The sequence below is a fragment of the Tatumella sp. JGM91 genome (genome assembly GCF_018257575.1).
GTDB classification, from domain to species: domain Bacteria; phylum Pseudomonadota; class Gammaproteobacteria; order Enterobacterales; family Enterobacteriaceae; genus Tatumella; species Tatumella punctata.
The window spans coordinates 57,672-115,342 of sequence record NZ_JAERJP010000006.1 but is presented as its reverse complement, the minus strand read 5'-3'; the positions used below and the strand labels follow the sequence as shown (position 1 = coordinate 115,342).

The window sequence follows — 57,671 nt, the reverse complement described above, 5'->3', positions numbered from 1 at the left end:
TATGCGCCTGATGCGTATTGATAAACCCATCGGTACTTTGCTGCTGTTATGGCCAACCCTGTGGGCTTTATGGCTGGCCGGACAGACATTGCCGCCTTTTTCAGTGCTGGTGGTTTTTGTCCTCGGGGTGATTGTTATGCGCGCCGCCGGATGTGTTATTAATGATTATGCAGACAGAAATGTGGACGGGCATGTAAAGCGTACCCGTCTGCGGCCGCTGCCTGCGGGCCAGGTCACAGAGAATGAAGCGAAAGGGCTGTTTCTGACACTGGTGGTGGTGGCTTTTCTGCTGGTACTGACGATGGGCACCCGGACGGTACTGTTATCTGTGGGCGGGCTGGTGCTGGCCAGCGCTTATCCGTTTATGAAACGTTATACCCATCTGCCTCAGGTCGTGCTGGGAGCTGCGTTTGGCTGGGCAATTCCAATGGCGTGGATGGCCGTCAGCGGGGAGTTATCTCTGGCATGCTGGCTGATTTTCCTGGCGAATGTGTGCTGGACAGTGGCCTATGACACCTTTTATGCCATGGTTGATCGCGATGATGACCTGAAAATTGGGGTGAAATCGACGGCCGTATTATTCGGGCGTCACGATAAACTGATTATTGGTTTACTGCAGATAACTACGCTGGTTCTGCTGGCCGTGTCCGGTCAGTTGCTGAGCCTGAATGGCTGGTATTATCTGTCGCTGGTGATCGCCGCAGGATTTTTTATTTATCAGCAACGGCTGGTGGCCGGACGCAACCGCGATGCCTGCTTTCAGGCATTCCTGAATAATAACTATGTCGGGCTGGTAATTTTTGGCGGAATTGTACTGAGTACCCTGCCGTTTATTAATCTGATGTAACCGGCAACCTAAAAGAAAAGGGCGCTCCGTTCACGGGGCGCCCTTTTTTATCCGGCTATTCCTGATCAGAGGCAATACCGTTTTCGATAGTCTGGCGGACATCGCTGCTTGTCAAATCAAGCAGGATCTGACGCATACCACGGGTTTTTTCCGGTTCAGAATCGTCTTTATCACTGATATAGCCTTCATCCCGTAATGTCAGCACTAACCCGGAGAATACCGCTTTATCGAAGAACTCCGGCGCGTTAATTCCGTGCAGTACCGATAAACGTTGTGCCAGGGTACGGCTCTCTTTTTCCAGGGTACCACGGTTAATCGCGGGTTTCGCATTCAGGATGGCGAAGGTGATGGCATAACGCTGCAGGGTTTCCCGGATTCCTGCCGCCAGCAGTCCCAGTACCCGCGAACGCGGTTTATGCACTGCATAATGTTCGCCGTCACTGCGGATCAGCGACTGACTGACCAGTTCCTGACACAGATCGCGGACAACCTCCGGCAGTTGCTCAGCTTCCCAGTGCAGGAAAAGCTCACTTTTCAGCAGCGGATAAATCAGTGCCACTTCCCGCTGCAGCTCATCTTTACGAATAGTCCCGTGCTGATGAATTATGGCGGCAATCAGGGATGGCATTACCAGTAAGTGCAGGATATTGTTCCGGTAATAGGTCATCAGAACCGCCTGCTCTTTCGGCAATATGATCATATCCCCGATATTATCGTGCTCAGTGGTGAACTTGTTCATACTTACAGCATGGCTAAGCAAGTCTTCGGCAGACATATCCGGGATGGTGGTCCCTTCACTGTACGGCACATTACGTAATAACTGGCTGTAACACTCCAGCTGTTCCAGCAGTTGTTCACGGGTCAGTGAACGCTGCGGAGAAGCCAGTAATGCGGTAACACACAGGTTCATGGCATTTGCGGCCCCGGCGTTATTGATCCGCACCATCACTTTGCGGGCAATGTCATTAACCACCGGCGTCATCCACGCCGGACGTTGTGGCTCTATCGGATCGATATCGTCACGCCATTCCGGCACCTGGTTATTCAGATAGTTAACCAGCGGCAAGGGTTCACCGAAGTTCACATACCCCTGGCCCAGATTACGCAGTTTGCGTAAACCACGCAGCATCTGCAGCAGGCTCTCTTTTTCTTTGGTCGCTCCCCGCAGCTCCTTGGCGTAGGTCGCGACTTCCATCACATGCTCATAGCCAATATAAATCGGCACCAGAGTAATTGGCCGGTTACCGCCACGCAGCATGGCCTGCAAGGTCATGCTCAGGGTACCGGTTTTGGGCTCCAGCAAGCGTCCGGTACGTGACCGTCCGCCTTCAACGAAGTATTCGACCGAATAGCCGCGGCTGAACAGTTCACCCAGGTACTCGCGGAACACGGTTGAATAGAGCTTGTTGCCTTTAAAAGTACGGCGGATAAAGAACGCCCCCAGGCGACGAAAGACCGGGCCGGCAGGCCAGAAATTCAGGTTAATACCCGCGGCAATATGCGGGGGAACCAGTCCCTGATGATAAAGCACATAGGAAAGTAACAGATAGTCCATATGGCTGCGGTGGCAGGGGACATACACCAGTTCGTGGCCATCCTGTGCCAGCTGGCGGATACGTTCGCCGCCACTGACATTAATTCCTTTATACAACCGGCTCCACAGCCAGCCCATCACACGGTCGGTGATACGAATGGCTTCATAGGAGAAATCGGCAGCGATCTCTTCCATCATCGCGACCGCATTTTTCTGTGCCGTATCGTAGGACACTTTCTTGCTACGGGCTTCATCTTCTACCGCTTTGGCAATCGCTTTTGACTGCAGCAGTTTATTAAACAGATCCTGCCGGGCCGGTAAACGCGGTCCGACCGCCGCCAGCCGTTGCCGTGAAAAATGGATATGGGCCACACGGGATAATTTATGGGCGATGGATTGATCGGTACCGTGTTCATCTGCCATCTGACGCAGAGAAACCTTGGGTGAGAACCGGACAAAACTATCGCGTCCCAGCCAGAGAATGGCAAAGAACTTCTGTATTCCGTTAAGTTCACGCAGGAACGGCGCCTGTGCTCCCTGAACTTCTTTACCAGGCGCGCGGCCGAACATCACCGATACCGGCACCAGCTGAACATCCAGAGCCGGATTATTGCGGTGCAGGTCGAGGTAATCATGGAAGATTTTTACCGTTTCCTGATTCGGAGTGAAATAGGGCAGTAACCGTGGTCCATCGTGGATAAATACATGACGGGGTAAAAAATGACCATCGATTTCCACCGGCTGTAACGGATCCGGCAGATCATGCTGCAGGCATTGGGCACGCATCGCCAGAAGATCCGCTTTGGAATCATACGGGAATACATAGATAATGGGCCGGGTCGGATCCAGCCCCAGTTCGGAGAAAGGATCTTCCGGGATAACTTTGCTCTTAACCAGCAAAGATAATGGAAAACTGAGTAATTTATAATAAAGTTTACGCCAACCTGACATAGACAAATCTGCGGCCTCTTACTGTTAGCAAAGCGGCGCAAGCATACCAGAAACTACAAAGAAGATCTGTGAGGATACAACGAATCGTATCCTGATATAACGGTAATTTTTATCATAAAAGGAGTAAACCGTGATGGCGGGTACGACAGGCGGATGGCGGAGAATAGTAAAAGCCGCGGGCTATTCATGGCAGGGACTGCGTGCGGCCTGGCACCATGAAGCCGCCTTCCGGCAGGAAGCCGTGCTGGCAGTCGTGGCGGTGATTGTTGCCTGCTGGCTGAATGTGGATACAGTCACCAGGATCCTGCTGATTGGTTCGGTGGTGCTGGTTGTTATCGTTGAAGTCCTTAACAGCGCGATTGAAGCGGTTGTGGACCGGCTGGGGCCTGAAATTCATCCGTTATCTGGCCGGGCGAAGGACTTAGGTTCGGCGGCGGTGTTTCTGGCATTGCTGCTGGCGGCTTTTGTCTGGATCGCTCTGTTATGGCAGTGGTGGTGAGTGGCGGGATCTTAACCGACAGTTGTTTGTTTTATGACGGTTTTTGGTTCCCATTTAGAAAATACCTGTATATACTCACAGCGACTGTATAAACAACCAGGGGGCGGGATGAAAGCATTAACCAGCAGGCAACAGCAGGTCTATGACCTGATTCGCGACCATATTCAACAGACGGGTATGCCGCCGACGCGCGCAGAAATTGCGTCCCAGCTGGGTTTCCGTTCCCCGAATGCCGCAGAAGAGCATCTGAAAGCTCTGGCGCGTAAAGGTGTTATTGAAATCGTCTCCGGGGCATCGCGGGGTATTCGCCTGCTGATGGAAGAAGAAACCACCGAGGGATTACCACTGATCGGCCGTGTCGCTGCCGGTGAGCCCCTGCTTGCCCAGCAGCATATTGAAAGCCATTTTCAGGTTGATCCGGCGCTGTTTAAACCGTCAGCGGATTTCCTGCTCAGGGTCAGCGGTACCTCAATGAAAGATATCGGTATTATGGACGGCGATCTGCTGGCGGTACATAAAACCCAGGATGTCCGTAATGGTCAGGTGGTTGTGGCAAGAATTGATGACGAAGTAACAGTGAAACGCTGGAAAAAACAGGGTAACACTGTGCAACTGCTCCCCGAAAATAGCGAATTCTCGCCGATTGTGGTTGATATCCGCGAACAAAACCTGACGGTTGAAGGCCTGGCGGTAGGCGTTATCCGTAACGGCGAGTGGTTATAGTCCGCCGCTGATCACCTCTGCTCCTGCTGGCTGAGTAAGATGTCTCAGCCAGACGGTTCCTTACTGTCCCCTGTTCCCGCGCCCGCTAGTTTTACTGATGCCGCTGTCATATAGTGCCCGTATTGTCTCTCTTTGTGCCTTTTGCGATGTGACCTGCAGGATTATTCATGTCTTTTCTTAGCTCTACCGATAAGCAACTCTGGCGGCTGGCATTACCGATGATCCTGTCAAATGTCACTGTACCACTGACAGGACTGGTGGATACGGCGGTGATTGGCCATCTCGGCAGTGCCATTTACCTTGGTGGTGTGGCCATCGGGACGACCGTAACCAGCTTTCTGTTTATGTTATTGCTGTTCCTGCGGATGAGCACTACCGGGATGACCGCCCAGGCGCTGGGGAAAAAAAATAATACCTTGCTGGCCAGGGCGCTGGTGCAGCCGGTGCTCATTAGCCTGATTGCCGGCGCGGTGTTTATTTTGCTGCGTCAGCCTGTCAGTCATATAGCCACCGGGATTATGGGCGGTGATCCGGCAACGCTGGTACAGGCTCGTGAGTTTATTGATGTACGCTGGCTGAGTGCGCCAGCGACCTTTGCTAACCTGGTACTGCTCGGCTGGCTGCTGGGGGTGCAATATGCCCGTGCGCCGGTGATTTTGCTGGTGACAGGCAACCTGGTCAATCTGGCGCTGGAACTCCTGCTGGTGCTGCACCTGCATCTCGGGGTCCGGGGCGCGGCGGCGGCGACGGTTATTGCCGAATATATCACGCTGCTGACGGGTATGCTGCTGGTATGGCGTGTTCTGAAACAGCGGAAAATCACAGGGCGTATGTTACTTAACGGCTGGCGGGGAGATATGAAACGGTTACTGGGACTAAACCGGGATATTTTACTGCGTTCCCTGTTATTACAACTCTGTTTTGCCTCACTGACCATGACCGGGGCGAGACTGGGGAGTGATATTGTGGCGGTGAACGCCTTACTGATGATGTTTCTGACTTTTACATCCTATGCACTGGATGGTTTTGCGTATGCCGTGGAGGCAGTATCCGGTGAGGCCTATGGTGCCAGAACGGCCGGTAAACTGCATGAGGTCTGGCATGCATCCTGTCGTCAGGCCGGGATGGTTGCCGTTGGTTTTTCCCTGCTTTATGGGCTGGCCGGGCCGTATATTATTGATCTGCTGACATCTCTGCACTCTCTCCGGCAACTGGCCAGCCATTATCTTATCTGGCAGATTATTCTGCCAGTGGTCGCGGCAGGCAGTTATCTGCTGGATGGCTTATTTGTCGGTGCCGCCCGCGGCCGGGAAATGCGTAACAGTATGGCCATTGCGGCCGCCGGTTATGGTCTGACTTTATGTACAGTTCCCTGGCTGGGTAACCACGGGTTGTGGCTGGCAATCTGTGTATTTATGGTTCTGCGGGGTGTCACCTTATGGCGTCGCTGGCATTACCATCAGCGTAATAATAGCTGGTTCAGCGACTGAATTACGGGAGCGGCAGATTACCGGCCGGGACGTTTTTTCGGCTCTGCTTTGTGGTCATGCTGACAATGGTCAGGATCATCACAGGCTGCAACTTCGGCACATTTTTCACATAAACCATGGGCTTCGATAACACTATGGCGCAGGATAAACCCCGCCTGTCTGGCCCGGGTACTGATCAATTGCTCCACCCCTTCTGCGTGACGCTCGCTGACAGAAGCACAGTTATCGCAGATCAGCATGACCGACGTATGGGACGGATGTTCAAAATGCGGGCAGACGACATAGCTGTTATTTGAAGCAACACGGTGGATAAACCCTTGTTCCAGCAGGAAGTCCAGTGCGCGGTAAACGGTTGGCGGTTTAGCCTGAGGTTCACTGACCCGTAATTTATCCAGCAAATCATATGCGCTGATCGCACCGTAGTGTTCAGCCATCAGACGCAGCACTTCGGCACGCTGGGAAGTCATACGCACACCACGTTTCTGACAAAGGCTTTGTGCCTCTGCAAGAATTTGTGCAGGAAGTTGAGGTTGCATGATGGCTTTCTCCGACAAAAGTCTCCGATAACGGGGTATCTTACCATGGCTGGTGTTTTAATGTTGATGATGTGTGTTTCAGGCTGGCCGGTAAAACAGCGTTCAGCCTTACGGGGCCGGGTTTTAGCTAGCCGTTGTGACGTTATTTTGTGCTATTATAGGCGCCATTAATCGTAATTAACCGCATAATTATTCCCTGATGAAAATTCATACCCCTGAGTCTGACAACCCCGTGACTTCTGTGCAGGATACGGTTTCTCCGGTGACCCCTTTCCCTGCAGATCGTTTCTCAATTGCCCCGATGCTTGACTGGACGGACCGGCATTGCCGCTATTTCCATCGTAAACTGACGGCACAAACGTTGCTGTATACAGAAATGGTGACCACCGGAGCCATTATTCATGGTAAAGGTGATTACCTTGCCTATTCTGATGAAGAGCACCCTGTGGCACTGCAATTAGGCGGCAGTGATCCTGCCGCTCTGGCGCAATGTGCACAACTTGCTGAACAGCGTGGTTACAATGAAATAAACCTCAATGTCGGGTGTCCGTCTGACCGGGTTCAGAACGGGCGTTTTGGTGCCTGCCTGATGGGCGAAGCGGCACTGGTTGCCCGCTGTATCGATGCCATGCGTCAGGTGGTGAGTATCCCGGTGACAGTGAAAACCCGTATCGGTATCGATGAGCAGGACAGTTACCGGTTCCTGTGTGATTTTATCGGTACAGTTGCTGAACAGGGTGGCTGTCGCTCTTTCACTATTCATGCGCGTAAAGCCTGGTTATCGGGCCTGAGTCCGAAAGAGAACCGTGAAGTGCCTCCCCTTGATTATCCGCGGGTATATCAGCTGAAACAGGATTTTCCGCAGCTGCGTATCGGGATTAATGGTGGTGTTAAAACCCTTGAAGAAGCACAGGCACACCTGCAGCATCTGGACGGTGTCATGATGGGGCGGGAAGCCTATCAGAATCCCGGTCTCCTGGCCCTGGTGGATAGTCAGATTTTCGGTGCCGGTATGCTGCCAGCGGACGCCGCTGATGTCGTACGCTCTATGTATCCGTATATCGAAAAAGAACTCAGCCAGGGGACCTGGCTGGGACATATTACCCGGCATATGCTGGGACTGTTTCAGGGGATCCCCGGCGCAAGACAATGGCGTCGTCACCTGAGTGAAAATGCTCACAAGCCAGGCGCCGATGTACGGGTTCTGGAAAAGGCCTTATCCCTGGTAGCCGATCGCTGAATACAGTCGCGGTAAAGTATCTGACCCCGGTTTTGTTAACTTCACGCCAGTTATTGGTTTTTTTAACACCTTCGGTAGCGGAGGTGATTTTTACTTAATCCTGTATTTCAGTCAGTTAACTATCCTCCGTGGCTGGCACGATTCTTGTTATGTTTATCTCAGTGAACGGGATCATTCAGGTCAGCGGAGGAGCTCACCATGGAAGTATTTTTTATTGCCGGCTTTTTTATGATGTTGTTACTGGCAGGGGTGTCAGTGATAAGCGTTCTGGCAGCACTGCTGGTGGCTGCTGTCATCATGCTGTTATCGGGGATTTTCTTTATGGCATTTAAACTGTTGCCCTGGTTACTGCTGGCGGTGGCAGTTGCATGGATATATCAGCATTTTTTTACTGTCAGGCCGGCAACGACAGGACGGGAACGTTATGATAAAATTCTGTCAAAAATCAACAGGATGAATCGGCGCGGGTAAAGCTATTTTCTGAAAATATGCTTTCCGGCAGTGATCCTCCGGAAATGTGAAACAGCACATATTTTTCACGGACCAAATCTGCGATTATCCTTTCTGTCGTTCACAGGAATTACTCGCTCTGTCCCTGCATCAGCGAGAACTATAATAAAAAAGTAAGGGCTTCCTCCGGGAAGCCCTTTTTCGTTAATGTCTGCCTGATTATCAGGGGATCAGCAGGCTTGACCCTTGTGTGGCACGGCTTTCCAGCTGCCGGTGTGCCAGGGCTGCCTCTTTCAGGGCGAATTTCTGAGATTCCGCGACCGGGACCTTAATCGCACCACTGGCTAACAGGGTAAATAATTCATGACTGGCGGCATCCAGTTCACTGGCGGTAGTGATATAACCGGACAGGGAGGGCCGGGTCACGAACAATGAGCCTTTCTGGTTGAGTATCCCCAGGTTAACCCCGGTCACAGGGCCGGATGAGTTACCGAAACTGACCATCAGTCCGCGGCGTTGCAGGCAATCCAGCGACGCTTCCCAGCTATCATTGCCGACGGAATCATAAACCACCGGTACTTTTTGTCCTCCGGTCAGTGCCAGAACACGGGCCGCAATATCTTCCTGCCGGTAGTTAATGGTTGCTACCGCGCCGGCTTGTTTCGCCGCTTGCGCTTTTTCTGCCGACCCGACGGTACCGATTAATTTTGCCCCCAGCGCTTTAGCCCACTGGCAGGCAATTAATCCGACCCCGCCGGCGGCGGCATGAAACAGCAGGGTTTCACCCGCGGTGACCGGATAGGTCTGGCGTAACAGATACTGTACTGTCAGTCCCTTGAGAAAGGAGGCTGCAGCCTGCTGATAAGAAATGCTATCGGGTAAGATCACCAGCCGGTCCTGATGAACGATATGTTGTTCGCTGTAGGCCCCGGCGGCTGACTGGGCATAAACCACCCGGTCCCCGGCACTTACCCGGCTGACGGCACGTCCGGTACGGAGAACCACCCCTGCCGCTTCAGTCCCCAGACCGGCTGGCAGGCAGGGTGAAGGGTACAAGCCGCTGCGAAAATAGGTATCAATGTAGTTAATGCCGATCGCTTTATTTTCTACAACTACGTCATAATCACCGGGGGCAGGCAGAGTAAAGTCTGTCCATTCAAGCACTTCTGGTCCGCCATGTCGGCTATACTGGATACGTTTTGGCATACTGGCTCCTGGGAAATCGTGGTGCTGGCCGGGTGTATAGGGCGACAATACGGGTAAAAAAAAAGTATACTGTGACGCCCCTTGTTTAACACTGGTAATGACACTCACTATGGCAGTAAATAAATCCCCGAACAAATCCAATGAATCCCGTGATCGTCAGCTGGAAGGTGTAAAAATGCCTCCGCATTCTGTCGAAGCTGAGCAATCAGTGCTCGGGGGATTAATGCTGGATAATGCGCGCTGGGATAATGTCTCTGAGCGTGTTGTTGCCGAAGATTTTTACAGCAGACCCCATCGTCTGATTTTCTCTGAAATGCAGCGTCTGCTGGAACTGGGGCAACCGATTGATCTGATTACCCTGTCAGAATCGCTGGAAACCCGCGGTGAGCTGGAGCTGGCCGGCGGCTTTGCCTACCTGGCTGAACTGGCAAAAAATACCCCGAGTGCGGCTAATATTGGTGCATATGCGGATATTGTCCGCGAGCGCGCGGTAGTCCGGGAAATGATTTCGGTGGCCAACGAAATTGCTGATGCCGGCTTCGATCCTCAGGGGCGCAGCAGTGAAGATCTTCTGGATCTGGCGGAATCCAGTGTCTTCAAAATTGCCGAGAAACGATCCAGCAAAGACGATGGCCCGCAAAATATCGAGCAGGTACTGGAAGCGACCATCAATCGTATTGAAGCGCTGGTCGGCACTCCCCACGACGGTGTGACCGGGGTCGATACGGGGTATCAGGATTTGAATAAAAAAACTGCCGGTTTACAGGGATCTGATCTGATTATCGTGGCCGCCCGTCCTTCGATGGGGAAAACCACTTTTGCCATGAACCTGTGTGAAAACGCGGCGATGTTGCAGGATAAACCGGTACTGATTTTCAGCCTGGAGATGCCCAGTGAACAGCTGATGATGCGTATGCTGGCCTCCTTATCACGCGTAGACCAGACCCGTATTCGTACCGGTCAACTGGATGATGAAGACTGGTCGCGGATTTCCGGCACTATGGGCATCCTGCTGGAGAAGAAGAATATGTATATCGACGATTCTTCCGGCCTGACCCCGACAGAGGTCCGCTCACGTGCGCGGCGTATCTTCCGCGAAAACGGCGGGTTAAGTATGATTATGATCGACTACCTGCAGTTAATGCGGGTGCCTTCATTGTCAGATAACCGTACTCTGGAAATTGCCGAAATCTCCCGCTCTCTGAAAGCGCTGGCCAAAGAGCTGAATGTACCGGTGGTTGCCCTGTCACAGTTAAACCGTTCACTGGAACAGCGTGCCGATAAACGTCCGGTAAACTCCGATTTGCGTGAATCAGGCTCTATTGAGCAGGATGCCGATTTAATTATGTTTATCTACCGCGATGAGGTGTATCACGAGAACAGTGATCTTAAAGGTATTGCTGAAATTATCCTGGGTAAACAACGTAACGGGCCTATCGGTACCGTCAGACTGACTTTTAATGGTCAGTGGTCGCGGTTCGATAACTATGCCGGCCCGCAGTATGATGATGAATAATCACATTTTTCATGCTGACAGCTCAAAAATAGTATTGGACAATTGATCAGCAAATACGGTTATCTGTGAGGATATATTCAGCCCGCCACGGATTACCGATGACCAGTTTTGATGATTACGATATACAGATCCTGACACTATTACAGGCCAACGGACGGTTGACCAGCCAGCAACTGAGTGACCTGATCGGACTCTCTGCCTCCCAGTGCTCCAGACGGCGGATCCATCTCGAGCAGACCCGCAAAATTCTGGGCTACCATGCCCGTTTATCTCCCGGGGCGACGGGACCGGAAATTACCGGGCTTATCGAAGTCCGGTTAATCAATCATACTCCCGCTTCTGTCGACAGTTTTCATCAGCGTGTCGCCTCCTCATCAGCAATTACCGATGCTTATAAAACTACCGGTGACGCTGACTATTTACTGAAAGTCACGGTGACTGACCTTCAGTCCCTGAGCAGGTTAATCAGCCAGCTGGTGGCGGATCATCAAAGCGTTGCCCATGTTAAAACCTCGGTGGTGCTGAATCGCCTGAAAGAAGGCGGGGTGATGCTGGTGGGTGGCGACAGCCATAACGGTTAACGGCCATCCACTCACCATTATCGTGCATAATTTCCTGCGGAATGCATAAACAGTGCATAATTTATGGTGAGGATGCGCAATATCACCGCCGGTATCATCGTGATAATGTGACGTTACCGGCGGTGGCATCTGTAATATCAATAGGATAACTACAGTTTTTGCGGCCAGCCAGTGCAGGGCATCAGTGTGGCGTGATTATTGCTTAATACAGGGTTTGTGCTTATTGAGCGATTAGGATGTTGTTATGACAGTGATAAAAACCGCAGCAGCGGAAAACGTCCCCCACAGCCTGGCAGAAGATGCACTGGCGATAGTATTTGGCACCCTGCTGGTCTCTTTCGGGATCATTATGCTGAAGCAGGCAGGTGCACTGACCGGCAGTACCGCCGGAATAGCATTTCTGATCAGTTATATTTCGCCCTTATCTTTCGGCAGTGCGTTTTTCCTGATTAATCTGCCCTTTTACTGGTTGTCGGTCAGGCAAATGGGCCGGGAATTTACGCTGAAAACTTTCACTGCAGTAGGCATGGTTTCGTTGTTTACCCACCTGCATCCGTTATTTATTCATTTTTCTCAGCTTAACCCTTTCTATGCAGCCCTGTTTGGTAATATTGTGATGGGAATGGGATTCATTGTGCTGTTTCGTCATAAAGCCAGCCTCGGAGGGATTAATATCCTGGCGCTCTGGCTGCAGCAACGGATCGGCTTGCGTGCCGGGAAATTACAGATGGCGGTCGATACCTGTGTGGTGCTGGCTTCTCTGTGGGTGGTGTCTGTGCCGATGTTGCTGGCGTCAGTCTGTGGCGCAGTACTACTGAATCTGATTATTGCAATGAATCACCGTCCCGGCCGCTACAGGGTATAGCACAGACGTCAGCGGCTAACTCACACTGAACAATGATGGAGAAGTACAACGTGTTTCAACATGTCGATGCCTATGGTGGCGATCCCATCCTCTCGTTGATGGAAAAATATAAAGAAGATCCGCGTGTTGCCAAAGTCAACCTGAGCATTGGTCTCTATTACAACGAACAGGGCATCGTTCCGCAATTACGGGCTGTTGCTGAAGCAGAAAAACGGCTGCAGGACATCCCGCGAGAGGCATCACTTTACTTACCGATGGAAGGGCTGGCCGGGTACCGGAACGCCATTGTTACCTTGCTGTTCGGGGCGAATAACCCGCTGGCAGACAATGGTCGTATCGCCTGCATCCAGACTCTCGGGGGCTCAGGAGCCCTTAAAGTTGGTGCTGACTTTCTGAAAAACTATTTTCCTGCCTCTGAAGTGTGGGTCAGTGATCCGACCTGGGAAAACCATATTGCTATTTTTGAGGGTGCCGGTTTCAGAGTTAACCATTACCCGTGGTATGACAATGCAACCCACGGGGTACAATTTGCGGAGTTTATCGCCACGCTGAACAGCCTGCCGGAACAAAGCATCGTATTACTGCATCCGTGCTGCCATAATCCGACCGGTGCAGATTTGACGACAGCGCAATGGGACCAGACGATTGAGGTTCTGAAAGCCCGTAAACTGATCCCGTTTATGGATATTGCATACCAGGGCTTTGGTGCCGGCGCTGAGCAGGATTGCTATGGGATCCGTGCCGCCGCGCAAGCCGGTTTACCGGCCCTGATCAGTAACTCATTCTCTAAAATATTTTCTTTATATGGGGAGCGGGTTGGCGGTTTGTCGGTACTTTGTGAAAGCAGCAATGAAGCTGACTGTGTTCTTGGGCAGTTAAAAGCCGCGGTTCGTCGTAATTACTCCAGCCCGCCATCTTACGGCGCCAGACTGGTGATGACGATCCTGAATGATGACGAATTACGGGCCAGCTGGCTGGCAGAACTGGAAGAGATGCGGCTGCGTATTCTGGATATGCGCCAGGCGCTGGTCACCGCACTCAGCCTGGCGCTGCCGGGACGTGATTTCAGTTATCTGGAAAAACAGCGTGGAATGTTCAGTTATACGGGGCTCAGTGCCCGGCAGGTGGACAGATTACGCGAGGAATTCGGGGTATATCTGATCAGCAGTGGCCGGATGTGTGTCGCCGGGCTGAACAGCCGGAATATCCATCAGGTGGCCGAGGCTTTTGCTGCGGTGATCTGAGACTGAAACTGCCCCTGTTTTCTGCGCCAGCGGAACAGAAAGCAGGGGCGGCTAAGCAGATCGTGCGGTGATATCAATTTTATCCCTATGATAATTATTTGTTTTTTTAATTTCCCGCTGATTTTATATATTTACACATTTAAATATTTAAATGTGTAAATATAATGACGCAACTTATTTGTTGAACCGGGGAAAATCATTGTGCAGGAACTGTCGCTTTTTAGTCCGTTAGATATGTCAGGGACCAGTTTAAAAAACCGTATTGTCTTACCACCGCTGACCCGCTGTCGCAGCCTTCAGCCGGGGAATATTCCCGGTGACAGGATGGTCGACTATTACCGTCAGCGTGCCAGTGCCGGGTTTATGGTCACGGAAGGTACCCAGATAGAACCCCGTGGCCAGGGGTATGCCTGGACGCCGGGTATCCACAGTGAGGCGCAAATTGCGGGCTGGCGTAAAGTGACCGATGCAGTGCATCAGCAAGGTGGTGTGATTTTCTGCCAGCTCTGGCATGTCGGCCGTGTTTCCCATCACGCTCTTCAGCCCGGGGGCGGACAGCCGGTCGCGCCTTCTGCAGTCCCGGCGACCAATGTCCGGGTATTTATCGAAACAGGCCCGTCGACCGGTGAACTGACCGCACCTTCGGTGCCCCGTGAACTGAGCACCGAAGAAGTCCGTGAGCTGGTGGAGTTGTACCGCCAGGCCGCGATTAATGCCAGACAGGCCGGATTCGACGGTGTGGAATTACATTCCGCCAATGGCTACCTGATTAATCAGTTTATTTCCGAACATACTAATTTCCGTAGCGATGAATACGGCGGCAGCCTGGAAAACCGTCTGCGTTTTCTGAAACAAGTGACTGAGGCCGTCAGTTCCGTGTTTGGCAGCCAGAAAGTCGGGGTACGTTTCGCGCCACTGTTCAGCAGCACCGATGAAGACCGCGTCTACCTGGGACTGGTAGAGCCCGATCCGCAGCATACCTACCTGACTGCAGCGGCGATGCTGAATGAAATGAAGATTGGTTATCTGTCAATCGCCGAACCTGACTGGGATAACAGCCCTGATTTACCAGAGGACTTCCGCCAGCGTCTGCGGGAAGTCTTCCGCTCACCGATTATCTGTTCCGGGCGCTATACACGGCAGAAAGCAGAGCGGGTACTGAAAAACGGCTGGGCTGATTTATTTGGCTTTGGCAGAACCTTTATCGCTAACCCTGATTTACCTGCACGTTTGCAGAATAATTACCCGCTGAACAGCACCGACGCATCATCGCTGTATGGCGGCAGCGACGCAGGGTATACTGATTACCCCGTATATCGCCCCTGAATGATGTGAGGCTGCATGACACCAGAGAACGCCATAAAGCTTCTGGCCAACCCGACCCGTATGTCGGTATTACAATGGCTGAAAGATCCGCACACCGCATTTGCAGGTTACAGCCAGCTTTATGATTTCCCGGTGTATGGTGTCTGTGCTTCGCTGATCAGTGAAAAAGCCGGATTATCTCAGCCCGCAACATCCCTGTGCCTTAAAGCATTATCCGAAGCCGGATTGCTTGAGGCCAGTAAAGTGGGTAAGTGGACTTACTATCGCCGTAATGAAACGATGATCCGGCAACTGACGGCGGTAGTGGTCGGACATTTGCAGGCGCTCTGACCGGCTGCCGGTCATCAGGCGGGCAGCCTTTACGGATGATAATATCTCCTGTACTCCGCGGACAGCCGTTGCATAAAGTATGCCTTTGGCTGGTCGCTAACCGGGCAGGTCAACATCTGCAACATGATAAATGGCTCAGGGTGGCTGAAACCCGGCCCGCTGGCCTGAAATACCATCGATATACTTTGTGTTGGTCAGCTATCGGCGAGGGGCGATCCGCGAGACTGCGAATGTGATGGCGGGCAAGGATCTGCCCGCTATATTCGGCAGATCAGGCCGCGGCGTGATCGCGCAGGGTATTAATATCAATGACAAAACGGTATTTCACATCGCTTTTCAGCATCCGTTCATAGGCTTCATTGATCTGTGCGATATCAATCAGTTCGATATCAGAAGTGATATTGTGCTGACCACAAAAATCGAGCATTTCCTGGGTCCCGGCAATCCCGCCAATCAGTGAACCGGATACACTGCGGCGTTTAAATATCAGACTGGCGACTGACGGGGCCGGGTGGTCATGCTCAGGCACGCCCACCAGAGTCATATTACCGTCCCGCTTCAGCAGGTTAATAAAGGGGGTCAGGTCATGGGTCGCGGCAACAGTATTCAGGATAAAATCAAAGCTGTTGGTATGCTGAGCCATTTGCTCTGCATCTTTCGAAATCACAACCTCATCGGCCCCGAGCCGTTTGCCATCGGCTACTTTTGACGGCGAGGTGGTAAACAGCACGACTTTGGCCCCCATTGCATGGGCAATCTTCACCCCCATATGACCCAGTCCGCCCAGCCCGACAATACCGACTTTTTTACCCGGACCGACTTTCCAGTGCTTCAGCGGTGAGTAGGTGGTAATACCTGCACACAGCAGCGGTGCAACACCAGCCAGATCCAGATGCGCCGGGACCCGCAGTACAAAGTCTTCGTGCACCACGATATCAGAAGCATACCCGCCAAAAGTCGTTTTGCCATCGAAGCGGTCAGTACCGTTATAGGTCGCGACAAAACCGTTTTCACAATATTGTTCCAGACCTTCCTGACAGTCCGGGCAGCTGCGGCAGGAGTCGACCATACAACCGACGCCGACCAGATCACCGACAGTAAACCTGCTGCAGCGGCTGCCGGTAGCCGTGACCCGGCCGACGATCTCATGGCCGGGTACGACCGGGAATACCGTGTTATGCCACTCATTACGCGCCTGGTGAAGGTCTGAATGGCAGACGCCGCAGAACAGAATCTCAATCTGTACATCATGGTCACGCAGCTGGCGTGGCTGGTAGCTGAACGGGGCGAGGGGGGAATTTTCGTTCTGTGCAGCATAGGCGTGGATAATATTCATCATTTCTCCTGTCAGACAGATAACAGACAACTCCGTTGCCGGAATTGCGCAGAGGGACGGAACCTGTTGCTAAGCATAGCCACCAGACGCGGTGCAGGCCCCGCAGGTTGTCGCTGAATGTGGCCTGTTTCTGAACTTATATCAGGCACAGGCCACGGCGGCAGAAATAACTATTATTTAACTGACTGAAATTAATGCTTATTAAGCAGTGGTTTCAGGAAGCGGGCTGTATGTGACTGTTCGCATTCCACGACAGTTTCCGGACTGCCGGCGACCAGGATTTCACCACCACCACTGCCACCTTCCGGGCCGAGATCAACAATCCAGTCCGCCGTTTTGATCACATCCAGATTATGTTCGATAACCACAATAGTGTTGCCCTGGTCGCGCAACTGATGCAGTACCGTCAGTAATTGCTGGATATCAGCAAAGTGCAGCCCGGTGGTTGGCTCATCGAGAATATATAAGGTCTGACCGGTCCCGCGTTTAGAAAGTTCACGTGCCAGTTTGACACGTTGCGCTTCACCACCTGACAGTGTCGTTGCTGACTGACCAAGACGAATATAGGACAAGCCGACATCCATCAGGGTCTGCAGCTTGCGGGACAGTGCCGGCACAGCTTCAAAGAAATCACGGGCTTCTTCGATGGTCATTTCCAGCACTTCGTGAATATTCTTCCCTTTATATTTTACTTCCAGGGTTTCACGGTTATAGCGTTTACCTTTGCACTGATCGCATGGCACATAAACATCCGGCAGAAAGTGCATCTCAACCTTAATTACCCCGTCGCCCTGGCAGGCTTCACAGCGTCCGCCCCGCACATTAAAGCTGAAACGGCCCGGCGTATAACCGCGCGTCCGTGCCTCCGGTACCCCGGCGAAAAGTTCACGCACCGGGGTAAAAATACCGGTATAGGTCGCCGGGTTAGAACGCGGGGTACGGCCTATCGGGCTCTGGTCGATATCAATCACTTTGTCAAAATGCTCCAGACCACTGATATCGCGGTAAGGGGCCGGTTCAATAATAGTGGCACCGTTTAACTGACGCTGGGCCAGAGGGAACAGGGTATCGTTAATCAGGGTTGATTTACCTGAGCCAGACACACCGGTGATACAGGTAAACAGCCCGACAGGCAGAGTCAGGGTAACGTCTTTCAGGTTATTACCCCGTGCGCCGGTCAGTTTTAACACTTTCCCGGGATCTCCTTTTACCCGCTGTTCAGGAACATCAATTTTGCGTTTACCGCTCAGGAACTGCCCGGTCAGTGACTCCGGGTTGGCCATAATACTGTTAACGTCCCCTTCTGCCACCACCTGACCACCGTGTACACCGGCGCCCGGGCCGATATCAATCACATGATCGGCGGCACGGATGGCATCTTCATCATGTTCGACGACGATAACCGTATTCCCCAGATTACGCAGGTGGATCAGGGTATTCAGCAGACGCTCGTTATCACGCTGGTGCAGGCCAATTGAGGGTTCATCCAGTACATACATTACCCCGACCAGCCCTGCGCCAATCTGGCTGGCAAGGCGGATACGCTGAGCTTCTCCCCCGGAAAGGGTATCCGCAGAGCGGGACAGGGAAAGATAGTTCAGGCCGACATTGACCAGAAAACTCAGCCGTTCGCTGATTTCTTTCAGTATTTTTTCGGCAATGGCTGCCCGTTGTCCGGTTAATGCCAGTGCCGCAAAAAATTCAGTGGCATGGCCGATACTCATTTCGGAGATCTGCGGTAATGTTGTTTCGGCGACAAACACGTTACGGGCTTCTTTACGTAACCGGGTGCCATGACAACTGGTACAGGAACGGTTACTGATATATTTCGCCAGTTCCTCACGTACCGCATTGGATTCCGTTTCTTTGTAGCGGCGTTCCATATTATGTAATACGCCTTCAAACGGGTGGCGGCGCACAGAAGTATCACCGCGATCGTTCACATATTTGAATTCGATATTTTCTTTTCCCGAGCCGTTAAGGATCACTTTTTTAACGCTGTCACTCAGGGTATTAAACGGCGCTTCAATATCAAACTGGTAGTGCTCACTCAGCGAGCGCAGCATCTGGAAATAGTAAAAATTACGCCGATCCCAGCCACGGATCGCTCCCCCGGCCAGTGACAGTTCGTCGTTCTGGATCACCCGCTGCGGATCGAAAAATTGCTGTACTCCCAGGCCATCACAGGTCGGGCAGGCGCCGGCAGGGTTATTAAACGAAAACAGCCGTGGCTCCAGTTCACGCATACTGTAACCACAGACCGGACAGGCAAAGTTGGCCGAAAACAGCATTTCAGGTGCGGTATTGTCATCCATATTCGCCACTATGGCGGTACCGCCAGATAATTCCAGTGTGGTTTCAAAGGATTCCGCCAGTCGGGTCGCCAGATCGTCACGGACTTTAAACCGGTCAACCACCACTTCAATAGTATGTTTTTTCTGTAATTCGAGTGCTGGCGGATCGGAAAGATCGCACACCTCGCCGTCGATCCGTGCGCGGATATATCCCTGGGCAGCAAGATTTTCGAGGGTTTTCAGGTGCTCGCCTTTTCTGTCTTTGATCACCGGGGCCAGCAACATTAACCGGCTGCCTTCATCCTGTTGTAATACCTGATCAACCATCTGACTGACGGTCTGGGCGGCCAGCGGGACACCATGATCAGGGCAGCGTGGCTCACCGACACGGGCAAACAACAAGCGCAGATAATCGTGGATTTCGGTAATAGTACCGACCGTTGAACGCGGGTTGTGTGAGGTTGATTTCTGCTCAATAGAAATTGCCGGAGACAGTCCTTCAATATGATCGACATCCGGTTTTTCCATCAGCGACAGAAACTGACGGGCATAGGCCGACAAAGATTCAACATAACGACGCTGGCCTTCCGCATACAGCGTATCGAATGCCAGAGACGACTTACCTGAACCAGACAGACCCGTGACCACGACCAGTTTGTCGCGGGGGATAATCAGATTGATGTTTTTCAGGTTATGGGTGCGGGCACCCCGTACTTCGATCTTATCCATTCACCTTTCCCGGATTATCAGCGTCGTCCATGTCTGCGGGCGAGACATGGGGAGAATCAAACATATTATTATGGCATAAAAAATAAACTGATTAAATATCCAGTAGTTTACCGGAAATGCCGTCCGGCCGCTGGCCGGGGGATTAATCACTGTCAGGACAAAAGGCAACCTTTTGTTTTGCTTAATGGTTATCAGATTCAGGTCAGAGAATACCTGTGAAGCTCTCTGCCTGTAACCTGCTGTGCCGGAGGGCTGCAGTGCAGCCAGGCCAGGGCTGCCGGCCTGCATTACCGTATCTGACAGAACAATCGGTCTGCGGTTTACCCTGTGTGTATTCGCGGGGAAATGCGACCTTCTGCGCACAGTGAAACGGGTTATGAAGTATCAATAATCGGCTGTGCCGTGTTATGATTGGCGGCTTAGACTCAGAGTAATTATTCTTCAGGAGAGACGTATATGGCCAGTCGCGGCGTAAACAAAGTAATACTTGTCGGGAATCTGGGGCAGGACCCGGAAGTCCGTTATATGCCAAATGGTGGTGCGGTTACCAACATTACACTGGCCACGTCGGAAAGCTGGCGTGATAAGCAGACCGGTGAGAACAAAGAAATTACCGAATGGCACCGTGTAGTCCTGTTTGGCAAACTGGCTGAAGTCGCCGGTGAATATCTGCGTAAAGGTTCTCAGGTCTATATTGAAGGTCAGCTGCGTACCCGCAAATGGCAGGACCAGAGTGGTCAGGATCGTTACACCACCGAAGTTGTGGTTAACGTTGGTGGTACCATGCAAATGCTGGGTGGCCGTCAGGGCGGAAATGCAGGCGGAGCACCTGCCGGCGGACAAAACAACAACAATGGCTGGGGCCAGCCACAGCAGCCACAGCAGCAGGGGGGTAATCAGTTCAGTGGCGGCGGTAATGCCCCTGCCGCGGCGCGTCCGCAGCAGAGCAGCGCACCTGCCAGCAGCGAACCACCAATGGATTTTGACGACGATATCCCGTTCTAGAGTTGACTTGTGAGTTGTCTGTAAAAAAAATATATATAGGCCCCTGTTAATTCAGGGGCTTTTTATTTTTCAGGGCCATACAATCTGCAAGTTTCTGGCAGCTTAGTCAAAAACGGGGAGTCAGAAAAATAAGGGACTGGTTGATGTTAGCGGTATTTCCCGCATTTTTTACCCTGGCCCGGCGTCTGTCGTTCTTCTTTGAACAATAACTTATAGGTACAGCGCCAGCGACAGGTCGCGCTTCACGCGCGTTCAGCAGCATACGACTGCCAGGTCTGATCGGCGTAGCGCCCTGCCAGCAACCTTCTGTCGCACTGGTTTCCAGCAAAGACAGAAAGCCGACGGATACGCAGCTCTTCACACAATCATTTAGTTAAGATAATTAATTCATTATTGCTTTCTGACAGTCTATACAATGCTGCAATCTTTATGATGTCCTCACGATATTTGATGGGATGATCACCAGGCGGATAATCCGTAATTGTATACTCGTTTCCCTGCAGTCAGTGGCCAGTCACAACCTGCCGCCAGTTGCACAGAAAAATGGTTGAATTGTGATCCGGTCAGGTCCTGGTAATCTCCCGCGTTTTAGTAGTAGTTTTTGTTATCCTTTATAACTATCAACTAACTTAATATTTTCTCCACCTTCCGATATTTGTTTTTCAATGTTATTAATTCGGACAGGGATGAGATTTTGGCTGTTTCCTATCAGCGGAGTCATTATCGCTTTAGCTATAGACTTAGCATCATAACCACCACTCTCATTAGTGAATGACACAACAATGTCTAAATGGTAACCGCCGTTGTATTGCCATAAACAACTATTGAAGGTTGTGTTTTCCCCCCAGCTTTGCATCCCTGTATCATCAGACCTCGCTGTCGCTAAGGCTCCGTCACAGGTGACCATTTTCAATGAGACTCCGCTATTTGCTGCTAATGTAGCAAAGTTGGTGTTTGAGAACGCATCACTCATTATGAATCGTCCTGGTTTCTCAGGTAATGATGCTTCCGGAATATTTCTGACTACTGCTAATGATGACATCTGAGATTGTATAGCACTAACAACAGAGTCTTCTAATTGGGATGGAGTTTTATTGGTTTTGATATCGTAGATCCAATAGCTTTGTACTGTTTCTACTTTCGGTGTTAAGGCACAACCCGATAAAAATAAAGCAGAGAAAAACACCAGCGTCGGTTTCATAATATCCTCAAATCATTAATTATTTTAACGAATGTAATGATATATATATGACTCTAAAAGCACCCGGTAAATTTTGGTTATAAAACAGGCGCTGCGTTAACCGGTAAGTATCAGAACCGCTGTTATCCCGGGTTAATCTAAACAGCCTGTTTACCGGCTGCTGATGCAGAGAGAGCCCGGTCTCTCAGATTACCACTTTCTCATTTTCTCTGACTTGCGTTGAGAACGTTGCTGTCTCGTACTCCGGTACAATGTATCCCGTTATTTCAACAGTGCAGGCGCTTCTCCGTAATATCTCTCTGCCGGTGCCATATCGCGTATTGTGCTGTGACGATGTGTCTCGTTATACCCCCGGGTAAATTTATTCACCCGCTGTCCGGCCATCCTGAAATTTATCCCTATTTATCATCTGCCGAAAGTGTTATGGCAGATTAATCTGCTATTATTATGCGGAATATTATTTTTATTATTTGGCATCATCTTAATAATCACTCGGATAATTATAAATATGAAAAAAATAATTTTTTGTCATAAAAGTGAAACAAAAATGCAGACCCTGTAGTTATTGTAATGATAATAACTTACCTTCAAATAAATAAAGTTATAATTAACCAGCTAATTAGTTTTAAAATCTGTTTATTTATTTTTTTTTGTGGTTTAGTGTTGGTATTTGTTGGTTATACATCCAGATTAAAGAGGTATCATCTTATTTAGGTTGCATGGTAAGGATTTCGTAAACTTTTGTTTGCTTAAGTAAATCAGGCTCCTTATACTGAATTTAATGATTAACAATTAGTGCTATTTAATATTTATTCTGGCCAGAGAAAATAATCAGTGACTAGGAATATAGTATTTTTACTTGTGACATTTTTACTATTTTCTCCGATGGTAAATGCTGCCGGATATAGCCAGTTTTCGGGGGGTAGTTATCCCCCGGTGATCAGCAGAAAACAAAATTATGACATTCCGGCGGGGATGACTCTGAAGCAAGGAATGGTGCAATGGTCTGCCGAAACAGGCTGTGATATCCGCGGAATGGAGCACTGGGAAATAATCTGGGAGACGCATGTAGATTATCCTGTCGATGCACCTCTTATTTTTCAGGGAGATTATTTATCCTCGGTGACAAAAATAATTAACCTGTATTCAGCAGCACAGATACCACTGTATGCTCATATTCATCAGAGTCAGTGTCTGGTGGTAATCGATACCCGCTAAGAGTCCGTATTATGTACTACTGGATCTTATCAGTTTTTCTCGGGGGATTATTATTCAGTTTTTTGTCACCACAGGAGCAGGTTCAGACAGAGATCAGTGACCAGAATTGCCAGCGTCAGGCGATATTTTTCCTGCATGCCGTGGCACGGTGGCAGTATTCAGACGCGGATATGCCGGAGAAAGACATCAGCGGCGAGATCATTCTGCATTACGAGCAGCGTGGCGGACAGCATTTTATATGGACGGCGGATAAGCCCGGATTAACAGGCTGTCTGATGCTACTCAGTCATCATAGCAGACTGTTTTATACACTGCGTTCTCAGCAGCTATATGACATGGAGGGAAAAGCAGTCAGTATTGATATCCCTCCTGATATCAGTGACGGAAGTATTATTTATTATTACCAGGAATAAAATGGTTTATGAATTTCAAAAAAAATACCACACTGGCAATGTTATCATTAGTTTTTGTTCAATTATCCGGCTGTAGCAGCTGGCAGAGAATAAGTGACATTGAAAAAAATAATAATCAACTGACGTCACAAGCCGATGCTATGATGCCATTTAATAAGTCGCATCCCTATGTTATTAATGAACAGTCTCAATGGATTAATCCGGAACCATTAAATAACTCCCGTAGCAGTCACAGCAATTTGCCTGCCTGTAATCTGACCATTAATCATCCGGGTGATATCCGGCTTGAAGCGATTTCTTCACTGATTACCGAACAGTGTCATATTCCTGTCACAATCACTCCCGATGCACTGAATAAACAAGACAGTACCGAAGGTTATACTACCCGTGAACCTGCCATGAACGATCCTTTACCCGAAAGCGGGGCGCCGGATAATACAATCTCCGCCAACTCCGGACTGAATAATATTTTCTGGCAGGGACCGGTATCCGGACTGCTGGATAATATCACTGCCCGCCAGGGACTGAGCTGGGAATATCAGGGGCAGCGGGTTGTTATCTCTTACCTGGCGACCAAAATATTCCCTGTATTATTTATGGATAATAATGCCAGCTTTTATTCCCGCACGGTCAGTGGCACGACTTCCTCTCAAAATCAGAATAATACAACCACGGCCGGCAGTCAGAACGCGACAAACGGGGCTGATAAAGATTCGGACACCACCTCTCAGTCGACCACTATGGAAATTAAGTCCGGCTTGTATCGTGATATTGCCAGTACTATTTCGATGATGCTGACACCGGGAAAAGGGCGTATGAATCTCACTGATGGTGTGCTTACGGTTCGCGATACCCCGCAGGTATTGAGTGATGTCGGTCGTTATATCAGTGATCGTAATACGCAGCTCAACCGCCAGGTTGTCCTGAATGTGCAGGTCTATAGTATTGATAATAAAGATAACGATCAGCTGGGCATTGACTGGAAAGCTGTCTTCAATAACAGCAATCTGGGCCTGTCACTGACATCACCTTATTCAGATGCAGCCAGTGAAATGATGAGCAGTGGTATCTCGATTCTGGACGGTAAAGGTAAAGGCAGTGCGGCCCTGGTGAAGGCTCTGGCTGAACAGACACATCTCAGTGTTGTTACCCAGTTATCCAGTATGACCACTAACCTGTCAGCGGTTCCTGTGCAGGTTGCTTTACAGCAGGATTATGCCTCCGATACCAGTACCGAGAATACGGCGAATGTCGGTTCTTCCAGCAGTATCAGCAAGTCGACGATAACCACCGGCCTGAATATGACTATCCTGCCGTATCTGATGCCGGATTCTACCCGTATGCAGCTCCAGTTCGCGATTAATATGTCAGATGATCCGACCTTCCGCACCTTTACCAGCCAGAATGCATCCATTGAACTGATGAAAACCCGGATGAAAATCTTTACCCAGCGGGTATTGATGCAGTCAGGCCAGACTCTGGTGCTGAGCGGGTATCAGTCGGTCAGCAACAGTGACGATCACCAGGGCGTTAACCATTCACATTTCTTCCTGTTTGGTGGCGGAGAGGGTGGCAGTAAAGGGAAGTCGGCACTGGTTATTCTGATCACTCCGGTACTGATGGGGTGACAGTGATGTCGGGGATAAAACCATATTGCATCCTGCACGCCGGCCGGCAACTGGTGCTGGGGCTGGAGTGGCGTTACCTGCCGGTCCGGGGAGCGCGTAAAATCCGGCAGAGACTGCCTGATGTACCGCATATTTTCCGCGTTATTCTGACCCCGGAAGCAGCCGGAGACCCGGGCTGTCTGCTGGGAACGATCGAACTCTCCCCGGACAACAAAGGACGGGAAAAAAGCTATCCGCTGGCACTGATCGTGCTCCGGGAAATGCCAGCCGACAGTTATGCCGTCTGCCGGCTGGAAAAAGGGCTGTATTGGTTTATTGCCAAAGCCGGAAAGGAGTTATCACCTTTCAGCGATCGTCTGGGGAGTCTCGATGAGATCCGGCAGCATATCCGGCAATTTTTGCTGCTCAACCGGCCCGATATTCAGTGGCATGAATACCGTACGCCAGGCGGGGAGGGGAAAGGAGACGGGATCGCGGGTCTGTGTCTTGATGATTTATTGCCACAGTCTTCGCCGCTGCCGCGTAAGTTCAGACTGAAAGCGTCAGGTCACCGTTCCCGGCTCAGAGTGGCCGGCGGGCTGCTGGTGCTCTGCGCACTGGTGATTTCCGGACTGTTATGGCGGAACAACTGGCAACAGCAGCAGCGTATTGATGCTGCGCAACGCTACTTACTGCAGCAGAAACGTCAGCAGGCCGCCGGGCAGCCGACACTGCCGTGGGCACATCAGCCCGCTTTCAGTGACGCGCTTGCCGCCTGCCAGCAGCATCTGGTTAGTCTGCCGGTGATGATTGCGGACTGGGGACTCAGCCATGTCAGTTGTACTGCTGAGCCGGCACATGTACTGGCCCGCTATTCAATGCAAGGGACAGGCACCATTGATGACTTTATCCGCGGGTTGTCGGCAGATGGCCTTAGCCCGCAGGCTTACCGCTTTAACCTGCCGGGTGCCGGTGATGAAGCTGAGTTACAACTTGCCCTGCCTGCGGTTGCTGTACATCACACGGCAGCGGCGACAACGGTATCTTTAACGGCGCTGGTGAGTCTGGCACAACGTACCCACAGTCAATTGCAGCTGTCAGAACGCGAGACGATTGCCGGTGCTGCGCACTATTCTGTGCGTACATTTACGCTGGTGACAGGTTTAAGTCCGCGTTTATTACTGAGCTCTGCTGTGATGCAGGCTCAGAACCTCAGTTTTATCCGGCTGGATATCAGCAGAACGGAAGGCAAATTATTGTTCACGGTGGAAGGACGTTTATATGAAATTGATTAATTTCAGCATACGGGGCGTCCTGATCGGCTTGATATATGGCGGCCGGGCGCTGGCAGCCGATCCGGCGAACGTATATTCTCTGGGTGATCTGGAGAAAATCCAGGAAGAAACACTGTTTAATCAGGCAAAGCTGGAAAATGCACGGGCCCGCAGCGAGCTGGATAAATATCTGCAGGCGAACCAGCCGCCGGTAATGGCCGGAATATCAGACGGGCAACATTTGCCCGCGGCGGAGAACCCGCCAGTGGCGGACAATATGGCCGGTACCCGGTTAGCGGTTCCGGTAAAAAGTGAACAACAGCCCGGGTTACCGCTGGTGATCCAAATCTGGGGTAACCGCCAGCAGCTGAATGCCCGGTTACAGATACCGGGCGGGCAACCACTGACTGTCACAAAAAATACACTATTACCCGACGGTCAGTACCGTGTTATTGCCATTACTGCCCGGCAAGTGATGATCGGCAGAGCCGGGGAAGCGCCGAAGCTGCTGGCATTCAGCGGGGGTAACAATGATTAATCGCCAGGATATTTCTGCGTATATCTATATCGATCATTCAGCAGAGGAACCCAGGGTCTATTTCTCTGAAGCTCACCGCCATGACCCTCTGACAGCCTCGGCACTGGCGGGCTTACTGCGTCAGGCACCCGCGACCCGGTTTGAACCGGTGCATCTTGATCAACTGCGCCAGTTACAGAGCAGTCAGGACAGTGGCCGGGCAGCCACGGAGATGAGCCGTTCAGAGCAACAGTCACGGGTGATCAGCTATTTTCGTCAGGCGGTGAAGCTGAATGCGTCAGATATTCACCTGCTGATTGGCTATCAGGATGTCACCCTGGTACAGCTGCGGATCCATGGCCAGCTCCGGACTGTGGCGCAACTGGAGCGTGAAGAAGGTTTGCAGTTGGCGGCCACCATCGTACTCTCTATGTGCGATGTGACCGAAAAGAGTTTTAATGCCAACAGAGCTCAGGATGGCCGGTTACGCAGCGAGTTTGTCGGACAACTGGGGATTTTCGGCGCACGTTATGCCCACACACCTGCTGAATTCGGCTTATATGTTGTTATGCGTCTATTACCTGATGACAGTGAATCACTGCCGACACCGCACGGACTGGGATTCCTGCCAGCACAACAGACATTAATTACCCGTATGCTAAGCCGTCCGGAAGGGATCATTATTATTTCCGGGCCGACGGGGTCCGGTAAAAGTACGTCTCTGCGCTGTTTCAGCCGGCTTTATCTACAGCAGAGTTTAGAGAGTAAACGACTGTTAACGATTGAGGATCCGCCCGAAGGGATGATCCCGGGTGCGGTACAGACACCGGTAATTGCCGATCGTACCGATCCGCAAGCGCTAAGCCAGGCATGGTCGCGCGGGATCTCTTCGGCGCTGCGTCTGGATCCTGACGCAATGATCATCGGTGAGATCCGTGATCATAACTCGGTCAGAGCAGCCCTGAGTGCTGCAAAGTCTGGCCATCTGGTACAAACAACACTGCACGCCAACGACGCTATCGGGATTCTTGAGCGACTGACGGACACCCTGCGGGTGCCGTTGCCCGAAATTGCCGATGCTCAGCTGGTGATTGGTCTGATAGCACAGCGGCTGATTGCGGTACTTTGTCCGAATTGCAAACTGAGCTGGCAGCAAAAATTACCCTTTCTGTCCGGACAACAGCGGGAATTTCTGCAGCAACATTGTGATGCAGAAAAACTCTGTTTCCGTCATCCGGACGGATGTCCTGAGTGCTGGCAGGGTACCGTCGGCCGGAAAATGATCGCTGAGGTGATCCGGCCTGATGCGCGGTTTATGGAACTGTATCGCTATAAAGGTAAAGCAGCAGCCCGTGATTACTGGCTGGAACACCAGCAGGGGATTACCCGTACCGCCCATCTGAAAGATTATCTCCGCCAGGGGATGGCCGATCCCCTCGAAGCCGATTTGATCAGTCCTTTAGATGAAGATCATATAGCGCAGGGAGGTGGCGGGCAATGAAACAGAGTCTGCCGTGGCGTGAGCACAGTGAACGCCTGAGCCGTCAGCTGGCATTAAAAACTTTTTCCGGTAATGACCGGATCAGTCTGTACGATGATTTAGCTTTTTTACTGGAAAACCAGTTCAAACTGGCTGATGCCGTTAATACGCTGATCCTCAGTGATCGTTCGGCAAAAAGCCCGCGGGTTTACTGCCTGCAGGACATCGCTGAAGCACTGACCTGCGGTATGTCGCTGGATAAAGGTTTACGTGGCTGGGTGCCGGAACAGGAACTTTTACTTCTCAGTACCGGCGTCAGTGACGGAGATCTTGCTGCCGCGATTCGCCGTGCCATGACCATCGCCAGAGCAACAAAGGAGATGCGTTCCGCCTGCAGTTCGGCACTGGCTTACCCGTGCCTGCTGCTGGTGTCTTGTCTGTTTATGGTTCAGCTGGTCAGCCATCGTTTTCTTCCGCGTCTGGCGGCGCTGGTCAGTGAAGACCAGTGGCAGGGATCACTGCGTGCTTTATCTGTCCTGTCCCGCGGCCTGAGCGATAACCTATTGTTCATTATCACAGGCACTATTTTACTGCTGGCATGGGTTATCTGGTCACTGCCTAATCTGACAGGGCGGGTACGCTGCCATCTGCTTGATCACCTGCTGCCGTGGAAACTGTACCGGGATATTCAGGGTGTCAGCTTCCTGCTGAATATTTCTGCCTTATTACGTGCTCAGGTAAAAACAGAGCAGAGTCTCCGGCAGTTAATGCAGCGGGCTTCTCCCTGGCTGTACGAAAGGCTGGAAGCCACTTTGCAGCAGGTCTGGCAGGGTAAACATCTGGGGGCAGCGCTTTTTGCGACGGGCTATGCCTTCCCTTCAGCAGAAACTGTCAAAAAGCTACGGGTACTGACTGCCGCAGATAATGCGGAAAATATTATTGAGAATTTTGCCAGCGACTGGCTGGTAAAAACAGTTCAGCAGATCAAGAGAACGGCAACAATGACAGGATATGTCTGCCTTAGCCTGAATGCCGGCTACATGATTTTAATTCTGCTTTCTACCCAGGATCTGAACAATCTTATTTCGGTGCATCAATGATCAGAGGAAAAAAAAATGACTACAGCAACACGGGTACATCGGGGTGCTATCTCGTTGTTCGAAGCCGGAATCTGGATCACTATCTCACTTATTGTTCTGGTGATTGGCATCAGTGTGGGAAGCGGGTTATTCAGCCGTAATGATACTAATACTGAGATGGGGAATATCAGTGAGTTGATGACCAATACCCGTAATATGCTGAAAGTCGGAGGGAGTTATCAGTTCGCTTCGGACCGGGAAATGACCGGGGCGCTGATCCGTTTTGGTGGTGCGCCTGGCAATATGGCGATTATGGGAGATAAATCGTCCGGGCAGGCAATTCTGAATAACCTGTGGGGGAAAAGTGTCACTCTGGCTCCGGACAGTGTATCAGGACAGGGGAGTGATAGCGGGTTTGTACTGCGCTATGACGGTGTTCCTGACGAAGCCTGTACCACACTGATCACTAAACTCGGCAGTACCACCTTTATCGATCATATCCGTGTCAACGGCCATGATTATACCAGTAGTCAGGGGGCGGCGATGGCAGCAGCAGATTGCCAGTCTGCAGAGGGCGGTAAGGATAATAACCGTCTCGAATTTTACAGCGCGAACTGACAGCATGAAAGGCTGGCTGCTTGCTGTGCTATCCCTGTTATCCCTGCATTGTACTGCCGCCGATTGTTTTGAAAGTTCGGCCCGCCATTACCATCTTAATGTGAATTTACTGAGGGCGATCAGTGAGGTTGAGAGTCATGGTGTGGCTGACCGTATCGGTGTTAACCGGAACCTGCAGGGCCGGGTTATCAGCAGGGATTATGGCTTAATGCAGATTAATTCGGTACATATTGCCGGGCTTATCCGCCAGCATCGGATCACCTCGGCAGCTGATTTGCTGAAAGACGGGTGCCTGAATATTGACACCGGAGCCGCGATTCTGGCCCGTCACCTGAGGTATTGTGGCAATAACTGGGCCTGTCTGGCGACCTATAATACGGGTTTTTTACAGGGCCGGGATCCGGCAAGGCAGCGCTATATTCATAAGGTTTATCTGACATATATCAGGTATTCACAGCGGGAGGAGGACTAATGCTCAGCAGCATACTGTTATTTATCCCGGCGGGTATCCTGATGGTCAGGCAGTCACAACAATTTATTCGCGGACATCAGGGGATCCAGCCCGCAGCTACGCTGATGCTGTCAGTGACGGGGATGTTCAGTGCACTCTACGGTATGTATCTGGTGGTGCCTGAACCTCCCGCCAGCCCGCCAGTGATCGGGGTATTTTTAGTATGGGGAATTTTATTTACCGTTATTGATATCAGTAATTTCTGGCTGCCATTACGTTTTACGATGAGTTTCACGCTGAGCGGATTATTAATCATCTTATTACAATGTGGCACTGATAAAATAATCAACTGCTCTATTGTCTGGGTGGTTTTCTTTTCATCATTTCAGCTGGTAAGGATAATTTCGCTGTCCATAAATCAGGACTCTATCGGCCAGGGAGATATCTTTTTTATTAGCGGAATGAGTTTCTGGATGGGATGGCGTGAAATATGTATGGTGGCCGGAAGTGGTTTTTTGTTGCTTTTTCTTTCCGCTCTGATGATTAATAAAAGGGTATTACCCTATGCGCCATATTTTTTTGTTGCTTTCGCCCTATGGTCAATGACAGGTTTCATTAATTTAATAAAGATATAATAAATGTATGATAAAAATACATCGAGGAGATACTCTTTTTTCACTGAGTCTGGTACTGGCCCTGATTCTTATTGCTGCACCGATAGGTTATCAGCGTTACAGTGATTATTTACAGCTTCAGGAGTGGATGGTAACGGCCAGGCAAACTAATATTTTTTCCGAGGCGGCAGAATATTATCTTAAAGATCATTATGCGGATTTACAGAAATCGCTGCTGGCAGAAAAAGTGGTTGCAGTCACCGCCAGGCAATTACAACAGCAAGGTTATCTGGGTAAAAATATCTTTCTGAAGAATAATCAGGGACAGCAGTATAGTATTTTTTTTACCCTCGACAATCTTACAAATAAAAATATTACCGGATTACTTCTTTCGCGGCAGGGCGACCCCCTGAGTGAAAAAGGAATGCGTTATATTGCACGTCTAATGCATGGTGAGTCGGGATATATCAGTGAAGATAATCAGGCAACAGGGGTTGATGGCAGCTGGCAGATAAACACGGCGTTATCCGGAATTCCGGCAAGCCGGGGACATCTCGCCATATTACTCTCTGCAGATACTATGCATAGTGTTTTTAGTGAAAGTGACAGACTGTACCGTTATGCCGTTACCGGACATCCGGAGCTGAATCAGATGCATGCGGATATAGACCTGACTCGCCATCAGTTGCGTAATGCCGGCGAGATTACAGCACGGGATATCTCGGTCAGTGACGGGGTATCATCGGGTAATCTTTCTGCAAAATCAGGGATATGGAGTGGTGGCAATATCACCGCTGAAACGGATATTCGCTCAGTGGGCGGCTCACTGGTAACCCGCGGAGATAAAGGCTGGATTAATAGTACCCATAACGGCGGGTTCTATATGAATGATGATCAATGGGTCAGGGTCTGGAAAGACAAAGGAATTTCAACGGCCGGAGAAATTCAGGCAGGAAAAATATCCGCTGACGGGAGGATGACAGCCAGGGAATATCTGGATATTAAAGGCAGTGCCTCACTGAATACCCCCTGTAGTGATGACGGATTAATTGCCAATGGCGGAAGTGCCGGTATTTTAATTTGCTATAACGGCCAGTGGGTCGGGTTTATGAAAAATAATATTCATCTGACCAGTCTTGGCGGACGTAGCGGGATATATCAGGGCGTGAATGGTACCGGAGAGATGGTATGGATATCAGCCAGTGGCGGGAATACGTCACTGAGTCGGGTGGCCGGAGACGGATATTGTTATAACTTCTCTGATCTTCGGGCGATGGTTAATGGCATTCTGGTGGCGAATAACAGTAGTCAGGGTAAAAATATTACACCCAGCTCATCGGTTATTTTCGCTATTCCGCCTGGCGCCGGATTTTCTGTGGTATCACACCCGGCTCAGGCTTATGGATGTGGTAATGGTCAGTTCTCATTATCAGCCTATCAGTAAATTTAAAATAAATATAAGGAGGTGTTCTCAATATAAAACGATTGGCAGTATATATCACTCTCTATAACTACGGGGTTTATAATGAATAAGATGATGAAAAGCATACTGGCTTTCTCGCTGGCAGGAACGTTTGTTGGCAGTGGGATGGCAGCAGAGACGTCAGCAACTCAGGAACCAGTGAGTGCAGCAACAACACCGGTTTATTATTCTCTGTCTGACAGTAATGGCGGGGTATTTAACTACCTTAAAACAAAATATACCGCAGGCAGTGCCGATAATTACGATATTTTATTAGTGGGTGATTCACTGAATGCCGGCCAGTCATTAAAAAACACGGTAATTCAGGCATTAAATAATGGCAAACAGGTTATTTTCGATGGCAGTAAAGGCAGTACCAAAGCCGCGCAGTTAGCCAGTCAGATTATCGGGTCTTCAGTTGCGGCAGATGCCATTATGTTTAAAACATCACCGTCAGGTGATGGTTATCTGATGACGCCGGTTGAGCTGACAACCAGCCAGTACTCTGCCGAATTATTCTCAGACGAGAAAACCACGTCGTCTGTGAGTTCCGATAATACGCCGGACCAGATCTTCCAATAATTCAGGGGACAAATAATGAAGAAAATTTCACTGACATTATTAGCGGCACTGATTCCGCTATCGAATAGTTTTGCGGCCACCTGTTTTGTCGGACATACAGAAAATGTATTACTGACCAGTAATTCGAAAGCCTTTGCCCAGACTCAGGATCGCAATACCTGGGAAGACTGGATCTGGCGCGGGCCGGTGTATTTATGTCCGAAAGGCTCTGGCGGCGTGACTGGCTGTACTTATATCTGGGGACAGACCAAAACCACGGGTTATCAGTGGGGCGGCACCGTAGGTTTAAATCTGAGTAAAATACCGGTGATTGGTGATGCATTGAGTCTGTTCAATGTGAGTGCTAACTATAGCCATCAGCAAAGTTTCAGCACTAACTACAACTGGAATATCAATGTTGCTCCCGGCTATTACGCTCAGCCGATTCAGGTCGTCGTACGGCGCTGGACACAGGGAAGCTATCGCGGGGGGTATGTCCATAACCCGACCACTAACTGCTCAATTGGGATTGCATCAGCCTCTTACCCGAACTGGTATGGCTGGGATAATAATGTGGTTGCAGGCCGCTGGACTGCCAATATTGAACAGTCACGTTATGCAAGTTATTACGTTCATAAATAATCCGGCTGAAGGGTAAAGCCGGCCCGTAACGGGTTGGTGATATTCCGGAGAGCACACAGGCGGCAGCGGATAACGTTGCCGCCTTTTTACTCGTGGCGGAGGAGATTAGGCTCCGGCCGGTTTATACCTTTGGATACTAAATACGAATGACCAGTTTACCGAAATGGCTCTTCTCTCTCAGCGTTGTATAGGCAGACTCTGCTTCGCAGAAGTCAAAAACCTGATCAATATAAGGCTCGATACCGGTCCTGACCAGTGAGCTGAGAGTACTGACAGGGCCGACATAAATCCCTTGCAGTGTGATACGTTTCTCAAGAACAGACAGTGTATCAATGGGACCTCTGAAACCGGTGAGTACGCCCATCAGAGAGATACGTCCGCCAAACCGGGTCGCTTTCAGGGAGTCATTTAATGTCTGAGGACCGGCAACATCTACTGTTAAGTCTGCGCCTGTGCCGTTGGTCAGTGACAGAACCTCATCAGCCCATGCAGGGTTCGTTTTATAATTGATGGTGTAATCCGCCCCCAGAGCTTTCGCCCGTTGTAGTTTCTCATCGGAAGAAGAGGTGATAATGACGCGCGCTCCCGCCAGTTTTGCCAGCTGAAGTGCGAACACAGAAACCCCTCCGGTACCCAGCAGTAAGACGGTTTCCCCGGGTTGCAACGGACGACGTTCAAACAGTGCTGACCATGCAGTGACACCGGCACACGGCAAGGTGGCGGCCTGTTCGAATGACATGCTGTCCGGGATAAGGGTGACACCGGAAGCCGGTACCCTGACCTGTTCTGTCAGCACACCATTAACTCCCGGCCCGCCGAGGGAGCTGGCCTGCTTTTCTGCAGAAAATTCGCCTCCTGCCCAGCCGGGCATAAAACCGATCACCACCCGGTCACCGACCTTTAATCCGGTGACTTTTGAACCAACTGCACTGATAACGCCGGCTCCGTCGGAAAGAGGAATATCTCCTTGTGTCTGCTCTGCGACCAGCAGATCACGGTAGTTCAGAGAAACCGCTTTTATATCTACTCGCACCTGTTCTTCGCCGGGTTCCGGTGCCGGTAACTCTGTCAGATGAAGTGCCGGTGAAATATTTCCTGTCAGGATATAGCCTTTCATAATGATGCTCCTTGTAAAAAGAGTAGCCTGACAGGAAAATATATTTATTGTAAGTACGTACAAATAAAGCAGGTAGTATCATGAATGATAGTGAAGAGCAGAATAAAACAGTGAGTAAATCACGGATACGGAAACCTCAGCGTACCGGGTGTGCCGTTGAAGTTACGTTGTCTGTGATTGGCGGTGTCTGGAAGCCCGTGATTTTATTCCATCTTCTTGGCGGAACCTTAAGGTTTAACCAGTTATGCAGGCGAACAGCATCTGCCACACCCAGAATGATGACACTGCAATTGCGTGAACTGGAAGCTGATGGGATAGTTACCCGCAAAATTTATCCGGAAGTCCCTCCCCGTGTCGAATATTCACTGACCAGGCTGGGAAGGAGCCTTGAACCTGTATTACTGAGCATGCGTGACTGGGGAGAAAAATTTGCAGAATAGCAGCGCGGGCACGGTGTGTTTGTTGTTATGGGCGGAGTGAATAGCCTGTCAGTGAAAGATTTTCCTTATCACTGACAGGCTGTGGGCTAGTTATTACCGAAACGATATCCGGTTTCACCGTGTTCTGTAATATCCAGGCCTTCTGTTTCGTTTTCACGGCTGGTGCGCAATCCGCCGCATATTTTTGCCGCCAGCATTAAAGCAATCCAGCTGGTCAGTGCAGAAAAGACGAGAGTAAACAGAATGACTCCGACATTCACCAGTAATTGTTCCGTAAGGTGACGTCCGGCAGAAAAACCGCTTCCTCCCAGAAGGGTCAGGGCAAACACGGGGGTCAGTATTCCCCCGACAATACCGCCGATACCATGAATAGCGAAGACATCGAAGGCGTCGTCAATATTCAGACGTTGTTTAATTCGGCCAATAAAAAACAGACACACAGGCGCGGTCAGTAAGCCGACACAGATTGCCCCGGCAGGTCCGGTATATCCGCAGGCCGGAGTAATTCCGACCATCCCCGCCACGGCACCGGTAATAATGCCAAGTAAACCGGGACGTTTATGAATCCGCCATTCGAGAAGCATCCAGGACAGCGCTCCTCCGAATCCGCCCAGCAGGGTATTAAGAATCACCAGCATACTGTAACCGTTAGCTGCCAGCGCACAGCCGCCGCAAAAACCCAGCCAGCCGAGCATCAGCAGAGAGCCGCCGGTCATCGTCATTGTCATATTGTGGGGAATCAGTGCGGATGTCCGAAATTGCTGACGACGGCCAATCATGATTGCAGCCGTCAGGGCGGCTACCCCGGAATTAATATGTACAACATCGCCCCCGGCAAAATCCTGTACCGACAATGCAGCGATCCAGCCGCCGCCCCAGGCCATATGTGCCAGCGGGATATAGTTAATAGTGGCCCACAGAGCAATAAAAACCAGCATCGAAGAGAAGCGTATCCGTTCAGCAAATGCGCCGGTAATTAGCGCCGGAGTGATGGCAGCAAAAGTCAGCATAAAGAAGACATAAACATATTCCGGTACGGTACCGGTGAGGGAATCTGTAGTGATATTCCGCAGAAAAACTTTCTGACCACTGCCAATTACAGGGTTTAGTGAGTGACCATCGGTAAATGAAAAGCTGTAGCCATACAAAACAAAAATAACGCCAGTCAGTGCCGTGACGCTAAATACTTGCGTTAATACGGATAATACATTTTTACTTTGTGCCATCCCGCCGTAAAACAGGGCCAGTCCCGGTAATGTCATCAGCAATACCAGTGAGGCCGTGATAAACATAAACGCTGTATCACCACTGTTTAATACAGGTGCAGCGAATACCGGAAAACTGCACAGTAAAACCGGCAACGCCAGCAGCATTGTTTGTTTCATGAGGTACCTCAGTAGTGACAGATTAACGGGCCTCTGTCACTGAGGCCCGTAACAGGAAGCGGGGTTATTTATATTGCTGGCCGGGGATCCAGTGTGTTCCGGCCAGAGGAACCCGTGCCATGGCTGCAGCCTCAACATTCAGCGCGACAAGGTCTTCAGGTTCCAGGTTATGCAGGTGCGATTTACCGCAGGCTCTGGCGAGGGTTTGTGCCTCAAGAGTCAGCACCCGCAGGTAGTTAGCCAGTTTTTTTCCGGCAATGATCGGATCGAGTCTCTGGCTCAGTGTCGGATCCTGGGTGGTAATCCCTGCCGGATCTTTGCCCTCCTGGAAGTCATCATAAAAGCCGGCGGCAGAACCGAGTTGCTGGTACTCTTCGGCATAACGCGGGTTATTATCACCGAGTGCAATCAATGCGGCCGTCCCAATAGCAACAGCATCGGCACCGAGGGCAATAGCTTTTGCAACATCGGCGCCATTACGGATCCCGCCCGAGATAATCAGCTGCACTTCACGATGCATCCCCAGTTCCTGTAATGCCTGTACTGCCTGAGGTATCGCAGCCATCGTAGGAATACCTACATGCTCAATAAACACATCCTGGGTTGCTGCAGTCCCCCCTTGCATACCGTCCACGACTACAACGTCTGCGCCGGCCTGAACTGCCAGCTTGACATCATAGTAGGTACGTGTTGCGCCGACTTTGACATAAATGGGTACCTGCCAGTCAGTAATTTCCCGCAGTTCGGCAATTTTGATTGCCAGGTCATCCGGGCCGGTCCAGTCCGGGTGGCGGCAGGCACTACGCTGGTCAATGCCTTGCGGCAGACAACGCATTTTTGCCACACGTTCTGATATTTTCTGTCCCAGCAACATCCCGCCGCCGCCCGGTTTTGCACCCTGACCCAAAACAACTTCAATCGCATCGGCTTTACGCAGATCATCAGGGTTCATGCCATAACGTGACGGAAGGTACTGATATACCAGTTTACTGGACTGACCACGCTCTTCTGCTGTCATACCACCGTCTCCGGTGGTGGTTGAAGTACCTACCGCTGAAGCGCCACGGCCCAGCGCTTCTTTAGCCTGCGCTGACAGAGCACCGAAGCTCATGCCTGCGATAGTTACCGGGGTGCTGATCACCAGCGGTTTTTTAGCATAACGGCTTCCCAGTACGACTTCGGTACTGCATTTTTCGCGATAACCTTCCAGGGGATAGCGGGACATACTGGCCCCGAGGAATAGCAAGTCATCGAAGTGCGGGACCTTGCGTTTGGCCCCCCAGCCGCGAATATCATAAATTCCGGTTTCTGCGGCCCGCTGAATTTCTGCAATGACGGTACGGTTATAGGTGGCGGATTCGCGTAACGCCGGATTATATTTATCAGTCATATTATGTTCCTTTATTAGTACGCGGACGCGTTATCCACTTTAAAATTGTAGAGTTGCCGTGCTGATCCATAGCGGGTGAATAGCGTGGGTGATTCATCAAACCCTGCCTGTTGTAATAACAGCCCCAGCTCTTCAATATGTTCCGGCCGCATCTCTTTCTGTACACAATCAGCGCCCAGAGACGCGACTTTTCCTTTTACATAAATACGGGCTTCATACAGGGAATCCCCCAGAGCTTCTCCCGCATCACCACACACGACCAGGCATCCTGCCTGGGCCATAAATGCACTCATTGGACCAATATTACCTTTAACGACAATATCGATACCTTTCATGGAAATACCACATCGTGCAGCCGCATTTCCTTCAATAATCAGCAGACCGCCATTGCCGGTAGCTCCCGCCGATTGGGAAGCATCTCCTTTCACCCGGACAGTACCTGACATGATGTTTTCTGCGAGTCCGACACCGGCATTACCATTAATTGTGACGGATGCTTGCTGATTCATCCCGGCACAGTAATAACCGGCATGACCATCGATATTAATACTGACATCAGCATTTACGCCGCAGGCGATATTGTGCGCACCATCGGGGTTAATGACCTGCCACTGTTTGGTTTCTGCTGTGCAGTCTGCATCATGCAGAGCCTGATTGAGTTCACGTACACCCTGAGTTAAATCGTAAGTTTTCATTGTTATACCGCTCCTTCAGACTGTGTCACGCCACGTTCCCATACATACAGTTTTGCCGGTTCAGGTTCCCAGACTCTGGCATCTTTAATTCCCGGCAAGTTGGCCAGTGCACGGTACTCTGATGCCATTGCCACATAATCATCTGTTTCGGCAATCACGGCCGGCTTGCAGGCGATCGGATCACGCAGTACTGCAAATCCGTCACGGGTACCAATAGTGAATGTGAAAAAGCCATCAAGATCTTTCAGGGCATGTTCAAGGGAGGTTTTCAGTGAATCACCTTGTGATAAGCGCCATGCTAAATAACCGGCAGCAACTTCAGAATCGTTCTCAGTTTTGAAGTGGATCCCTTCACGTTTCAGTTTTTCTCGTAACCGGTTATGGTTGGAAAGTGAGCCGTTATGCACCAGACAGAGATCCATCCCGGTAGAAAAAGGATGACTGCCTTCAATGGTTACGGCACTTTCAGTCGCAAGTCGGGTATGACCGATAGCATGGCTGCCTTTCATCTGTTCCAGAGAATATTTATCAGCAACTTCGGCAGGTAAACCGACGCCTTTCAGTATTTCGATACTGTGTCCGGCGCTAAGTACGTCTGCTTCCGGTGCATGCAGTGCCAGCCAGGATAATGCCTGTGATTCGCTGGCCGGTAATTTAAAGACAGCAACACTGTTATTACGGAACCAGCCATCCAGCGCCCCAAACTCGGTTGCCAGACGATCAGCCAGGCTGTTCCAGTCAAAGTCCGGATTATCAGAACGCAGGGTCAGTTTTATGCCACCGTCATATTCATCACCGTAGATGGCAAACCCTGCACTATCACAGCCACGTTCAGTCATCGAAATCAGCATCGGACGAAAGAGTTTGCCGAGCTGTTGTTCGAGGGAAGCATTTTTAAAGTAGAGACCGACAATTCCACACATAGGATTTCCTTTACTTTTCGGCGTTACAATTAAAAGAATTCAAGGTAGCGGCGTGTTTCCCACTCGCTAACATGACGGTGATACTCGTGCCATTCCTGGCGTTTGACCTTGATAAATTCATCGACAATTTCCGGCCCCATGCTTTCCCGAAGGATTTCATCGCGCTCCAGTTCATCGAGAGCTTCTTTCAGATTCTGCGGCAGCAGTTCAATCCCTTCACGCCGGCACTCCTGCGGAGTGAAAGCATAAAGATTTCCACTCTGGCCTTTACCCGGATCGAGTTGACGAGCCACGCCATCCAGTCCGGCTGCAATGATCGCCGCATGCACTAAATAAGGATTTGCTCCCGTATCTGGCAACCGTAATTCAAGGCGGCCATGAGGAATGCGTATCATGGCGGAGCGATTATTATCGCCATAGGTAATAAATACCGGTGCCCAGGTAGCACCGGTTGCCGATCCTCCGCCGGTTAAACGTTTGTAGGAGTTAACGGTAGGGGCGGCAAAAGCGCACAGGGCTTTTGCGTGATGTAGCATACCGGCCATAAAGTGATAGGCCATTTTTGATAAACCCAGTCCGCGGGGATCGTTCGGGTCATAAAAAATATTATTTCCCTGATGGTCAGACATCGACAGATGGAAGTGCATCCCGTTACCCGGTCGATCCGCGAAAGGTTTTGGCATAAAAGAACAGAGTAAATTTTGCGCATAAGCAATTTCAGCGGCAGCCATACGGACAAAGGTGAAACGGTCTGCCGAGGTTAATGCATCGCTGTAGGTATAATTTATTTCGAACTGCCCATTGGCGTCTTCATGGTCAATCTGATAGACATCGAATCCGGCCCCCTGTAATGACTCGGTCAGCTTCTCCAGAAACGGTCTGACCCTGGACAGTCCTTTATAGTCGTAGCAGGGTTTCGCCAGCGTATCGCTATTGTCAGCAGGTAAAATTTCGCCGTTTTCCCCCCGCCTGAACAGAGAGAATTCCGGTTCCAGGCCGCTGTTCAGTACCCAGCCTTTTTCCTGTAATCGTGCCACCTGTTTCAGAAGAACCACACGGCTATCACAATTGTGTGGCTGATTATTCACATAACCATTGCAGACAATACGGGCGTAGCCCGGCTGCCAGGGCACCAGAGATAATGTCGTCAGATCACCCCGAGCACTAAAGTCAGGTCCGTTAGGCTGCATCCCCATTCCTGATATTGCGAATCCGGCAAAACCGGCCCCTTTTTCGACCACATCCATCAGGCATTTTGCGGGTACAGATTTCGTTTTTGCCGCACCATGAATATCAACAAACTGAGCGAGGAGGTATCGCACATTATTGTCCTGTAAAAACTGCATAGCTTGTTCAGGTGACATAACTACCTCTTAAAACGATGACATTGGGCACGTCTCTGGGATACGTGGGCCAGGATACATTCCCGTCAGGAATATTTTTTCACTGACAGGAAAATGCAGAAGCTGTGCCAAAACCGGTGATACAGGGAGTATTTTTTATAACATATTGATTTTTTGTTATTTGTTTTGGTATTTCTTATTCCAGGCTCGCCTGATCGGCGTATAACTGATGATTATTTTAAAATTCTATTAGCAGTGATGAATTGCGGAGTAATCTGTTTCACCAAAATGGTGACTTATTTCAGGGCACTTTTTTTCATACAGTGAAGTTATTTTCACTAATAAAAGTTCAGCGGATAAGTATTTATATATGAAAAGCGATTTTCATATTTGAATAATGAATTTCTTTAAAAATTAAATGGACTGTTTTTAAAAACTTACTGGACAAGGATGATGATATGAATTAAATCTGTTACATAAGAATCTGCGAGTGACTATTGTTTGATCATGGTTCTTTTTTTATTTATATATAAAGCTAACCTTTCATATAATCGGAGTTACTATGTCTTCGACAGTCAGTGATTTTATCATTACCGCAACCTGTCCGGCTAACTCGGGAATTATTTCAGCCGTTACCGGTTTCCTGAGTGAAAGTAAATGTTATATCAGTGAGTTATCTCAGTTTGATGACGAGCATCTCGGCCATCTTTTTTTACGTGCCCGTTTCCGTTTTGATAATGATGTCAGTGCCGATATTGAAAGTATTAAACCTGGTTTTTCTGTTGTAGCAGAAAAACTGAATATGAAATGGGATATTTTTGATACGGCGAAACCAATGCGGGTCGTATTAATGGTCAGTAAGTTTGACCACTGCCTGACAGATCTTCTCTACCGGAGAAATAAAGGTGAGCTAAACATAAATATTACCGCGATAGTTTCAAATCATCTTGATTTACGTCCAATGGCTGAACGTGAAGGGATCCGTTTTGTTTATCTTCCTGTAAACAAAGAAAATAAACCACAACAGGAAGCTGAGCTATTAAATATCGTTGAGGAAACGCAGACTGAACTGGTTGTTCTTGCCCGTTATATGCAAATTCTCAGTGATAGTTTATGCAAAAAACTGGCCGGTAAGGCGATAAATATCCATCATTCATTTCTGCCGGGTTTTAAAGGGGCTTCACCTTATCACCAGGCCTATCAGCGTGGGGTAAAACTGATTGGTGCAACGGCGCATTATGTCACTTCAGACCTTGATGAAGGGCCGATTATTGATCAGGAAGTGCAGCGGGTAGATCACACCTACCGGCCAAATGATCTGGTGGTCGCAGGCCGAAATACCGAGACAATTGCTCTTGCCCGTGCGGTGAAATATCACACTGAACATCGCATTTTCCTTGATGAAAATAAAACGGTGATTTTCTGATGTCGACTTTATTAAACTCTCAGGCTGTTGCTAAAAAAATTGATGGAAAAAAAAGTGCTGAATCCTTACTGGAGAATACCCGCAGGGAGGTTGATGAGTTAAAAAAACGGGGAGTTTATCCGTGCCTTGCCGTTATTCTTGTCGGAGATGATGCTGCCAGTCAGATCTATGTCCGCAATAAATTACGTATTGCAGAAAAGACCGGAATAAAGTCTGTCGAATTATGTTTTGACAGCCAGTTAACGGAGGCTGAATTACTGTCCACGATTGAGGGTCTGAATAAAGACCTTCAGGTCCACGGTATTCTGGTACAGCTACCATTACCGAAAGGTATTAATGAAGCTGCGATTGTCCGCGCCATTTCACCGCTAAAAGATGTTGACGGTTTTCATCCGCAAAATGCCGGTGGATTGTTGCAGGGACAACGGGTGATAACGCCCTGTACCCCATTGGGCTGCTTATTACTATTACAGGAGTATGGCGGTGATTTGACCGGAAAACATGCTGTGGTGGTCGGGCGTTCAAATATTGTCGGAAAACCTATGGCCAGCTTGTTACTGCACGCCCACTGTTCAGTGACCACCTTACATTCCCGTAGCCAGAATGCGGCACAGCTTGCCCGCCAGGCGGATATTCTGATTGCTGCAGTCGGACAGCCACAGATGATAGAAGCCAGCTGGATCAAGCCAGGAGCATTGGTTATTGATGTGGGAATTAACCGTATTACCCTTGCTGATGGCAGTACCCGACTGATCGGCGATGTCGATTATGACAGCGTCAGCATGGTCGCCGGAGCGATCACTCCTGTACCTGGCGGCGTAGGCCCGATGACTATTGCCTGCCTGATGCAGAACACCGTGTTAGCCGCTGAATTACAAACACAACAGGCAGTACTAAGCCAGCCTGGCTAAGTAAGGAGTTCATTATGCCATTCGCATTATTAAAGTACGGCTTGTCATCAGCTTATCCTGCTGAAGTCGATCTCCCGGCACCGAAGGATCTGAAACCACACTATGATGTGGTGATTATCGGCGGGGGAGGGCATGGTCTTGCTATTGCTTACTACCTGGCGAAGTATCACGGTATTACTAATGTTGCGGTACTGGAAAAAGGCTATCTGGCGGGAGGCAATACCGCCCGTAATACAGCGGTTATTCGTTCTAATTACCTGACCTCTGAAGGCGTAAAATTTTACAGCGAGTCGGTCAGGCTGTTCCGTAACCTCTCTGGTGAGTTCGATTTCAATATTATGTATTCAGAAAGGGGACAACTGACTCTGGCGCATACCGACAGTACTGTGCGTGCGTTCCGTCAGCGGGCAGAGGTCAACAAACATTTTGGTGGCCGGACAGAGATGTTAGATCGCCAGCAGATTAAGGAACTGGTACCGACGTTAAATCTGGACCCTGCGAATTTACCGGTACTGGCGGGTCTATGGCATATCGACGGGGCAACTGCCCGCCACGATGCTGTTGCCTGGGGTTACGCGAAAGAGGCGGCAAAACGCGGGGTGGAAATTCATCAGATGACGAGTGCAGAAGATCTGGTGATTACAGACGGGCGTATTACGGCAGTCAAAACTAACCGAGGCACCATCAGATGTGGTTGTGCGGTACAGGCGGTAGCGGGGCATAGTTCTCTGCTGGCAGCAAAAGCCGGTTTCCGGTTACCTGTGGTGTCATACCCCTTACAGGCGATGGTCACCCAGCCGGTAAAACCTTTCCTCGACCCGCTGGTCAGCTCTTCAGCATTACATTGCTATGTTCAGCAAACCAGCCGGGGGGAGGTGGTGTTTGGCGGAGGATCCGATCCTTATCCGTTGTACAGCACCCGATCTACCCTGGATCTCAAAGAAAGTCTGATCGCTCATGGTATTGAGATGTTTCCGTTCCTTGCTAAAGCACGGCTTATGCGGCAATGGGCAGGGATCACTGATATGACTCCCGACTACAGTCCTATTATGGGGGAAAGCCCGGTACAGAATTATTACCTTGATGCGGGATGGGGCACCTGGGGGTTCAAAGCAACGCCTATTTGCGGCAAAGCCATGGCTGAGATGATCGCCAGCGGCGGGAAAACGCCGGCACTGATAGAGCCATTCCGGCTGGAGCGTTTCGCCAGGTTTACTCAGGTTAACGAAATGGGCGCCACTGCCGCCAGCCATTAAAGGAGTGCAGGATGAAAATTATGTTTTGCCCGCTGAATGGGCCGCGCAATATCAGTGAATTCGTCTATGGCGGTGAATTAAAGACCCTGCCAGAACAGTTAAGTTGCAGCGATCGCCAGTGGGCTGATTATGTCTTTTATGAGGATAACAGCGCAGGTATCGTGACGGAGTGGTGGTTCCATGCTCCTTCCGGTTACTGGTTTTTGGCGCAACGCAACACACTGACGGACGAGATTATCCGTACTTTCGATGCCAGTGAAATTTTCCCTAACCCGCACAGTAATGATCTGCCGGCCAGCATCCGGCAGGATCCGGAGGTGGTTGTATGAAAAAAGCCCGTCTTTCCGCCCCGATGGGACGACTGATCGAACGTAATAGCCCGCTGGACTTTACGTTTGAAGGGGAAACAATCAGCGGTTTTTATGGCGATACTATCGCCAGTGCCGTGATGGCCTCCGGGCGAAAAGTGCTTTCCCGATCGTTTAAATATCACCGTCCTCGCGGAATACTGAGCATGGCCGGAGAAGATGCCAATACCCTCGTGCAATTGCCTGACGAACCTAATGTACTGGCAGATATCCGTAAAGTGACAAACGGGTTAAAGGTCAGAGGACAGAACTATAAGGGCTCTCTTGACCATGACCGTGACCAGCGTATTGAAATGTTTTCCCGTTTTATGCCGGTCGGTTTTTATTACCGGGCTTTTTATAAACCGGCAGGGATGTGGAAACGCTGGGAACCGTTGATCCGCAGGAAAGCGGGGCTCGGGGTGCTCAATTTACAAGCCACTCCCGGTTATTATGATAAGGCTTATTTATTTTGTGATCTGATGGTTGTCGGGGCCGGACCGGCAGGGATACAGGCGGCACTGACCGCGGCAGATAACGGAGCGCGGGTCATTATTGCAGAGCAGCAGCCGATTATCGGCGGTTCTCTGACATGGTCACGGTTTTCTACCGATGCGGACCAAAGTGAACAGGTCTTACACTCTCTTTCCCGCCGTATTGACGAACATCCGCGTATCCGGTTACTGAAAAATGCCACCTGTAATGGCTGGTTTACTGATCATTATCTGCCCGTAATCCAGGGGCAGCGGATGTATAAAGTCCGTGCCGGCAGTGTGGTAGTGGCGGCCGGAGCGTACGATCAGCCAGTTATTTTTCGGAATAATGATTTACCGGGGGTGATGCTTACCAGTGCAGCGCTGCGTCTGATGTCTCACTACGGGGTGAAACCGGGCCAGCGGGCGGTATTACTGACAGGCAACGATGATGCATATTTTGCTGCTCTGACCCTCGCTGAACAGGGGGTAGAGGTTGCAGCAATTGTAGATATGCGGGCTGAAGTCGCGGAATCGGCGGTGGTCAGCCGTGTGAGATCGGCCGGTACTGAGATTATTACCAATGCTACTGTGTATGAAGCGTATAAAGATCGCATCAGCGGAGCAGTGTCAGGCGCGGAAGTGCGGGTCATCACCGGTGAGGGCAGTGTGGCGGAAGCAGGGAAAAATATTGATTGCGATTTACTCTGTATGTCTGCCGGTTATATGCCCGCCTGGCAGTTGCCCTGTCAGGCAGGTGGCAAACTGAGTTATGACGATGCGACTGCCAGTTTTTCCCTGAGTGGATTGCCCGGAGGAATGTTCACTGCGGGGTCGATTAATGGCTGGCATTCTCTGGGAGAGGTTCTGCGGGATGGGGTTACTGCCGGTCATCGAGCCTTACAGCAACTCGGCTTTACTCAGGCGCAGGCCGGTCTTCCTGCGGCAGCGGGGGGAGAGAAACCACAGATTAATTATCCATGGCCGATTTTTCCCCATCCAAAAGGTAAAGAGTTCGTTGATTTTGATGAAGATCTGCAAATCAGGGATATCGTGAATGCCACCCGTCATGGTTACCGGGATGTTCAGCTGGTAAAACGTTTTTCAACCGTCGGAATGGGTCCTTCACAGGGACGTCATTCGGCCCTGCCGACGGCCCGGCTGGTGGCAAAATCCACCCGGCGTAGTGTCAGCGAAACAGGGATTACGACAGCACGGCCACCGCTGAACGCAGAAAGTTTATCTCATCTTGCCGGACGACATTTTGACCCGTGGCGTGTCACACCGATGCACCAGCGCCATCTGGCGTTACAGGCGCAGATGATGCCTGCGGGTAACTGGCTGAGACCCGGCTGGTACCGGACGGAGACCCTCAGGGACAAAGCTTCTGCAGTACAGGCAGAAGCCCTGAATGTACGTAACAATGTGGGCATGATAGATGTGACGACCCTGGGAGGCATTGAGTTACGCGGGCCGGATGCGGCTGAATTTCTTAACCGTATGTATACCTTTGCTTTTATCAAACAACCGGTCGGGCGTACCCGGTATGCATTACTGACTAATGAGCAGGGAGTGGTTATTGATGATGGTGTGGCCTGTCGACTGGGAGAGCAGCATTTTTATGTAACCGCGACCACCAGTGGTGTAGCAAGGGTCTATCAGTCAATGCTGCAATGGAATATCCGCTGGCGACTGGATGTTGATATCACCAATGTGACCTCAGCTCTGGCTGCGGTAAATCTTGCCGGCCCGAATTCGCGACAGGTGCTGGAAAAAATATGTACAGATATCGACCTCTCTGCTGCGGCTTTTCCCTATCTTGCATGCAGGGAAGGGCATGTGGCAGGGATCCCGGCCAGGCTGTTGCGGGTCGGTTTTGTCGGCGAACTGGGTTATGAAATCCATGTGCCGTCCCGTTACGGTCAGGCGCTCTGGGATGCATTAGCAGAAGCAGGTAAGGAACTGAATATCCGGCCATTCGGCGTTGAAGCTCAACGCTTGCTGAGACTTGAAAAAGGTCATGTAATTATCGGGCAGGATACGGACGGAATGAGCCATCCGGCAGAGATCAATATGGGATGGGCGGTTAACCGCAATAAGCCTGAATTTATTGGTCGCCGTGCGATAGATATTCTGGAATCACAGACGCCGGTGCGCAAACTGGTGGCTTTCAGCTTACCTGCCGGGTCACCTCAGCCGCTGGAGGGGCATCTGGTCGTTGAAGGCGACAGGATCACCGGCAATATCACTTCATGTGAATATTCACCCACCCTGAACGCAATAATTGGCATGTCCTATGCATCAGCAGATAAGGCATCCGCCGGAGAAAGGATCACGATTCGCACTGAGGGCGGTAAAGAGGTATCAGCCAGGGTGGTAAAAGTGCCCTTTTATGATGCTGAAAATCAGCGACAGGAGCTTTAATGATGCAAACGATACAGGCAATCGCTGCAGGTCCGCTCGACCATTTGGTGCAGGAGGGCGGGTACCTTACAGCAGGTATAGATGATTTCAGCCATTATAGCAGGGCCGGATTTCGTGGCCGGCATGCCGACTATTATCTGAAACAGCGCGGTTTTACATTGCCGGATACGGCTAACCAGGCTGTCTGGCAGGATGATGGCTGTCTGGTGGCCCGTCTTTCACCGACTGAATATCTGTTACTTTCATCAGATCAGCAGAGTAGCCAGCGGATTGCTCACCAGGCACAGACATGGGTACTCAGCGAACTGTCCTGTTACCTGTTACCGCGACAGGATACCCACGCCTGTATTGCACTTTCAGGCAGTTTCCTGCCTGAAATGATGGCAAAACTTTGTGCCGTAGATTTGTCACGGGACAACTTTCCTGCGGGGGCGGTGGTGCAGACTTCGGTTGCCCGTGCCAGCGCTATTGTGATTAATGTGACAAGGTCAGAATTGCCACAGTTCTGGCTACTGACTGATACTTCTATGGCAGCTTACTTCCGTGATGTACTGACGGATGCAGTATCGGAGTTTAGTGACTAAGCCTTATTTTACATCCCTATCACCGGGCATTCGCCCGGATTTACCCGACGCAGGTGTATATGTCTATCGTTTCGCTCACTGATAACGACTACAGGGTACCAGCCCTGTTTCGCGGGCTGACCATTATTGAAATGTTTAACAGCCGTGACCGGTTACTCACTGTTCAGGACTTTGCTGACAAACTGGGCGTGTCCACATCCTCTATTTATCGTATTGTGACCACACTTACTGAGATGAACTATCTCGAGAAAGTGGCTAAAAACACCTACCAGCTGGGGCCTCAGGTGATTTCTAACGGATTCAGTTACCTTGCCTCCCGTGATCTGGTTGATATTGCGATGCCGCATTTAAATACATTACGTAATAGCGTCTCTATGTCCTGTCATCTGAGTATCCGTGAAGGGCAGGATGCGGTGTATATCTATCGTTCTTTTGCGTCACAACGTTTATCGGTTAATGTCCCGATAGGTACCCGTATACCCTGCCATTGCAGTGCGATGGGCCGTGTTCTGTTGACCGGCCTTACGGAAACGGATTTGGAGAGCCTCTATCAGCATACCCGACTGGACGGATATTCTGCAGCAGCTCCCCGTTCGTTACCTGAGCTGAAACAGACAATACAGCAGGACAGTATGCAGGGGTGGGTCGAGCATCGTTCTGATTTTGCCACGGCGATTGCTGCGCCGTTACGGGATCACCATAACCAGATTGTCGCAGCAATAAATGTGTCCGGGCCAGATGCTTTTATGGAAGAACCTCATCAGAGGAAAGTGATCCGTGATGCATTACTGGCGACTGCCCGGCGTATTTCGTTTGAACTGGGTAATATCAGGAAAATGGCGGAGAAAGTGACCCACAGATGAATAAACCAATAACTGTCAGTCAGCGCGAAAGTCCGCTCAGTCTGGAACAACATATTGCCCGTTCACTGAAGCAACGCCGTATCTCCCAGGGGTATAAAATATCGGATGTTGCACGTATCGCCGGGGTCAGTGTAGGTATGGTGAGTAAGGTTGAGAATGCCCATGTTTCGACCAGTCTTGATATTCTTAACCGGCTTTGTGATGCCATTGGTTTACCCGTATCAAAACTCTTCAGTGATTATGATATAGCTAAGCGCGGGGCCCAGTTAATTAAATCCGGTGAAGGAATGGAGGTGGTGCGCACCGGGACAGAGGCAGGTCACTCTTATCATTTACTGAGCTATGCTCAGGGACCACAGAAACTCTATGAGCCCTTTTTAGTGACAATGGATGATGCCAGTGAAGAGTTCCCTAATTTTTCCCATCCCGGGCATGAGTTTCTTTATCTGTTGCAGGGGGAATTGATTTATCGTCATGGAAAACATCTCTATCCTATGTTGCCAGGAGACAGTCTTTCTTTTGATGGCGGGGTCCCGCATGGACCTGAAAAGTTATTGAAAGTACCGATACAGCTATTATCGGTAATTCATTATGATGACCAGGATGAGGGCTGATTTGCTCTCATTTTTTTTACTTGAATTGCACTGAAGTAATGCGCACTGCACTATTTTGTAATGACAGACATTCATATTTAATCATCTGGTTTTAATGATGAATTACAGAGACTTAATATATGTTTTATTTATGGGAGTAAAAACCATAAACGTGTTGTTTATGGTTTTTTTAAGCTGTCATTTATAGTCCGTAAATAATTGTTATCATAGCATTTGCTACTTCAATTCTTTCTTTTTTTGCTTGCTGGTATTCTATGGAGTTATAGCATTCAAGTGCTGATTTATAATCAGGGAATTCTATTATTACATGCTTTATAAATGTCTCTCCCTCCAGTGTTGTTGCTTTTTCCCCGCGTGCAATAAACCTCCCTCGATATTTTTTTAATGCTTCCGGAGCGAGTTCAATATACTTCTGGTATTGCTGGTGGTTGTGAATATTTACGTGAGCTACCCAATAAGCAGACATTATTTATCTCCGTTTTCAAGAACAGACCTGGCCAGGCTGGCAGCCTCAGTCAGATGTTTTTTTACAGCTTCTTTTGCCTGTCGCGGATTATTATCTTCAATGGCCTGATAAATCCGCGACATATGTTCAAAACCTGTTTTCTTACGTGCAGGGCACGCCAGTGTCAGCGCCCTGAGACGGCTGATACGACTGTTGAGCCTCTGAACGACTTCCCATGCAATAGTATGATTTGCAATAGAAAAAATACTTTCGTAAAAGCTCATAGATGCCGAAATTTGTTCAGTTTCGTTCCGGGCCTGCCCCGCCTTAGCGATTTGCATCAGTTGTTTATATAACTGCTTTTTATCGGTAGCGGTGGCTATTTCTGCACAGTCCTTAGCGGCTTCAGTTTCCAGTAATTGGCGAATATCATAGATTTGGCTGGCTATTTCCCAGCTTAATACGGCAACAATCGGCCCTTTTTTAGGTATATTTTCTATTAAACCTTCGGCTTCAAGATAACGGATAACTTCACGAACGACAGTACGGCTAACGCCTAATTCGTCACACAGACTGCGCTCCACTAAACGATCACCTGCTTTAAAATATCCGGAAATAATTGCCTCCCTTATTTTTTCAAGGGCGAGTTCCCGTAAAGTGACCGGTGTATTTTCTATCTTCAGAGAGTGAATATCAGCCATGGTTTTCTCAGTATTGAATATTTCTATTTTTCGGCAGAGAAAATGTTCTCCGTTATCTTTTACTATTAGCACTATTCTTTACATGAAATCAATCCTGTCCTGTTTTTCATATATGTATATCCCGTCTGACGGGTGAGTTGTTCAGCAGGGAAAATGATGCAGCTCACAATTTATCCATCTTCAGGGTTTATATGTCTATTGAATTAATTTAGATATTAATAATCAATAAGTTAAAAATAATCTCTTTAATTTTTCTGACTGTATTGTGAATTAAATCACAATACAGAACCGGCGCCCTATTCGGATAACGATGGGAAAGGTTTTTATTCTAATGTAATGAATTATAAGTATTTATTCTTTAGTTTTATCAGCCACATCGGCAGCGCATAAGAATGCCATATGATGGTATACCAAATTTTGACATACCATAAATTCCAATGTTATATCGATTAACTGCACTTGCTATTAACAATTAATTAACATTAGAGGGCGTTTGTTATGCATCCAGAGATCCGTAAAACCATAGTGACTACCGAAACTGTCTACTCCGATGGTGGTAAAGCAGCCACTTCCCCGCTAGTGATGATTGCGGCGGCAGCCGTAGTGACTAACCCCTGGGCTGATAAGGGCTATGTGGACGACCTTTCACCGGCAATCCGTGAGCTGGCACCCGTACTGGGCGAGTTACTTACCGGTTTAATTATTCGGGAAGCCGGCGGGGGGGAGAAGGTTGTCGCCTATGGAAAATGTGCCGTGACCGGACTGGCGGGTGAACTGGAACATGCTTCGGCCCTGATCCATACCTTACATTTCGGGAACCATTACCGTTCGGCGGTTAAGGGGAAAACATACCTGGCGTTTAATAACACCCGTGGTCCGGCGAATTCTCCGATTCTGATCCCGATGATGGGGACCAGTGATGAAGGCACCCGTGAACACTATCTCACCATGCAGTTCGCGATTAATGATGCCCCTTTCAGTAATGAAATTGTGGTTGCTCTTGGTGCAGCGCTCGGCGGACGACCACATCATCGCATCGGTAACCGTTACCTCGACCTGAAAGAGTTAGGCCATGACCAGAAAAATCCAGCAGCTGTCTGACTCTGGCGCCCGGGTTAGCTATCTGGAAGAAGGTGACGGGCCGCCTTTAGTGCTTATCCATGGAGTAGGCATGAATGCCGATACCTGGTTTTTACAAACCGAACAACTCAGCCGTTATTTCAGGGTTATTGCTGTCGATATGCCGGGACATGGTCAGAGTACCGGTTTCAGCCACCCGGCGACATTAAAAGATTATGTGGAATGGCTGGCATCATTCCTGCAAGCCCGTAAGGAACAACGTTTTGCTATTGCCGGTCACTCGATGGGAGCTCTTATTACCGCAGGTATAGCCATTGATTACCCTCAGCTGGTGAGTCATGCCGTGGTAATCAGCGGCGTGTACAAGCGGGATGAGGCAGCCCGCAAGGCCGTTTTGCAACGTGCGAAGGAGCTTGCTCAGGGAGATGTCAGGCTTGATGCTCCTCTTGAACGCTGGTTCGATGATTCTGCTGCTGACAGTCCGCTGCGTAACAGAGTCGGCACCTGGCTACAGCAAGTTGATCGCCATGGTTACGCTCGGGCCTATCAGGCATTTGCCACCGGCGATCGTGTGTATTCTGACCGCTGGAATGAAATGGACTGTCCGGTACTGGTGATGACCGGTGAAAAAGATAGCAATTCAAATCCACAGATGACAGCCGCGATGGCCGATGCTGCCCGTTCTGGTAAAGCAGTTATCGTCGAAAATGCCCGGCATATGCTGAACCTGACCGATGGGGTACGTGTTAACCAGGAGATCCTGGCGTTTCTTAGCCCCGACACTGCCATTGTCAGCCCGCCAGAGCCAGTTAAGGAGTAAGTGATGGACGACGAAAAACGTAAACAATTAAGAGATGCTTTTGGTGCATTTATGACCGGAGTGACGGTTGTGACGACCTTTGACCCTCTGGATCAGCCACAGGGTTTTACGGCTAACTCATTTTCATCCGTATCACTTGATCCGCCTTTACTGCTGGTCAGCATTGATAAACGGTCGGCCAACTTTGACAATTTTGTTCAGTCATCATACTTCGCGATTAATATTCTGGCTGAGCAACAGAAAGACGTGTCCGATATTTTTGCCAGAAAAATGTCTGATCGCTTTTCGCGGGTTGCCTGGCATACAGGTACTGCAGGGACACCGCTACTGGGTGGCAGCGCTGCCTGGTTTGAGTGTGCGATGCATCAGGTTGTTGATGCGGGTGATCATGCGATCTTAATTGGTGAAGTGAAACAGTTTGCTGCCAATGCTCAGCCGGGTCTGGGGTATTACCGCGGGGGCTATTTTACCCCTTACCAGAACGCAGAATCCCTGATCGACGCGCAGGATATTGTCAGTACGTTGATTGAAGCAGAAGGAAAAGTACTGGTCGTGAAAACACAGCAGGGCTACAGGCTGCCGGTTCGTCAGATTAAGAAAAGCAGTGCCAGTGAATGCCCGGGGATCATCGTCAGCGAACTGACTACCGAAGCAAGCCCCGGTTTTATTTATTCCCTCTGGCAGAACCGGCAGCATAAACAACGACATGTCGTCTTTTTGTGTAATCTGCCGACGACAGCGGCGTTGTCGGCGGTACAGGGCGGAGAATGGGTTGATCTACAGCAGCTTACCGGACTGTCTTTCGCGGATGCAGCACTGAAACCGTTGCTGACGAGGTTCGTCACAGAATACCGCAGTGGCAACTATAACCTGTATTACGGTGATGATACCCGCGGCACTGTCCATCCGTTAGCTAACTCTGTCCATCGGGAGGTTGTATGAAACTGTCTCTGTTTTTGCATATGGAACGAATTTCTGCGGAAGATGACCAGCAGCGGTTATATGAAGAGATGATGCAGTTATGTGAAATAGCTGACCAGGGCGGATTACATGCTATCTGGACCGGTGAACATCATGGAATGAATTTCACCATTGCCCCGAATCCTTTTATCAATCTGGTCGATATTGCACACCGCACCCGAAACGTCCGCCTGGGGACGGGGACAATTATTGCTCCCTTTACACATCCTATCCGTCTGGCCGGTGAAGCCGCAATGACCGATCTTATCACCGGTGGTCGTCTCGACCTTGGTATCGCCCGTGGTGCATATGCTTACGAATATGAAAGGTTAATGCCAGGGATGGATGCCTGGCAGGCAGGGCAGCGGATGCGTGAATTAGTGCCTGCAATCAAAGCCCTGTGGGAGGGCGATTATACACATCAGGGGGAATACTGGAATTTCCCGGCCACGACATCCTCACCAAAACCGGTACAAACACCTCACCCTCCGATTTGGGTCGCGGCCCGGGATCCTAATAGCCATGATTTTGCAGTGAAAAATGGCTGTAATGTCCAGTGTACTCCGTTGCATCAGGGCGATGAGGAAATAGAACGCCTGATCGGCTGTTTTCATGGCGCATGCCGTGAATATTTACCGGAAAAACCGCTTAAAATTATGTTGCTTCAACACGGTTATGTGGCCGGTGATGAAGAGGATGCCTGGCAGGCGGCTACCGAAATTCATCGTTTCTATAACTATTTTGGTGCCTGGTTTAAAAATCAGCGCCCGGTGCGGCAAGGACTTATTCAGGCGCTGAGTGAAGAGGAAATTGCCGCCAGCAATTATTACAGTGTTGATGCTATGCGCAAAAATCTGGCTATCGGCTGTGCAGATGAAGTGATTGCCAGACTGAAAAAATATGAAGCGCTGGGTTATGACGAATATGCCCTGTGGCTGGATAATGGTATGACGTTTGAGCGTAAGAAAGCCTGCCTGGAACGTTTTATCCGCCATGTTGCCCCTGAGTTTCGTTAAACGGAGATATGATGGAATCGTTCAAACTTTATATTGATGGTCAGTTTGTTCCCGGTAATACGACATTTACTTCTCTGAATCCGGCCACTGCAGAGCCCTGGGCTTGTATTGCTGAAGCCCGTAAAGAGGAGACGGATAATGCTGTTAATGCTGCCGTCCGGGCTTTTGAATCCGACAGCTGGCGTACTCTGACAGCAGGGGCACGTGGGCGGTTGTTATTACGGCTGGCGGACTTGATTGAACGTGATGCGATGAAACTCGCACGGCTGGAAACCCTGGACACCGGGAAAATTATTCGCGAAACCCGGGCGCAGATTGCTTATGTGGCAGAGTATTATCGTTTTTATGCCGGTCTGGCGGATAAAATGGACGGCAGTAGTCTGAGCATTGATAAGGCTGATATGGAGACCTGGATAAAGCGCGAACCACTGGGGGTTGTGGCCGCGATTATTCCCTGGAACAGCCAGTTATTTTTGTCTGCGGTAAAAATTGGTCCGGCGATTGCGGCAGGATGTACCCTGGTGGTTAAAGCGGCAGAAGTTGCCCCGACACCTCTGTTGGCGTTTGCCGGGCTGATTGATGAAGCCGGATTTCCCCCCGGAGTTATTAATATTATTACGGGATTTGCTGAAGAATGTGGTTCCTGTCTGACTTCTCACCCGCTGATTGATCATATTGCATTTACCGGCGGAGCCGAAACGGCCCGGCATATTATCCGTAACAGTGCCATAAACCTCGCCAGCACTTCACTGGAACTGGGGGGAAAATCACCCTTTATTGTATTTGCTGATGCCGATCTGGAAAGTGCTGCTAATGCACAGATCGCTGCGATCTTTTCAGCAAGCGGACAGAGTTGTGTCGCGGGATCACGATTACTGGTACAGGAAACTGTAAAAGAACAGTTTCTTCATCTGCTGGTCACTAAAGCACAGGGGATCATTATCGGATGTCCTCAGGATCCTGAAACTCAGTTTGGCCCGCTGTGTACTGCCGCTCAAAAGGAAATAATTGAACAGGTAGTGACCCGCAGTATTGCCCGGGGAGCAAAACTTATCCTCGGGAATCAGCCTGTCGGAAAAAAAGGATTTTACTATCCTCCGACAATCCTTGATTGCAGTCAGTGTCCTGACGCCGACTCTGTCTCACAAGAGTTATTCGGACCTGTATTATCTGTATTAACGTTCAGTAACGAGGCCGATGCTATCCGACTGGCAAACAGTAGCGAATATGGTCTGGCGGCGGGAATTTTTACCCGTAATCTGACGCTTGCCCATCGGGTGACCCGAAAAGTTCGCAGTGGTGTGGTATGGGTGAACACATACCGTGTTGTATCTCCGTTAGCGCCTTTTGGCGGGTTTGGGAAATCTGGTTTTGGTCGTGAAGGGGGAATTGATGCTGCTCTGGAGTACACGACCACGAAAACGGTATGGCTACGGACCAGTGATGAGCCTATTGATGACCCCTTTATTATGCGTTAGGGGTTAATGATATGGGGGAAATGAAAATTAATTCCCCATACAGATAATTCTGCTTTATATCAATGAATTAATTACGTCAGGCTTATGCTTGTCGGAACGGATTTGTACTTTTTAAAGGAAGGTCTTTCTATTTTAAAAATTAAATATCATTAATTCCGGAGGGTGATGTGAATAAAAAAACCACTCAGAAAAGAATAATAGAAGATAAATCGGTAGACTTTGTTCCAGAATCAGAAAGGCATGGTAAATCTCACAGTTTATTTACATTATGGTTTTGTACTAATATCGCGCCATTAGCAGTTGTCAGTGGCGCTATTGCGACAGAATCTTTTCATCTTGATGTTATTTCTGCACTGACTGCAATTATTACTGGCCACCTTTTTGGTGGTATTTTTCTCGGGCTGACATCGGCTCAGGGCCCGAAAGTCGGGATACCACAGATGGTACAAAGCCGGGCCCAGTTTGGTCGTTATGGTTCATTGCTGGTGATCAGTTTCACTACTGTTATTTATCTTGGTTTCTTTATTTCAAATATTTCACTTTCCGGAAAGTTAATCAATAATGTTATTCCTGATATCAATGTCAGGAGCTCAACCATTCTCGGAGCAATGCTGGCCACGATCATTGGTATTATCGGTTACCGGTTTATACACCGGATTAACAAATTCGGAGCATGGGTAATGGGGGCGGCCATGATAACCGGTCTGGTGCTTATGCTGTCACATCCGCTGCCTGAGAATTTCTGGCTGCGGGGTGGTTTCAGTCTTGCGGGCTGGTTCGGGACCTTTTGTATCGGGGCAGTATGGCAAATCAGTTTCTCACCTTATACGTCGGATTACTCACGCTATTTACCTGCCAGCACAGGGATCGCCAGGCCTTTCTGGGCGACTTATCTCGGCGCATGTGGCGGAACGATACTGGCTTTTGTCTTCGGAATGATTGCAGTGAATATCGCACCAGACAGTGATGCAATGGTATCAGTACGCCATGCCACCGGATGGCTGGGACCGGTATTAATGATACTGTTTTTAATTAATATTATCTGTCATAACTCGATGAACTTATACGGAGCGGTCTTATCTCTGATTACCGCAGCTCATACTTTTTTCCCACAGCGCTCTCCCGGAGTTATTACCCGGTT

55 protein-coding genes (2 of these 55 cut by a window edge) are annotated in these 57,671 nt (G+C 49.9%); 41 read left to right on the top strand and 14 right to left on the bottom strand.

Annotation, left to right across the window (positions count from 1 at the left end; genetic code table 11):
- A protein-coding gene (gene ubiA, locus JK198_RS06095) for a 4-hydroxybenzoate octaprenyltransferase (RefSeq protein ID WP_212707568.1) crosses the window boundary here: on the top strand, positions 1-847 show its 3' portion. Its footprint begins 38 nt before the window's first position; the window shows 847 of its 885 coding nt (coding positions 39-885); its start codon lies beyond the left edge, outside the window; its stop codon occupies positions 845-847.
- Positions 848-902: 55 nt separating this feature from the next.
- Here the strand turns inward: ubiA and plsB are convergent, their stop codons facing one another.
- On the bottom strand, positions 903-3,332 hold the full coding sequence (gene plsB / locus JK198_RS06090) for a glycerol-3-phosphate 1-O-acyltransferase PlsB (RefSeq protein WP_212707537.1): 2,430 nt from the start codon (positions 3,330-3,332) through the stop codon (positions 903-905).
- Positions 3,333-3,465: 133 nt separating this feature from the next.
- Here plsB and JK198_RS06085 point away from each other — a divergent pair, with 133 nt between their 5' ends.
- The 3 genes from JK198_RS06085 to dinF all read left to right on the top strand — a co-directional run bounded on the left by JK198_RS06085 (position 3,466) and on the right by dinF (position 6,044).
- Positions 3,466-3,831, top strand: a complete 366-nt coding sequence (locus tag JK198_RS06085; protein ID WP_212707536.1) for a diacylglycerol kinase — start codon at positions 3,466-3,468, stop codon at positions 3,829-3,831.
- Positions 3,832-3,939: 108 nt separating this feature from the next.
- Positions 3,940-4,554, top strand: a complete 615-nt coding sequence (gene lexA, locus JK198_RS06080; protein WP_212707535.1) for a transcriptional repressor LexA — start codon at positions 3,940-3,942, stop codon at positions 4,552-4,554.
- 167 nt (positions 4,555-4,721) lie between these two features.
- Positions 4,722-6,044, top strand: a complete 1,323-nt coding sequence (dinF, locus tag JK198_RS06075) for an MATE family efflux transporter DinF (RefSeq protein ID WP_212707534.1) — start codon at positions 4,722-4,724, stop codon at positions 6,042-6,044.
- Between the two features lie 17 nt (positions 6,045-6,061).
- Here the strand turns inward: dinF and zur are convergent, their stop codons facing one another.
- Positions 6,062-6,580: a zinc uptake transcriptional repressor Zur gene (gene zur / locus JK198_RS06070; protein WP_212707533.1), complete on the bottom strand. Its 519-nt coding sequence runs from the start codon at positions 6,578-6,580 to the stop codon at positions 6,062-6,064.
- A gap of 262 nt (positions 6,581-6,842) precedes the next feature.
- On the opposite strand from zur, the gene dusA reads away from it, so the two are divergent.
- Positions 6,843-7,820: a tRNA dihydrouridine(20/20a) synthase DusA gene (gene dusA / locus JK198_RS06065; RefSeq protein WP_343876914.1), complete on the top strand. Its 978-nt coding sequence runs from the start codon at positions 6,843-6,845 to the stop codon at positions 7,818-7,820.
- A gap of 198 nt (positions 7,821-8,018) precedes the next feature.
- Complete coding sequence (gene pspG / locus JK198_RS06060; RefSeq protein ID WP_212707531.1) at positions 8,019-8,291, top strand: envelope stress response protein PspG; 273 nt, start codon at positions 8,019-8,021, stop codon at positions 8,289-8,291.
- 201 nt (positions 8,292-8,492) lie between these two features.
- On the opposite strand, the gene JK198_RS06055 is transcribed toward pspG, so the two are convergent.
- The gene (locus JK198_RS06055) at positions 8,493-9,476 is read right to left on the bottom strand and encodes an NADPH:quinone reductase (protein WP_212707530.1); all 984 of its coding nucleotides are present in this window, start codon (positions 9,474-9,476) and stop codon (positions 8,493-8,495) included.
- Between the two features lie 109 nt (positions 9,477-9,585).
- Here JK198_RS06055 and dnaB point away from each other — a divergent pair, with 109 nt between their 5' ends.
- The 6 genes from dnaB (at position 9,586) to JK198_RS06025 (ending at position 15,338) form a co-directional block, all read left to right on the top strand.
- Positions 9,586-10,992 carry a replicative DNA helicase gene (dnaB, locus tag JK198_RS06050; RefSeq protein WP_212707529.1) on the top strand — a complete coding sequence of 469 codons (1,407 nt, stop codon included), beginning with the start codon at positions 9,586-9,588 and terminating at the stop codon, positions 10,990-10,992.
- A gap of 98 nt (positions 10,993-11,090) precedes the next feature.
- Positions 11,091-11,573 carry an Lrp/AsnC family transcriptional regulator gene (locus JK198_RS06045; RefSeq protein WP_212707528.1) on the top strand — a complete coding sequence of 161 codons (483 nt, stop codon included), beginning with the start codon at positions 11,091-11,093 and terminating at the stop codon, positions 11,571-11,573.
- A gap of 244 nt (positions 11,574-11,817) precedes the next feature.
- The gene (locus JK198_RS06040) at positions 11,818-12,438 is read left to right on the top strand and encodes a YitT family protein (RefSeq protein ID WP_212707527.1); all 621 of its coding nucleotides are present in this window, start codon (positions 11,818-11,820) and stop codon (positions 12,436-12,438) included.
- 50 nt (positions 12,439-12,488) lie between these two features.
- Entirely contained in the window at positions 12,489-13,682 is a 1,194-nt protein-coding gene (locus JK198_RS06035) for an amino acid aminotransferase (protein WP_212707526.1), read from the top strand.
- Positions 13,683-13,883: 201 nt separating this feature from the next.
- Positions 13,884-15,008 carry an alkene reductase gene (locus tag JK198_RS06030; protein WP_212710289.1) on the top strand — a complete coding sequence of 375 codons (1,125 nt, stop codon included), beginning with the start codon at positions 13,884-13,886 and terminating at the stop codon, positions 15,006-15,008.
- 15 nt (positions 15,009-15,023) lie between these two features.
- Positions 15,024-15,338 (top strand): helix-turn-helix transcriptional regulator, encoded by a 315-nt coding sequence (locus JK198_RS06025; RefSeq protein WP_212710288.1) that lies wholly within the window; start codon positions 15,024-15,026, stop codon positions 15,336-15,338.
- Positions 15,339-15,609: 271 nt separating this feature from the next.
- Here the strand turns inward: JK198_RS06025 and JK198_RS06020 are convergent, their stop codons facing one another.
- A complete protein-coding gene (locus JK198_RS06020; RefSeq protein ID WP_212710296.1) occupies positions 15,610-16,674 on the bottom strand; it encodes an NAD(P)-dependent alcohol dehydrogenase in 1,065 nt (354 codons plus the stop codon).
- Between the two features lie 191 nt (positions 16,675-16,865).
- Entirely contained in the window at positions 16,866-19,697 is a 2,832-nt protein-coding gene (uvrA, locus tag JK198_RS06015; RefSeq protein ID WP_212710287.1) for an excinuclease ABC subunit UvrA, read from the bottom strand.
- Between the two features lie 456 nt (positions 19,698-20,153).
- On the opposite strand from uvrA, the gene ssb1 reads away from it, so the two are divergent.
- Positions 20,154-20,702, top strand: coding sequence for a single-stranded DNA-binding protein (gene ssb1 / locus JK198_RS06010; protein ID WP_212707522.1), 549 nt, complete (start codon positions 20,154-20,156; stop codon positions 20,700-20,702).
- 604 nt (positions 20,703-21,306) lie between these two features.
- Here the strand turns inward: ssb1 and JK198_RS06005 are convergent.
- Positions 21,307-21,903, bottom strand: coding sequence for a hypothetical protein (locus JK198_RS06005; RefSeq protein WP_212710286.1), 597 nt, complete (start codon positions 21,901-21,903; stop codon positions 21,307-21,309).
- An 885-nt stretch (positions 21,904-22,788) separates the two neighbouring features.
- Between JK198_RS06005 and JK198_RS06000 the strand changes: the two genes are divergently transcribed.
- From JK198_RS06000 to JK198_RS05940, 13 genes are all read left to right on the top strand, one after another.
- On the top strand, positions 22,789-23,121 hold the full coding sequence (locus JK198_RS06000) for a toxin co-regulated pilus biosynthesis Q family protein (RefSeq protein WP_283092699.1): 333 nt from the start codon (positions 22,789-22,791) through the stop codon (positions 23,119-23,121).
- An 11-nt stretch (positions 23,122-23,132) separates the two neighbouring features.
- Positions 23,133-23,534, top strand: a complete 402-nt coding sequence (gene pilM, locus JK198_RS05995; RefSeq protein WP_212707519.1) for a type IV pilus biogenesis protein PilM — start codon at positions 23,133-23,135, stop codon at positions 23,532-23,534.
- Positions 23,535-23,542: 8 nt separating this feature from the next.
- Positions 23,543-25,162, top strand: coding sequence for a PilN family type IVB pilus formation outer membrane protein (locus tag JK198_RS05990; RefSeq protein ID WP_212710285.1), 1,620 nt, complete (start codon positions 23,543-23,545; stop codon positions 25,160-25,162).
- Between the two features lie 5 nt (positions 25,163-25,167).
- Positions 25,168-26,436, top strand: coding sequence for a type 4b pilus protein PilO2 (gene pilO2, locus JK198_RS05985; protein ID WP_212710284.1), 1,269 nt, complete (start codon positions 25,168-25,170; stop codon positions 26,434-26,436).
- Positions 26,423-26,953, top strand: coding sequence for a type IV pilus biogenesis protein PilP (gene pilP / locus JK198_RS05980; protein ID WP_212710283.1), 531 nt, complete (start codon positions 26,423-26,425; stop codon positions 26,951-26,953). The genes pilO2 and pilP overlap by 14 nt, the downstream gene beginning before the upstream one ends.
- Positions 26,946-28,433: an ATPase, T2SS/T4P/T4SS family gene (locus JK198_RS05975; RefSeq protein WP_249213042.1), complete on the top strand. Its 1,488-nt coding sequence runs from the start codon at positions 26,946-26,948 to the stop codon at positions 28,431-28,433. The genes pilP and JK198_RS05975 overlap by 8 nt, the downstream gene beginning before the upstream one ends.
- Positions 28,430-29,512 carry a type II secretion system F family protein gene (locus tag JK198_RS05970; RefSeq protein ID WP_212707515.1) on the top strand — a complete coding sequence of 361 codons (1,083 nt, stop codon included), beginning with the start codon at positions 28,430-28,432 and terminating at the stop codon, positions 29,510-29,512. Before JK198_RS05975 ends, JK198_RS05970 begins: the two co-directional genes overlap by 4 nt.
- A 15-nt stretch (positions 29,513-29,527) precedes the next feature.
- Positions 29,528-30,109 (top strand): type 4 pilus major pilin, encoded by a 582-nt coding sequence (locus JK198_RS05965; protein ID WP_212707514.1) that lies wholly within the window; start codon positions 29,528-29,530, stop codon positions 30,107-30,109.
- A 4-nt stretch (positions 30,110-30,113) separates the two neighbouring features.
- Positions 30,114-30,581 carry a lytic transglycosylase domain-containing protein gene (locus tag JK198_RS05960; protein WP_212707513.1) on the top strand — a complete coding sequence of 156 codons (468 nt, stop codon included), beginning with the start codon at positions 30,114-30,116 and terminating at the stop codon, positions 30,579-30,581.
- Positions 30,581-31,195, top strand: coding sequence for a prepilin peptidase (locus JK198_RS05955; protein WP_212707512.1), 615 nt, complete (start codon positions 30,581-30,583; stop codon positions 31,193-31,195). The genes JK198_RS05960 and JK198_RS05955 overlap by 1 nt, the downstream gene beginning before the upstream one ends.
- Before the next feature lie 7 nt (positions 31,196-31,202).
- Positions 31,203-32,618 carry a shufflon system plasmid conjugative transfer pilus tip adhesin PilV gene (gene pilV, locus JK198_RS05950; RefSeq protein WP_212710282.1) on the top strand — a complete coding sequence of 472 codons (1,416 nt, stop codon included), beginning with the start codon at positions 31,203-31,205 and terminating at the stop codon, positions 32,616-32,618.
- A gap of 81 nt (positions 32,619-32,699) precedes the next feature.
- Entirely contained in the window at positions 32,700-33,218 is a 519-nt protein-coding gene (locus JK198_RS05945) for a hypothetical protein (RefSeq protein ID WP_212707510.1), read from the top strand.
- A 15-nt stretch (positions 33,219-33,233) separates the two neighbouring features.
- Positions 33,234-33,839 carry a hypothetical protein gene (locus JK198_RS05940; RefSeq protein WP_212707509.1) on the top strand — a complete coding sequence of 202 codons (606 nt, stop codon included), beginning with the start codon at positions 33,234-33,236 and terminating at the stop codon, positions 33,837-33,839.
- A gap of 136 nt (positions 33,840-33,975) precedes the next feature.
- Here the strand turns inward: JK198_RS05940 and JK198_RS05935 are convergent, their stop codons facing one another.
- A complete protein-coding gene (locus tag JK198_RS05935) occupies positions 33,976-34,956 on the bottom strand; it encodes an NAD(P)-dependent alcohol dehydrogenase (protein WP_212710281.1) in 981 nt (326 codons plus the stop codon).
- Positions 34,957-35,036: 80 nt separating this feature from the next.
- On the opposite strand from JK198_RS05935, the gene JK198_RS05930 reads away from it, so the two are divergent.
- Positions 35,037-35,396, top strand: coding sequence for a helix-turn-helix domain-containing protein (locus JK198_RS05930; protein WP_212710280.1), 360 nt, complete (start codon positions 35,037-35,039; stop codon positions 35,394-35,396).
- Between the two features lie 86 nt (positions 35,397-35,482).
- Here the strand turns inward: JK198_RS05930 and JK198_RS05925 are convergent, their stop codons facing one another.
- The 5 genes from JK198_RS05925 to glnT all read right to left on the bottom strand — a co-directional run bounded on the left by JK198_RS05925 (position 35,483) and on the right by glnT (position 41,153).
- Positions 35,483-36,781 carry an ammonium transporter gene (locus tag JK198_RS05925; RefSeq protein ID WP_249213043.1) on the bottom strand — a complete coding sequence of 433 codons (1,299 nt, stop codon included), beginning with the start codon at positions 36,779-36,781 and terminating at the stop codon, positions 35,483-35,485.
- 64 nt (positions 36,782-36,845) lie between these two features.
- On the bottom strand, positions 36,846-38,171 hold the full coding sequence (locus JK198_RS05920) for an FMN-binding glutamate synthase family protein (RefSeq protein WP_212707506.1): 1,326 nt from the start codon (positions 38,169-38,171) through the stop codon (positions 36,846-36,848).
- A gap of 14 nt (positions 38,172-38,185) precedes the next feature.
- The gene (locus tag JK198_RS05915) at positions 38,186-38,866 is read right to left on the bottom strand and encodes a protein glxC (protein ID WP_212707505.1); all 681 of its coding nucleotides are present in this window, start codon (positions 38,864-38,866) and stop codon (positions 38,186-38,188) included.
- Between the two features lie 2 nt (positions 38,867-38,868).
- A complete protein-coding gene (locus JK198_RS05910; RefSeq protein WP_212707504.1) occupies positions 38,869-39,789 on the bottom strand; it encodes a glutamine amidotransferase family protein in 921 nt (306 codons plus the stop codon).
- 29 nt (positions 39,790-39,818) lie between these two features.
- Entirely contained in the window at positions 39,819-41,153 is a 1,335-nt protein-coding gene (gene glnT / locus JK198_RS05905) for a type III glutamate--ammonia ligase (protein ID WP_212707503.1), read from the bottom strand.
- A gap of 541 nt (positions 41,154-41,694) precedes the next feature.
- Here glnT and purU point away from each other — a divergent pair.
- Genes purU through JK198_RS05865 form a run of 8 tightly spaced genes read left to right on the top strand, consistent with a single transcriptional unit; the run spans position 41,695 to position 50,030 of the window.
- A complete protein-coding gene (gene purU, locus JK198_RS05900) occupies positions 41,695-42,558 on the top strand; it encodes a formyltetrahydrofolate deformylase (protein WP_212707502.1) in 864 nt (287 codons plus the stop codon).
- Positions 42,558-43,469 (top strand): bifunctional methylenetetrahydrofolate dehydrogenase/methenyltetrahydrofolate cyclohydrolase FolD, encoded by a 912-nt coding sequence (gene folD, locus JK198_RS05895; protein ID WP_212707501.1) that lies wholly within the window; start codon positions 42,558-42,560, stop codon positions 43,467-43,469. The genes purU and folD overlap by 1 nt, the downstream gene beginning before the upstream one ends.
- 14 nt (positions 43,470-43,483) lie before the next feature.
- Positions 43,484-44,725 (top strand): FAD-dependent oxidoreductase, encoded by a 1,242-nt coding sequence (locus JK198_RS05890; protein WP_212710279.1) that lies wholly within the window; start codon positions 43,484-43,486, stop codon positions 44,723-44,725.
- Positions 44,726-44,736: 11 nt separating this feature from the next.
- A complete protein-coding gene (locus JK198_RS05885) occupies positions 44,737-45,054 on the top strand; it encodes a sarcosine oxidase subunit delta (protein WP_212707499.1) in 318 nt (105 codons plus the stop codon).
- Positions 45,051-47,969: a 2Fe-2S iron-sulfur cluster-binding protein gene (locus JK198_RS05880; protein ID WP_212710278.1), complete on the top strand. Its 2,919-nt coding sequence runs from the start codon at positions 45,051-45,053 to the stop codon at positions 47,967-47,969. The genes JK198_RS05885 and JK198_RS05880 overlap by 4 nt, the downstream gene beginning before the upstream one ends.
- Complete coding sequence (locus JK198_RS05875) at positions 47,969-48,553, top strand: sarcosine oxidase subunit gamma family protein (RefSeq protein WP_212707497.1); 585 nt, start codon at positions 47,969-47,971, stop codon at positions 48,551-48,553. The genes JK198_RS05880 and JK198_RS05875 overlap by 1 nt, the downstream gene beginning before the upstream one ends.
- A 59-nt stretch (positions 48,554-48,612) precedes the next feature.
- Positions 48,613-49,416, top strand: coding sequence for an IclR family transcriptional regulator (locus JK198_RS05870; RefSeq protein WP_212707496.1), 804 nt, complete (start codon positions 48,613-48,615; stop codon positions 49,414-49,416).
- Positions 49,413-50,030, top strand: coding sequence for an XRE family transcriptional regulator (locus JK198_RS05865; protein ID WP_212707495.1), 618 nt, complete (start codon positions 49,413-49,415; stop codon positions 50,028-50,030). The genes JK198_RS05870 and JK198_RS05865 overlap by 4 nt, the downstream gene beginning before the upstream one ends.
- 181 nt (positions 50,031-50,211) lie before the next feature.
- Here JK198_RS05865 and JK198_RS05860 read toward each other — a convergent pair whose 3' ends face one another.
- Positions 50,212-50,496 (bottom strand): DUF1330 domain-containing protein, encoded by a 285-nt coding sequence (locus JK198_RS05860; protein ID WP_212710277.1) that lies wholly within the window; start codon positions 50,494-50,496, stop codon positions 50,212-50,214.
- Complete coding sequence (locus tag JK198_RS05855) at positions 50,496-51,176, bottom strand: GntR family transcriptional regulator (protein ID WP_212707493.1); 681 nt, start codon at positions 51,174-51,176, stop codon at positions 50,496-50,498. The genes JK198_RS05860 and JK198_RS05855 overlap by 1 nt, the downstream gene beginning before the upstream one ends.
- 498 nt (positions 51,177-51,674) lie before the next feature.
- Between JK198_RS05855 and JK198_RS05850 the strand changes: the two genes are divergently transcribed.
- From JK198_RS05850 to JK198_RS05825, 6 genes are all read left to right on the top strand, one after another.
- A complete protein-coding gene (locus JK198_RS05850; protein WP_212707492.1) occupies positions 51,675-52,277 on the top strand; it encodes an amino acid synthesis family protein in 603 nt (200 codons plus the stop codon).
- A complete protein-coding gene (locus JK198_RS05845) occupies positions 52,249-53,076 on the top strand; it encodes an alpha/beta hydrolase (RefSeq protein ID WP_212707491.1) in 828 nt (275 codons plus the stop codon). Before JK198_RS05850 ends, JK198_RS05845 begins: the two co-directional genes overlap by 29 nt.
- A gap of 3 nt (positions 53,077-53,079) precedes the next feature.
- Positions 53,080-54,018: a flavin reductase family protein gene (locus JK198_RS05840; protein ID WP_212707490.1), complete on the top strand. Its 939-nt coding sequence runs from the start codon at positions 53,080-53,082 to the stop codon at positions 54,016-54,018.
- Positions 54,015-55,052 carry an LLM class flavin-dependent oxidoreductase gene (locus tag JK198_RS05835; RefSeq protein WP_212710276.1) on the top strand — a complete coding sequence of 346 codons (1,038 nt, stop codon included), beginning with the start codon at positions 54,015-54,017 and terminating at the stop codon, positions 55,050-55,052. The genes JK198_RS05840 and JK198_RS05835 overlap by 4 nt, the downstream gene beginning before the upstream one ends.
- A gap of 8 nt (positions 55,053-55,060) precedes the next feature.
- Positions 55,061-56,530: an aldehyde dehydrogenase gene (locus JK198_RS05830; RefSeq protein WP_249213044.1), complete on the top strand. Its 1,470-nt coding sequence runs from the start codon at positions 55,061-55,063 to the stop codon at positions 56,528-56,530.
- A 167-nt stretch (positions 56,531-56,697) separates the two neighbouring features.
- Positions 56,698-57,671, top strand: partial view of a cytosine permease gene (locus JK198_RS05825; protein WP_212710275.1) — the 5' portion only. 424 nt of this gene lie beyond the right edge of the window; 974 of the gene's 1,398 nt are visible here — the first part of the coding sequence; it begins with the start codon at positions 56,698-56,700; its stop codon lies off the right edge, out of view.

Excerpts from the sequence above, each read along its gene's own strand:
- JK198_RS05930 (WP_212710280.1), top strand. The coding sequence starts at position 35,037 with ATGAATGATAGTGAAGAGCAGAATAAAACAGTGAGTAAATCACGGATA.
- zur (WP_212707533.1), bottom strand. The coding sequence starts at position 6,580 with ATGCAACCTCAACTTCCTGCACAAATTCTTGCAGAGGCACAAAGCCTT.
- JK198_RS05915 (WP_212707505.1), bottom strand. The coding sequence starts at position 38,866 with ATGAAAACTTACGATTTAACTCAGGGTGTACGTGAACTCAATCAGGCT.
- JK198_RS05865 (WP_212707495.1), top strand. The coding sequence starts at position 49,413 with ATGAATAAACCAATAACTGTCAGTCAGCGCGAAAGTCCGCTCAGTCTG.
- JK198_RS05955 (WP_212707512.1), top strand. The coding sequence starts at position 30,581 with ATGCTCAGCAGCATACTGTTATTTATCCCGGCGGGTATCCTGATGGTC.
- plsB (WP_212707537.1), bottom strand. The coding sequence starts at position 3,332 with ATGTCAGGTTGGCGTAAACTTTATTATAAATTACTCAGTTTTCCATTA.
- JK198_RS05875 (WP_212707497.1), top strand. The coding sequence starts at position 47,969 with ATGATGCAAACGATACAGGCAATCGCTGCAGGTCCGCTCGACCATTTG.
- JK198_RS05975 (WP_249213042.1), top strand. The coding sequence starts at position 26,946 with ATGATTAATCGCCAGGATATTTCTGCGTATATCTATATCGATCATTCA.
- JK198_RS05845 (WP_212707491.1), top strand. The coding sequence starts at position 52,249 with ATGACCAGAAAAATCCAGCAGCTGTCTGACTCTGGCGCCCGGGTTAGC.
- ssb1 (WP_212707522.1), top strand. The coding sequence starts at position 20,154 with ATGGCCAGTCGCGGCGTAAACAAAGTAATACTTGTCGGGAATCTGGGG.
- pilP (WP_212710283.1), top strand. The coding sequence starts at position 26,423 with ATGAAATTGATTAATTTCAGCATACGGGGCGTCCTGATCGGCTTGATA.
- pilV (WP_212710282.1), top strand. The coding sequence starts at position 31,203 with ATGATAAAAATACATCGAGGAGATACTCTTTTTTCACTGAGTCTGGTA.
- pilM (WP_212707519.1), top strand. The coding sequence starts at position 23,133 with ATGTACTACTGGATCTTATCAGTTTTTCTCGGGGGATTATTATTCAGT.
- dnaB (WP_212707529.1), top strand. The coding sequence starts at position 9,586 with ATGGCAGTAAATAAATCCCCGAACAAATCCAATGAATCCCGTGATCGT.
- JK198_RS05890 (WP_212710279.1), top strand. The coding sequence starts at position 43,484 with ATGCCATTCGCATTATTAAAGTACGGCTTGTCATCAGCTTATCCTGCT.
- JK198_RS05935 (WP_212710281.1), bottom strand. The coding sequence starts at position 34,956 with ATGAAAGGCTATATCCTGACAGGAAATATTTCACCGGCACTTCATCTG.
- JK198_RS05855 (WP_212707493.1), bottom strand. The coding sequence starts at position 51,176 with ATGGCTGATATTCACTCTCTGAAGATAGAAAATACACCGGTCACTTTA.
- JK198_RS05880 (WP_212710278.1), top strand. The coding sequence starts at position 45,051 with ATGAAAAAAGCCCGTCTTTCCGCCCCGATGGGACGACTGATCGAACGT.
- JK198_RS06025 (WP_212710288.1), top strand. The coding sequence starts at position 15,024 with ATGACACCAGAGAACGCCATAAAGCTTCTGGCCAACCCGACCCGTATG.
- JK198_RS05840 (WP_212707490.1), top strand. The coding sequence starts at position 53,080 with ATGGACGACGAAAAACGTAAACAATTAAGAGATGCTTTTGGTGCATTT.
- JK198_RS05835 (WP_212710276.1), top strand. The coding sequence starts at position 54,015 with ATGAAACTGTCTCTGTTTTTGCATATGGAACGAATTTCTGCGGAAGAT.
- JK198_RS05830 (WP_249213044.1), top strand. The coding sequence starts at position 55,061 with ATGATGGAATCGTTCAAACTTTATATTGATGGTCAGTTTGTTCCCGGT.
- JK198_RS05945 (WP_212707510.1), top strand. The coding sequence starts at position 32,700 with ATGAATAAGATGATGAAAAGCATACTGGCTTTCTCGCTGGCAGGAACG.
- JK198_RS05860 (WP_212710277.1), bottom strand. The coding sequence starts at position 50,496 with ATGTCTGCTTATTGGGTAGCTCACGTAAATATTCACAACCACCAGCAA.
- JK198_RS05910 (WP_212707504.1), bottom strand. The coding sequence starts at position 39,789 with ATGTGTGGAATTGTCGGTCTCTACTTTAAAAATGCTTCCCTCGAACAA.
- pilO2 (WP_212710284.1), top strand. The coding sequence starts at position 25,168 with ATGTCGGGGATAAAACCATATTGCATCCTGCACGCCGGCCGGCAACTG.
- JK198_RS05885 (WP_212707499.1), top strand. The coding sequence starts at position 44,737 with ATGAAAATTATGTTTTGCCCGCTGAATGGGCCGCGCAATATCAGTGAA.
- uvrA (WP_212710287.1), bottom strand. The coding sequence starts at position 19,697 with ATGGATAAGATCGAAGTACGGGGTGCCCGCACCCATAACCTGAAAAAC.
- glnT (WP_212707503.1), bottom strand. The coding sequence starts at position 41,153 with ATGTCACCTGAACAAGCTATGCAGTTTTTACAGGACAATAATGTGCGA.
- JK198_RS05940 (WP_212707509.1), top strand. The coding sequence starts at position 33,234 with ATGAAGAAAATTTCACTGACATTATTAGCGGCACTGATTCCGCTATCG.
- JK198_RS05870 (WP_212707496.1), top strand. The coding sequence starts at position 48,613 with ATGTCTATCGTTTCGCTCACTGATAACGACTACAGGGTACCAGCCCTG.
- dinF (WP_212707534.1), top strand. The coding sequence starts at position 4,722 with ATGTCTTTTCTTAGCTCTACCGATAAGCAACTCTGGCGGCTGGCATTA.
- JK198_RS05970 (WP_212707515.1), top strand. The coding sequence starts at position 28,430 with ATGAAACAGAGTCTGCCGTGGCGTGAGCACAGTGAACGCCTGAGCCGT.
- JK198_RS05990 (WP_212710285.1), top strand. The coding sequence starts at position 23,543 with ATGAATTTCAAAAAAAATACCACACTGGCAATGTTATCATTAGTTTTT.
- JK198_RS05920 (WP_212707506.1), bottom strand. The coding sequence starts at position 38,171 with ATGACTGATAAATATAATCCGGCGTTACGCGAATCCGCCACCTATAAC.
- JK198_RS06005 (WP_212710286.1), bottom strand. The coding sequence starts at position 21,903 with ATGAAACCGACGCTGGTGTTTTTCTCTGCTTTATTTTTATCGGGTTGT.
- JK198_RS05960 (WP_212707513.1), top strand. The coding sequence starts at position 30,114 with ATGAAAGGCTGGCTGCTTGCTGTGCTATCCCTGTTATCCCTGCATTGT.
- JK198_RS06045 (WP_212707528.1), top strand. The coding sequence starts at position 11,091 with ATGACCAGTTTTGATGATTACGATATACAGATCCTGACACTATTACAG.
- purU (WP_212707502.1), top strand. The coding sequence starts at position 41,695 with ATGTCTTCGACAGTCAGTGATTTTATCATTACCGCAACCTGTCCGGCT.
- JK198_RS05925 (WP_249213043.1), bottom strand. The coding sequence starts at position 36,781 with ATGAAACAAACAATGCTGCTGGCGTTGCCGGTTTTACTGTGCAGTTTT.
- folD (WP_212707501.1), top strand. The coding sequence starts at position 42,558 with ATGTCGACTTTATTAAACTCTCAGGCTGTTGCTAAAAAAATTGATGGA.
- JK198_RS05850 (WP_212707492.1), top strand. The coding sequence starts at position 51,675 with ATGCATCCAGAGATCCGTAAAACCATAGTGACTACCGAAACTGTCTAC.
- lexA (WP_212707535.1), top strand. The coding sequence starts at position 3,940 with ATGAAAGCATTAACCAGCAGGCAACAGCAGGTCTATGACCTGATTCGC.
- JK198_RS06020 (WP_212710296.1), bottom strand. The coding sequence starts at position 16,674 with ATGAATATTATCCACGCCTATGCTGCACAGAACGAAAATTCCCCCCTC.
- JK198_RS05965 (WP_212707514.1), top strand. The coding sequence starts at position 29,528 with ATGACTACAGCAACACGGGTACATCGGGGTGCTATCTCGTTGTTCGAA.
- pspG (WP_212707531.1), top strand. The coding sequence starts at position 8,019 with ATGGAAGTATTTTTTATTGCCGGCTTTTTTATGATGTTGTTACTGGCA.
- JK198_RS06085 (WP_212707536.1), top strand. The coding sequence starts at position 3,466 with ATGGCGGGTACGACAGGCGGATGGCGGAGAATAGTAAAAGCCGCGGGC.
- JK198_RS06040 (WP_212707527.1), top strand. The coding sequence starts at position 11,818 with ATGACAGTGATAAAAACCGCAGCAGCGGAAAACGTCCCCCACAGCCTG.
- JK198_RS06000 (WP_283092699.1), top strand. The coding sequence starts at position 22,789 with ATGGTAAATGCTGCCGGATATAGCCAGTTTTCGGGGGGTAGTTATCCC.
- JK198_RS06055 (WP_212707530.1), bottom strand. The coding sequence starts at position 9,476 with ATGCCAAAACGTATCCAGTATAGCCGACATGGCGGACCAGAAGTGCTT.